This is a genomic window from Kineococcus xinjiangensis (assembly GCF_002934625.1).
Taxonomy (GTDB): Bacteria; Actinomycetota; Actinomycetes; order Actinomycetales; family Kineococcaceae; genus Kineococcus_A; species Kineococcus_A xinjiangensis.
On sequence record NZ_PTJD01000001.1, the window covers coordinates 342,290 to 399,960 of the forward strand.

Annotated in this window: 52 protein-coding genes (1 of these 52 cut by a window edge); 12 read left to right on the top strand and 40 right to left on the bottom strand. The window is 74.7% G+C overall.

The features are described from left to right. The first annotated feature begins 46 nt into the window (after positions 1–46). On the top strand, positions 47–1,909 hold the full coding sequence (locus tag CLV92_RS01615; protein WP_104431005.1) for an alpha/beta hydrolase: 1,863 nt from the start codon (positions 47–49) through the stop codon (positions 1,907–1,909). Positions 1,910–1,988: 79 nt separating this feature from the next. Next, entirely contained in the window at positions 1,989–3,284 is a 1,296-nt protein-coding gene (locus tag CLV92_RS01620) for a DUF445 domain-containing protein (protein ID WP_245886320.1), read from the top strand. A gap of 63 nt (positions 3,285–3,347) precedes the next feature. Here CLV92_RS01620 and CLV92_RS01625 read toward each other — a convergent pair whose 3' ends face one another. Next, positions 3,348–4,331 (bottom strand): aldo/keto reductase, encoded by a 984-nt coding sequence (locus tag CLV92_RS01625; protein WP_104431006.1) that lies wholly within the window; start codon positions 4,329–4,331, stop codon positions 3,348–3,350. 175 nt (positions 4,332–4,506) lie between these two features. Between CLV92_RS01625 and CLV92_RS01630 the strand changes: the two genes are divergently transcribed. Next, positions 4,507–5,286, top strand: a complete 780-nt coding sequence (locus CLV92_RS01630; protein WP_104431007.1) for an MIP/aquaporin family protein — start codon at positions 4,507–4,509, stop codon at positions 5,284–5,286. A gap of 37 nt (positions 5,287–5,323) precedes the next feature. On the opposite strand, the gene mnmA is transcribed toward CLV92_RS01630, so the two are convergent. From mnmA to CLV92_RS01645, 3 genes are all read right to left on the bottom strand, one after another. After that, positions 5,324–6,406: a tRNA 2-thiouridine(34) synthase MnmA gene (gene mnmA / locus CLV92_RS01635; protein ID WP_104431008.1), complete on the bottom strand. Its 1,083-nt coding sequence runs from the start codon at positions 6,404–6,406 to the stop codon at positions 5,324–5,326. Continuing rightward, positions 6,406–7,599, bottom strand: a complete 1,194-nt coding sequence (locus CLV92_RS01640) for a cysteine desulfurase family protein (protein ID WP_104431009.1) — start codon at positions 7,597–7,599, stop codon at positions 6,406–6,408. The genes mnmA and CLV92_RS01640 overlap by 1 nt, the downstream gene beginning before the upstream one ends. A 118-nt stretch (positions 7,600–7,717) precedes the next feature. Beyond that, complete coding sequence (locus tag CLV92_RS01645) at positions 7,718–8,626, bottom strand: DUF559 domain-containing protein (RefSeq protein WP_104431010.1); 909 nt, start codon at positions 8,624–8,626, stop codon at positions 7,718–7,720. A 238-nt stretch (positions 8,627–8,864) separates the two neighbouring features. On the opposite strand from CLV92_RS01645, the gene glgX reads away from it, so the two are divergent. Next, positions 8,865–11,024, top strand: a complete 2,160-nt coding sequence (glgX, locus tag CLV92_RS01650; RefSeq protein WP_170112706.1) for a glycogen debranching protein GlgX — start codon at positions 8,865–8,867, stop codon at positions 11,022–11,024. A 133-nt stretch (positions 11,025–11,157) separates the two neighbouring features. On the opposite strand, the gene glgP is transcribed toward glgX, so the two are convergent. Beyond that, on the bottom strand, positions 11,158–13,725 hold the full coding sequence (gene glgP / locus CLV92_RS01655; RefSeq protein ID WP_104431012.1) for an alpha-glucan family phosphorylase: 2,568 nt from the start codon (positions 13,723–13,725) through the stop codon (positions 11,158–11,160). Positions 13,726–13,937: 212 nt separating this feature from the next. On the opposite strand from glgP, the gene CLV92_RS01660 reads away from it, so the two are divergent. The 4 genes from CLV92_RS01660 (at position 13,938) to glgB (ending at position 21,654) form a co-directional block, all read left to right on the top strand. Continuing rightward, positions 13,938–16,013: a maltotransferase domain-containing protein gene (locus CLV92_RS01660; RefSeq protein ID WP_104431277.1), complete on the top strand. Its 2,076-nt coding sequence runs from the start codon at positions 13,938–13,940 to the stop codon at positions 16,011–16,013. Then, entirely contained in the window at positions 16,014–17,792 is a 1,779-nt protein-coding gene (gene treS, locus CLV92_RS01665; RefSeq protein WP_104431013.1) for a maltose alpha-D-glucosyltransferase, read from the top strand. 64 nt (positions 17,793–17,856) lie between these two features. Next, positions 17,857–19,362 (top strand): maltokinase N-terminal cap-like domain-containing protein, encoded by a 1,506-nt coding sequence (locus CLV92_RS01670; protein ID WP_211290760.1) that lies wholly within the window; start codon positions 17,857–17,859, stop codon positions 19,360–19,362. Between the two features lie 96 nt (positions 19,363–19,458). Next, on the top strand, positions 19,459–21,654 hold the full coding sequence (glgB, locus tag CLV92_RS01675) for a 1,4-alpha-glucan branching protein GlgB (protein ID WP_104431014.1): 2,196 nt from the start codon (positions 19,459–19,461) through the stop codon (positions 21,652–21,654). A 170-nt stretch (positions 21,655–21,824) separates the two neighbouring features. Here the strand turns inward: glgB and CLV92_RS01680 are convergent, their stop codons facing one another. From CLV92_RS01680 to CLV92_RS01700, 5 genes are all read right to left on the bottom strand, one after another. Then, the gene (locus tag CLV92_RS01680) at positions 21,825–23,351 is read right to left on the bottom strand and encodes a M28 family metallopeptidase (RefSeq protein ID WP_211290761.1); all 1,527 of its coding nucleotides are present in this window, start codon (positions 23,349–23,351) and stop codon (positions 21,825–21,827) included. 172 nt (positions 23,352–23,523) lie between these two features. Beyond that, the gene (locus tag CLV92_RS01685; RefSeq protein ID WP_104431016.1) at positions 23,524–23,940 is read right to left on the bottom strand and encodes an SDR family NAD(P)-dependent oxidoreductase; all 417 of its coding nucleotides are present in this window, start codon (positions 23,938–23,940) and stop codon (positions 23,524–23,526) included. Positions 23,941–24,060: 120 nt separating this feature from the next. Continuing rightward, a complete protein-coding gene (locus tag CLV92_RS01690; protein WP_104431017.1) occupies positions 24,061–25,026 on the bottom strand; it encodes a co-chaperone YbbN in 966 nt (321 codons plus the stop codon). Between the two features lie 87 nt (positions 25,027–25,113). Continuing rightward, positions 25,114–26,130 carry a DUF8094 domain-containing protein gene (locus CLV92_RS01695; protein WP_104431018.1) on the bottom strand — a complete coding sequence of 339 codons (1,017 nt, stop codon included), beginning with the start codon at positions 26,128–26,130 and terminating at the stop codon, positions 25,114–25,116. Next, positions 26,127–26,858, bottom strand: a complete 732-nt coding sequence (locus tag CLV92_RS01700; protein WP_104431019.1) for a hypothetical protein — start codon at positions 26,856–26,858, stop codon at positions 26,127–26,129. The genes CLV92_RS01695 and CLV92_RS01700 overlap by 4 nt, the downstream gene beginning before the upstream one ends. Positions 26,859–27,118: 260 nt before the next feature. Here CLV92_RS01700 and CLV92_RS01705 point away from each other — a divergent pair, with 260 nt between their 5' ends. Further along, complete coding sequence (locus CLV92_RS01705) at positions 27,119–27,556, top strand: DoxX family protein (RefSeq protein ID WP_158257093.1); 438 nt, start codon at positions 27,119–27,121, stop codon at positions 27,554–27,556. A gap of 34 nt (positions 27,557–27,590) precedes the next feature. On the opposite strand, the gene CLV92_RS01710 is transcribed toward CLV92_RS01705, so the two are convergent. From CLV92_RS01710 to ureA, 3 genes are read right to left on the bottom strand one after another with little or no spacing between them, the layout of a single operon-like run. Then, the gene (locus tag CLV92_RS01710; RefSeq protein ID WP_104431021.1) at positions 27,591–27,932 is read right to left on the bottom strand and encodes a thiamine-binding protein; all 342 of its coding nucleotides are present in this window, start codon (positions 27,930–27,932) and stop codon (positions 27,591–27,593) included. A 38-nt stretch (positions 27,933–27,970) separates the two neighbouring features. Continuing rightward, positions 27,971–29,683, bottom strand: a complete 1,713-nt coding sequence (locus CLV92_RS01715) for an urease subunit alpha (protein ID WP_104431022.1) — start codon at positions 29,681–29,683, stop codon at positions 27,971–27,973. Continuing rightward, on the bottom strand, positions 29,680–30,390 hold the full coding sequence (gene ureA / locus CLV92_RS01720; protein WP_104431023.1) for an urease subunit gamma: 711 nt from the start codon (positions 30,388–30,390) through the stop codon (positions 29,680–29,682). The genes CLV92_RS01715 and ureA overlap by 4 nt, the downstream gene beginning before the upstream one ends. A gap of 139 nt (positions 30,391–30,529) precedes the next feature. Between ureA and CLV92_RS01725 the strand changes: the two genes are divergently transcribed. Beyond that, complete coding sequence (locus tag CLV92_RS01725) at positions 30,530–31,654, top strand: coiled-coil domain-containing protein (protein ID WP_104431024.1); 1,125 nt, start codon at positions 30,530–30,532, stop codon at positions 31,652–31,654. Between the two features lie 43 nt (positions 31,655–31,697). Here CLV92_RS01725 and CLV92_RS01730 read toward each other — a convergent pair whose 3' ends face one another. From CLV92_RS01730 to CLV92_RS01740, 3 genes are read right to left on the bottom strand one after another with little or no spacing between them, the layout of a single operon-like run. Further along, the gene (locus CLV92_RS01730) at positions 31,698–32,441 is read right to left on the bottom strand and encodes an alpha/beta hydrolase (protein WP_104431025.1); all 744 of its coding nucleotides are present in this window, start codon (positions 32,439–32,441) and stop codon (positions 31,698–31,700) included. Then, positions 32,438–33,529, bottom strand: a complete 1,092-nt coding sequence (locus CLV92_RS01735; protein ID WP_104431026.1) for a threonine aldolase family protein — start codon at positions 33,527–33,529, stop codon at positions 32,438–32,440. Before CLV92_RS01735 ends, CLV92_RS01730 begins: the two co-directional genes overlap by 4 nt. Before the next feature lie 58 nt (positions 33,530–33,587). After that, positions 33,588–33,875 (bottom strand): hypothetical protein, encoded by a 288-nt coding sequence (locus tag CLV92_RS01740; protein WP_104431279.1) that lies wholly within the window; start codon positions 33,873–33,875, stop codon positions 33,588–33,590. Between the two features lie 294 nt (positions 33,876–34,169). Between CLV92_RS01740 and nucS the strand changes: the two genes are divergently transcribed. Then, positions 34,170–34,853 carry an endonuclease NucS gene (nucS, locus tag CLV92_RS01745; protein ID WP_104431027.1) on the top strand — a complete coding sequence of 228 codons (684 nt, stop codon included), beginning with the start codon at positions 34,170–34,172 and terminating at the stop codon, positions 34,851–34,853. On the opposite strand, the gene CLV92_RS01750 is transcribed toward nucS, so the two are convergent. After that, positions 34,805–35,188 carry an STAS domain-containing protein gene (locus tag CLV92_RS01750; RefSeq protein WP_342762177.1) on the bottom strand — a complete coding sequence of 128 codons (384 nt, stop codon included), beginning with the start codon at positions 35,186–35,188 and terminating at the stop codon, positions 34,805–34,807. The two genes, nucS and CLV92_RS01750, sit on opposite strands and share 49 nt — an antisense overlap. A gap of 372 nt (positions 35,189–35,560) precedes the next feature. On the opposite strand from CLV92_RS01750, the gene CLV92_RS01755 reads away from it, so the two are divergent. Beyond that, complete coding sequence (locus CLV92_RS01755) at positions 35,561–35,887, top strand: putative signal transducing protein (protein ID WP_104431281.1); 327 nt, start codon at positions 35,561–35,563, stop codon at positions 35,885–35,887. Positions 35,888–35,963: 76 nt separating this feature from the next. On the opposite strand, the gene CLV92_RS01760 is transcribed toward CLV92_RS01755, so the two are convergent. From CLV92_RS01760 to CLV92_RS01870, 23 genes are all read right to left on the bottom strand, one after another. Then, entirely contained in the window at positions 35,964–36,404 is a 441-nt protein-coding gene (locus tag CLV92_RS01760; RefSeq protein WP_211290762.1) for a DUF2550 domain-containing protein, read from the bottom strand. 10 nt (positions 36,405–36,414) lie between these two features. Next, a complete protein-coding gene (locus CLV92_RS01765) occupies positions 36,415–36,699 on the bottom strand; it encodes a F0F1 ATP synthase subunit epsilon (protein WP_104431028.1) in 285 nt (94 codons plus the stop codon). Between the two features lie 109 nt (positions 36,700–36,808). Beyond that, positions 36,809–38,275 (bottom strand): F0F1 ATP synthase subunit beta, encoded by a 1,467-nt coding sequence (gene atpD, locus CLV92_RS01770; protein WP_104431029.1) that lies wholly within the window; start codon positions 38,273–38,275, stop codon positions 36,809–36,811. A 55-nt stretch (positions 38,276–38,330) separates the two neighbouring features. Continuing rightward, a complete protein-coding gene (locus CLV92_RS01775; RefSeq protein WP_104431030.1) occupies positions 38,331–39,239 on the bottom strand; it encodes a F0F1 ATP synthase subunit gamma in 909 nt (302 codons plus the stop codon). Between the two features lie 32 nt (positions 39,240–39,271). Further along, on the bottom strand, positions 39,272–40,924 hold the full coding sequence (atpA, locus tag CLV92_RS01780; RefSeq protein WP_104431031.1) for a F0F1 ATP synthase subunit alpha: 1,653 nt from the start codon (positions 40,922–40,924) through the stop codon (positions 39,272–39,274). Between the two features lie 117 nt (positions 40,925–41,041). Further along, positions 41,042–41,872, bottom strand: a complete 831-nt coding sequence (locus CLV92_RS01785) for a F0F1 ATP synthase subunit delta (protein ID WP_104431032.1) — start codon at positions 41,870–41,872, stop codon at positions 41,042–41,044. Beyond that, entirely contained in the window at positions 41,869–42,438 is a 570-nt protein-coding gene (locus CLV92_RS01790; RefSeq protein WP_104431033.1) for a F0F1 ATP synthase subunit B, read from the bottom strand. The genes CLV92_RS01785 and CLV92_RS01790 overlap by 4 nt, the downstream gene beginning before the upstream one ends. A gap of 46 nt (positions 42,439–42,484) precedes the next feature. Next, complete coding sequence (gene atpE / locus CLV92_RS01795) at positions 42,485–42,691, bottom strand: ATP synthase F0 subunit C (protein WP_104431034.1); 207 nt, start codon at positions 42,689–42,691, stop codon at positions 42,485–42,487. A gap of 58 nt (positions 42,692–42,749) precedes the next feature. After that, a complete protein-coding gene (atpB, locus tag CLV92_RS01800; RefSeq protein WP_104431035.1) occupies positions 42,750–43,538 on the bottom strand; it encodes a F0F1 ATP synthase subunit A in 789 nt (262 codons plus the stop codon). An 87-nt stretch (positions 43,539–43,625) separates the two neighbouring features. Then, positions 43,626–43,862: an AtpZ/AtpI family protein gene (locus tag CLV92_RS01805; protein ID WP_104431283.1), complete on the bottom strand. Its 237-nt coding sequence runs from the start codon at positions 43,860–43,862 to the stop codon at positions 43,626–43,628. 20 nt (positions 43,863–43,882) lie between these two features. Beyond that, complete coding sequence (locus tag CLV92_RS01810; RefSeq protein WP_146099374.1) at positions 43,883–44,353, bottom strand: Cg1360 family ATP-synthase-associated protein; 471 nt, start codon at positions 44,351–44,353, stop codon at positions 43,883–43,885. A 187-nt stretch (positions 44,354–44,540) separates the two neighbouring features. Then, complete coding sequence (locus CLV92_RS01815; protein ID WP_104431037.1) at positions 44,541–45,785, bottom strand: glycosyltransferase family 4 protein; 1,245 nt, start codon at positions 45,783–45,785, stop codon at positions 44,541–44,543. Next, positions 45,782–46,519, bottom strand: coding sequence for an L-threonylcarbamoyladenylate synthase (locus CLV92_RS01820; protein WP_104431038.1), 738 nt, complete (start codon positions 46,517–46,519; stop codon positions 45,782–45,784). Before CLV92_RS01820 ends, CLV92_RS01815 begins: the two co-directional genes overlap by 4 nt. Positions 46,520–46,589: 70 nt before the next feature. Continuing rightward, positions 46,590–47,450 carry a peptide chain release factor N(5)-glutamine methyltransferase gene (prmC, locus tag CLV92_RS01825; RefSeq protein WP_104431039.1) on the bottom strand — a complete coding sequence of 287 codons (861 nt, stop codon included), beginning with the start codon at positions 47,448–47,450 and terminating at the stop codon, positions 46,590–46,592. A gap of 51 nt (positions 47,451–47,501) precedes the next feature. Further along, positions 47,502–49,058, bottom strand: coding sequence for a serine hydrolase domain-containing protein (locus CLV92_RS01830; protein ID WP_158257094.1), 1,557 nt, complete (start codon positions 49,056–49,058; stop codon positions 47,502–47,504). Positions 49,059–49,063: 5 nt separating this feature from the next. After that, positions 49,064–49,549: an ArsR/SmtB family transcription factor gene (locus CLV92_RS01835; RefSeq protein WP_211290763.1), complete on the bottom strand. Its 486-nt coding sequence runs from the start codon at positions 49,547–49,549 to the stop codon at positions 49,064–49,066. Between the two features lie 144 nt (positions 49,550–49,693). Beyond that, the gene (gene prfA / locus CLV92_RS01840; protein ID WP_104431042.1) at positions 49,694–50,752 is read right to left on the bottom strand and encodes a peptide chain release factor 1; all 1,059 of its coding nucleotides are present in this window, start codon (positions 50,750–50,752) and stop codon (positions 49,694–49,696) included. Positions 50,753–50,862: 110 nt separating this feature from the next. Then, positions 50,863–51,075 (bottom strand): 50S ribosomal protein L31, encoded by a 213-nt coding sequence (rpmE, locus tag CLV92_RS01845; protein ID WP_104431043.1) that lies wholly within the window; start codon positions 51,073–51,075, stop codon positions 50,863–50,865. A 196-nt stretch (positions 51,076–51,271) separates the two neighbouring features. Then, positions 51,272–53,446, bottom strand: coding sequence for a transcription termination factor Rho (gene rho, locus CLV92_RS01850; protein WP_104431044.1), 2,175 nt, complete (start codon positions 53,444–53,446; stop codon positions 51,272–51,274). 262 nt (positions 53,447–53,708) lie between these two features. Beyond that, complete coding sequence (thrB, locus tag CLV92_RS01855; protein WP_211290764.1) at positions 53,709–54,659, bottom strand: homoserine kinase; 951 nt, start codon at positions 54,657–54,659, stop codon at positions 53,709–53,711. Between the two features lie 40 nt (positions 54,660–54,699). Further along, entirely contained in the window at positions 54,700–55,800 is a 1,101-nt protein-coding gene (gene thrC, locus CLV92_RS01860) for a threonine synthase (protein ID WP_104431045.1), read from the bottom strand. Beyond that, positions 55,797–57,101: a homoserine dehydrogenase gene (locus tag CLV92_RS01865; protein ID WP_104431046.1), complete on the bottom strand. Its 1,305-nt coding sequence runs from the start codon at positions 57,099–57,101 to the stop codon at positions 55,797–55,799. The genes thrC and CLV92_RS01865 overlap by 4 nt, the downstream gene beginning before the upstream one ends. 178 nt (positions 57,102–57,279) lie before the next feature. Then, positions 57,280–57,671, bottom strand: the 3' portion of a protein-coding gene (locus tag CLV92_RS01870; RefSeq protein WP_146099388.1) for an antibiotic biosynthesis monooxygenase. It continues 142 nt past the right edge of the window; the window shows 392 of its 534 coding nt (coding positions 143–534); its start codon lies off the right edge, out of view; the stop codon is at positions 57,280–57,282.

Here is a 57,671-nt window from a genome sequence, read left to right on the forward strand (position 1 = left end):
AGACTGCACGGGCCCGACGCTACCCGCGCCCCAGGAGGACCAGACGATGCCAGCCCCCACCACGCGGCTCCACCGGACGGCGGCGGGGGGCGCCGTCGCCGTCCTGGCGACCGCGCTGGTCGCCTCGACCGCCGTGCCGGCCACCGCCGCCCCCACCCTCGCCCGCGCCACCCGGGCCGCGCAGTCCACCTCGACGCAGGCCCCGCCCACGCAGGCCCCGCCCACGCAGCCGCCGCCGACGCAGCCGCCGCCGACGCAGGTCCTGCCCGGCAACGCACCGCTCAGCCCCCTCGCCACCGCCCGCCCGGCCGGCCTGGAGGAGGCGCAGCGGCAGTTCACCGCCCGCACCCCCGTCCACCTGCGCGAGCAGCGGCTCACCTGGGGGCCCTGCCCCGACACCGCCGCTCCCGCCGACCTCCTGCCCGCGCTGGAGTGCGCCGCGGTGCGCGCGCCCCGCGACTGGAACTCCCCCGGCGACGGGCAGGAGGTCACCGTCGCGATCAGCCGCCTGCGCAGCGACGGCCCGCGCCCGGCCCGCACCGTCCTCACCAACCCCGGCGGTCCCGGCGGGCCCGGGCTGTTCATGCCGCTGATCCTCGCCGGCCGCCCCGCCCTCGCCGGCACGTCGGAGGTCGTCGGCGTCGACGTGCGCGGCACCGGCGCCAGCACCAACGTCACCTGCGGCCTCGACGACGCCGACCTGCACCTCCCCGACGCCCGCGACCGCTCGCCGCAGGCGCTGGCGCACACGGCGCGGGTGATGCGGCAGGTCGCCCGCGCCTGCAGCTCCACGTCGCCGCTCGCCCCGTTCGTCAACACCGAGCAGACGGTGGCCGACCTCGACCTCGTGCGCGCCGTCCTCGGCCGCGACCAGGTCGACTGGGTCGGCTACTCCGGCGGCACCTGGCTCGGGGCGCAGTACGCCACCTACTTCCCCGCCCGCGTCGGCCGCTTCGTCCTCGACTCCTCCGTCGACGTCGCCGCACCGTTCCAGCAGGTCTTCGCCGAGGACCAGCCCCTCGGCTTCCACCGCCGCTTCACCCGCGACTTCCAGCCGTGGGCGGCGCAGCACCACGCCCGCTTCCGCCTCGGCCGCACCCCGCAGGAGGTGAACGCGTCCTACGAGCGGCTGCGCGCCGACCTCGTCGCCCGGCCGCTGGAGCTGCCCCTCGTGGGCCGCGTCGACGGCACCACCCTCGACGGGATGGTGGCGCAGTCGATGTACAGCAAGACCGCCTTCGAGGACCTCGCCACCACCATGCGCCTGCTGCGGCTGATCTCCGACCTCCTGCCGATGCAGGAGAAGGGCGAGCTGCTGCGCCTGCAGGCCCAGGCCGGCCCCGCGGTGCGCGACCTGCTCCCCCGACGGGGCACCATGACCTCGCCGCTGCCGCGGCAGGGCACCCTCGACCAGGCCGCCGACGCCCAGGCCGCCACGTTCCTCACCATCACCTGCAACGACACCGCGTGGTCACGGGGGCAGCGCTTCTGGAACGCCCTCGGGCAGCGGCAGGGCGAGCGCTACCCCCTCGTCGGCTGGAGCACCACGCAGCAGCCGTGCGGGTACTGGCGGCGCCCGCCGCTGAGCCTGCCGAAGCCGGACGGGCGGGACCTGCCGCCGCTGCTGATCGTGCAGTCCGAGCACGACCCCGCCACCCCGGTCGAGGGGGCGCGGCGCGCCCACGAGGCCCTCGGCACCTCCCGCCTGGTGCTGGTGGAGGGCGAGGGCGACCACGCCCTCTACGCCAGCATCGGAAACCCCTGCCTCGACGAGCTCGTCGACCGCTTCCTCGCCACCGGCCAGGCGCCGGCGGGCGACGTGACCTGCGCCGGCACCGGCCTGCCCCAGCCCGGCCGGATGCAGGCCAAGAGCACCCGGCAGGACCTGCGCGAACTGCTCGTCGGCTGACGCGGCGACGCGGGCCGCGACCGCCCGGTGCCCCCGGTGCCGGGTCGTCGCGGCCCTGCCTCCCGTGCAGGATGACCCCGTGACAGCGCCCGCCCCGTCCCCGCCCGCCACGCCGCCGCCGGTCGTGCCGTTCCTGCTGTCCGCCGCGGACGAGGAGCGGCGGGCGGCGCTGCGCCGCATGCGCGTCGTGGCCGGCAGCCTGCTCGTCCTGGCCGCCGTGGTCTACGCCCTCACCATCGGCACCGACGGCGCGCTCGGCTACGTCAACGCCGCCGCGGAGGCCGCCATGGTCGGGGCGGTCGCGGACTGGTTCGCCGTCACCGCGCTCTTCCGGCGCCCCTTCGGGCTGCCCATCCCCCACACCGGGCTGATCCCCCGCAAGAAGGACGCCCTCGGGCAGAGCCTGGAGGAGTTCGTCTCCTCCAACTTCCTCGCCGAGGAGGTCGTGCGCGACAAGGTGGCGCGGGCCGAGGTGACCCGCCGGCTGGCGGAGTGGCTCGTGCGCCCGGGCAGCGCCGAACGCGCCGTGGAGGAGGCCGCCGTCGTCGTCGGCAGCGGGCTGAAGCTGCTCAAGGACGACGAGGTCGCGATCCTGCTCGACCAGGTGGTGCTGCAGCGCCTCGCCGACGAGCCGTGGAGCCCCGCCGCGGGCCGGCTGCTCGCGCAGGTCGTGGCCGACGGCACCCACCACCCCGTCGTGGACGTCTGCCTGCGCGAGGCGCAGCGCTGGCTGGACCGCAACGAGCACACCGTGATGGCCCTCGTCATGGAGCGCGCCCCCTCGTGGACGCCGGGGTGGCTGGACGAGCGCATCGGCCGCCGCGTCCACGGCGAGGCGCTGCGCTGGGTCACCGACGCCCTCGCCGACCAGCACCACTCCGGCCGCAAGGCCATCGACGACCTGCTCGCCCGCTTCGCGAGGGACCTCCAGCACGACGCCACGACCCGCGCCCGCGCACTGGAGTTCCAGCGGCGGCTGCTCACCCACCCCGACGTGCGCGACACCCTCGCGGGACTGTGGGGAACGGTGCGGCGCCTGCTCACCGAGGCCGTCGCCGACCCCGGCAGCGAGCTGCGGCTGCGGGCGGTGAAGGCGCTGCGCGACCTCGCTCAGCGCCTCCTCGACGACGACGCGCTGCGGGGGCGCATCGACGGCCACGTCGTGGACGCCGCGGGGCACCTGGTGCGCAGGTTCGCCCCGGAGCTCGCGACGGTCATCTCCGACACGGTCGCCCGCTGGGACGGGGCGGACGCCGCCCGCCGCATCGAGCTGCACGTGGGCCGGGACCTGCAGTTCATCCGCATCAACGGCACGGTCGTCGGTGGTCTCGTCGGGGTGCTCATCCACGCGCTGACGCAGCTCGCCGGGCACTGACGACCCGGCCCACCCCTCCCGCCGGGCGAGGCCCGGACGGGACGGGTGGGCCGGGGCGGCGGCTCACCAGCGGGAGTGCACGTGCTCCGCGACCAGCTCGTCGTAGACGGCGCGCACCGCCGCCGCCTGCTCCGCGGTGACCGGCGGCAGACCGGCCGCGGCGGCGTTGCGCCGGGCCTGGTCGGGGTTGCGGGCGCCGGGGATGACGGTGCTCACGCCCTCCTGGTCGACGATCCAGCGCAGCGCGAACGCCGCCAGCGGCACGTCCCCGGCGACCTGCGCCAGGCGCCGCGCGGCCTGCACGCCCACCTCGAACGGCACACCGGAGAACGTCTCGCCCACGTCGAACGCCTCGCCGTGGCGGTTGTAGGTGCGGTGGTCGTCCGCGGCGAACGTCGTGCTCTCGTCGTACTTGCCCGACAGCAGCCCCGACGCCAGCGGCACCCGGGCGATGATGCCGACGCCGGCCTGCCGGGCCGCGGGCAGCACCTCGTCCAGCGGCTTCAGTCGCAGGCAGTTCAGGATGATCTGCACGCTGGCCACACCCGGCCGCGCGATGGCCCGCAGCGCCTCCGCCGCCGTCTCCACCGAGACCCCGTACGCGGCGATGCGCTCCTCGGCGACCAGCTCGTCGAGGGCGTCGAACACCTCGTCGCGGTCGTAGACGGGGGTGGGCGGGCAGTGCAGCTGGACCAGGTCGAGGGTCTCGACGCCCAGGTTGGCTCGGCTGCGGTCGTTCCAGGCGCGGAAGTTCTCCCGCGTGTACTGCTCGCTCACGTGGGGGTCGGCGCGGCGGCCCATCTTCGTCGCGACCACGACGCCGGCGCCGGGCTCGGCCTCGCAGAAGCGGCGGATGAGCTGCTCGCTGCGGCCGTCGCCGTAGACGTCGGCGGTGTCGAGGAACGTCACGCCGGACTCCACCGCCGCCCCCAGCGTGGCGAGGGCGTCGTCCTCGCTCACCGCGCCCCAGTCCGCGCCGAGCTGCCAGCAGCCCAGCCCGACCACGCCCACCTGACGACCGGTCCTGCCCAGGGTCCTCGTCTCCATGCGCCGACCCTAGACGGAGACGTGCTCGCGCTCTCACCGAGACGGTGGAGACGACCCGGCGGCGACGCGCCGCCCTCCTGTTTGGGTGGGCCGCACCCGGGTAGTCGCTCTCCTGCGTAGACGTCGACTGCGCCCGGTCGCCGTCTCGGCGGTCGGTGACGCCGAGAGGTGGACCATGGCAGGAGAAGCAGTGGGCAGTCGCCACGCCGACAGGCTGGCCGTGCACGGGGCGACCAGCTCACGCGGGCTCTACGGGAGCACCCCGGGCCGACACGTCGCCCGGGCCGGCGCAGCGGAACTGGTCGGCACGTTCGTCCTCGTCCTGGCGGGGACGGCCACGGCCATGGGATGGCTGGTGGGACAGGCCCCCGGGTACGACCTCCTCGCGGTCGTGCTGGCCTTCGGGCTGGCACTCACGGCGCTCGCGGCGGGTCTCGGGCACGTCTCCGGGTGCCACCTGAACCCGGCCGTGACCCTCGGCCTGGCCAGTGCGGGGCGCTTCCCGTGGAAGGCGGTGCCCGTCTACCTGGGCGCGCAGCTCGTGGGCGCGGTGCTGGCCTCCCTGGCGGTGTGGGCGATGTACGGACCCGCCGCGCGCGAGGACGCGGGGCTGGCCGTCACGCTCCCCGCCGAGGGGGTCTCCGACGTGCGCGCCCTCCTCGTCGAGGCGCTCATCACCTTCGTGCTCGTCCTGGTGGTCATGTCCGTCGCCACGGACGACCGCGCCCCCGCGGCGATCGCCCCCGTGGCGGCCGGTGCGGCGCTGGCGGTGTGCATCTTCGTCGCGGCCCCGATCACCGGTGGGGCCGTGAACCCGGCGCGGGCGTTCGGCCCGGCGGTCGTCGCGGGCAACCTGACGAGCCTGTGGGTCTACTTCGCCGGCCCGATCCTCGGCGGGGTGCTCGCGGCCCTGCTCTACGGCAAGGTCTTCGCCCGCACGGAGGCGCCCTCCTGAGGGGAGCCCCCGCTCCCCCGACGACGACGGCCCGGGCTCAGTCCCGGGCCGTCGTCGTGATCGTGGCGGAGCCCAGCACCCGGTCGCCGACGTAGAGCGCCACCGTCTGCCCCGGCGCCACGCCCGTCAGCGGCTCGTGCAGCAGCACCTCCACCTGCCCGGCCACCACGCGGGCGCGCGCCGGGACGGCCTCCCCGTGCGCCCGGACCTGCGCGGCGACCTCCACGGGGCCCTCGGGCGCGTCCCCGCCCCACACCGGCGAGGCGGCCAGCAGCCGGCGCACCCGCAGCTCCTCCGCGGCGCCCACGACGACGCGCCGCTCGGCGGGGCTGATCGAGAGCACGTAGCGGGGACGCCCGTCGGGAGCCGGGCGGTCCACGCCGAGACCCCTGCGCTGCCCGACGGTGAACCCGTACGTGCCGGCGTGGGTGCCCACCACCTCACCGGCGGCGTCGACGACCTCCCCGGGCTGCTCCCCCAGGTGCCGGCGCAGGAAGCCGCGGGTGTCGCCGTCGGGGATGAAGCAGATGTCGTGGCTGTCCGGCTTGGCGGCGACCGCCAGCCCGCGCCGCTGCGCCTCGGCCCGCACCTCGTCCTTGCTCTCGGCGTCCCCGAGCGGGAAGAGGGAGTGCTCCAGCTCCGCGGGCGCGACGACGGCCAGGACGTAGGACTGGTCCTTGGCGCGGTCGCGGGCGCGGTGCAGCCGCGCCCCGCCGTCGGGTGCGCGCACCACGCGCGCGTAGTGGCCGGTGCAGACGGCGTCGAAGCCGAGGGCGAGGGCCTTGTCGAGCAGCGCCGCGAACTTGATGCGCTCGTTGCAGCGCACGCACGGGTTCGGGGTGCGCCCGGCCGCGTACTCGGCGACGAAGTCCTCCACGACGTCCGCCACGAACGTCTCGGACAGGTCCCAGACGTAGAACGGGATGCCGAGCACGTCGGCGGCGCGACGGGCGTCGCGGGCGTCCTCGATCGTGCAGCAGCCGCGCGCGCCCGTGCGCAGGGTGCCCGGCTGCCGCGACAGGGCCATGTGCACGCCCACGACCTCGTGGCCCGCGTCCACGGCGCGCGCGGCGGCCACGGCGGAGTCGACGCCGCCGCTCATCGCTGCCAGCACCCGCATCAGGAGGCCCTGCGGGTCCGGGCTGCGCGGGTGGCGCGCTGCGCCCGCTCCACGGCCGGGGCGAAGGCGGCGACGGCGGCCTCCACGTCGGCGGCGGTGGTGGTGCGGCCCAGGGAGAAGCGCAGCGCCCCGCGGGCCTCCAGCGGGTCCAGGCCCATCGCGAGCAGGACGTGGCTGGGCCGGGGCACCCCCGCCTGGCAGGCGGAGCCGGTGGAGCACTCCACGCCGCGCGCGTCGAGGAGGTAGAGCAGGGAGTCGCCCTCGCAGTCGGGCACGGTGACGTGCGCGTGGCCGGGCAGCCGCCCGGCGGGGTCGGGGTCGCCGCGCACGACGACCCCGGGGACGGCGTCGAGGAGCCCGGCGACCAGCTCGTCGCGCAGCGCGCCCAGCCGGCGGGCCTCGGAGCCCAGCTCGGCGACGGCCGCGGCGGCGGCGACGGCCATCCCCCGCACCGACGGCACGTCGAGGGTCCCGGAGCGCACCCCGCGCTCCTGCCCGCCGCCGTGCTGGACGGCGACGAGGTCGAGGCCGCGGCGCAGCACCAGCGCACCGGCGCCCACGGGCCCGCCGAACTTGTGGGCGGACAGCGCCAGGGAGTCCGCCCCCGAGGCGGCGAAGTCCACGGGCACGTGGCCCACCGCCTGCACGGCGTCGGTGTGCACGGGAACCCCCGCCGCGTGGGCCAGCTCCGCCGCGCGCTGCACCGGCTGCAGCGTGCCCACCTCGTTGTTGGCCCACATCAGGGTCAGCAGGGCGACCTCGTCGGCGTGCTCGGCCAGCACGGCGGCGAGGGCGTCGAGGTCCACGCGGCCGACGGTGTCCACGGGCAGCCAGGTCACCTCGGCGCCCTCGTGCTCGGCCAGCCACTCGACGACGTCGAGCACGGCGTGGTGCTCCACGGCACCGGCGAGGATGCGGCGGCGGCGCGGGTCGGCCGCGCGCCGGGCCCAGTACAGGCCCTTGACGCCGAGGTTGTCGGCCTCCGTGCCGCCGGAGGTCAGCACGACCTCGCTGACCCCGGCACCGACGGCCTCGGCGAGAGCCTCGCGGGACTCCTCCACGACGCGGCGGGCGCGCCGCCCGGAGCTGTGCAGCGAGGAGGCGTTGCCCACGTGCCCGAGCTCCTCCACGACGGCGGCGGCGGCTTCCGGGCGCAGCGGCGTCGTGGACGCGTGGTCGAGGAACGCCGGCACGGTGAGGAAGTCTAGGTCGGCCGCGGGCCGCGCCCGTCCCGGCGGTGCTCGCCGGCATGATCCCGTCGCGGTCGACGGTTCTGCCGTTCTCGTGGCGGAACCGTCGACAGACGGGGGATCAACCCTGGCTGTGCGGCCGGAGGACCGATCGGATCTGGTCGGTGACCACCGCGGGGCGCCCGTGCACGTCCTCCCAGGCGAAGCGCAGGACCGTGAAGCCGGCCGCGACGAGGGCGTTCTGCCGCCGTCGGTCCCCCACGAACGCCCGCTGGCCGCTGTGGGCCGCGTAGCCGTCCAGCTCGACGACGACCCGCTCCCGGTCGAAGAGGACGTCCACCACGGCCACCGAGCCGTCCGGCAGCTCCACCCGCGCACCCCCGCGCCAGCCGCGCAGCCCCGCCGCGCGCAGCACCCGGTGCAGCTGCCGCTCCGCGCCGTTCACCGCGCCTCCGGCCGTCGGGGCCAGCGCCCTGCGCAGCGTCGCGGTGCCCGAGCAGCCGTGGTGGCGCCGCACGGCCGCGGCCAGCGCCCGGCGGTCCAGAACCCGCCGGGTGCACGCCCAGGCCAGCAGGTCCTCGGCGGCACGGGGGTCCAGGGACCAGCGCAGGCAGTCCAGCACCGTGCGTGGCGGCGTCGTCAGCACCAGCCCGTGGGCGGTGGTGACCTCAGCCGCTGGGTGCACTGCGACGTGCGCGACGAGACCGGCGCGCCGCCGCGGATGGCGAGGGAGGAGGACGTGAGCGGCATCGGGCGCGGACACGGGCATGCCGTGCACGGCAGCAGCGGTCGGACCGGCCAGCACCGCGGTCGGCCACGTGAGCACGGCCGCCCACCCCTGTTGCAGCGCGGGAGGCCCTGCGGCCCCGAGGCGGTAGCCGCGGCCCCCGACCTGCACCCACAGCGACCGCGCACGGCGGTGGGCCGTCCGCTCGGGCATCCCCGCGGCCACTGCCTGGGCGACGGTGAACACCCCCGCCTGGTCGACGGCGACCGGTGGCTGCCAGTCGTCGTCCCATCGTCTGGTCACGGCACGAGGCTCGGCCACCACAGCGGTGCCGGAGCGCCTGCGGCTGCGGCTGTGGACACCGGTGCTGGGCCGCGCCACGTGTGGACGACTCGGCGTGCTGCGGTGATCCCCGGTCGGTCGACGTTCCGGCCGGTCCCACGGCGAGAACGTCGATCGGTCGAGGATCGACGCCGGGCGGATCACGGCCGCGCGGGGGATCACCTCGCAGCCCCGGCGCGGCCTGCGGCAGACTGCGGCGGTGCCCGCCCCGACTCCCCGACACCGCCCAGCCGCCCTCGGCGCCACCGTGCGCGGGGACGGCGCCGACGTCGCAGTGCTCGCCGCCCACGCCGACGCGGTGGAGGTCTGCCTGTTCGACGAGGCCGGCGCCGAGCACCGCGTGCCGCTGCCCGACGTCGAGCACGGCATCTGGTCCGGGCACGTGCCGGGCATGCGCCGGGGCACCCGCTACGGATTCCGGGTGCACGGCCGGTGGGAGCCGGAGCGGGGCCTGCGGCACAACCCCGCGAAGCTGCTGCTGGACCCCTACGCCCGCGGCATCAGCGGTGAGGTGAGGCTGCGGCCGGAGATCTTCGCCCACACCGTCGCCGCGACCCTGACCGGCGACCCCACGGTGCGCGACCCGCGCGACAGCGCCCCGTTCGTGCCGCGCGGGGTGGTCCTCGGCCCCCTGGACGCGGAGGAGGCCGTCACCCCCGACGAGCGGCCCCACGTCCCGTGGGCGGACACCGTCCTCTACGAGGCGCACGTGAAGGGCCTGACGAAGCTGCTGCCCGGCGTGCCCGAGGAGCTGCGCGGCACCTACGCGGGCCTGGCGCACCCGGCGGTGGTGGAGCACCTGCTCCGCCTCGGGGTGACGTCGGTGGAGCTGCTGCCGGTGCACGCGAAGTCCACCGAGGTCGGCCTGCGCCAGCGGGGTGCGGTGAACTACTGGGGCTACAGCACGCTCGGCTTCTTCGCCCCCGAGCCGGAGTACGCGACCGCGGCGGCGCGCGCGGCGGGCCCGGAGGCGGCGCGCGCGGAGTTCCGGCGGATGGTGCGCGACCTGCACGCCGCGGGCCTCGAGGTGATCCTCGATGTGGTCTACAACCACACCTGCGAGGCGGGGCCGGACGGGCCGACGCTGTCGTGGCGCGGCCTCGACGACCGCACGTACTACCTGCGCGACGCGGCGGGGCGCCCCTTCGACGTGACCGGCTGCGGCAACTCCCTGGACTTCCGCTCCCCGCGGGTGGTGCAGCAGGCGCTGGACTCGCTGCGGTACTGGGTGTCCGAGCTGGGCGTGGACGGCTTCCGCTTCGACCTGATGACCACCCTGGCGCGCGGGCGGGACGGCTACACCCCGGACCACCCCTTCCTGGTGGCGCTGGCCACGGACCCGGTGCTGGCGGAGACGAAGCTCATCGCCGAGCCGTGGGACATCGGCCCCTACGGCTGGCGCACGGGCCAGTTCCCGCCGCCGCTGACGGAGTGGAACGACCGCTTCCGCGACGGGGTGCGCCGCTTCTGGCTCACCGACGCCCGCCAGGCCGCGGCGGGGCACGGCGTGCCGGACGCGCCGGGGCGCGGGGTGCGGGAGTTCGCCACCCGGTTCGCCGGTTCCGCGGACACCTTCGACCCGCAGCGGGGGCGGCTGACGAGCGTCAACTTCGTCACCGCCCACGACGGGTTCACGCTGGCGGACCTGACGGGCTACGACCGCAAGCACAACGAGGCCAACGGCGAGGGCAACCGCGACGGCAGCGACTCGGACACGAGCTTCAACCACGGCGTGGAGGGCCCGACCGCCGACCGGGACGTGCTGGCGGCGCGGCGGCGCTCGATGCGCAACCTGATGGCGACGCTGGTGCTGTCCACGGGCGTTCCCATGATCACCGCGGGGGACGAGTTCGGCCGCAGCCAGGGCGGCAACAACAACGCCTACTGCCAGGACAACGAGGTGTCGTGGGTCGGCTGGGACCTGGAGCCGTGGCAGGAGTCGCTGCTGGCCGACACCCGGGCGCTGCTGGCCCTGCGCCGGGAGTACCCGGTGCTGCGGCACGGGGGCACCGTGCCGGGCCGGCCGCCGCGGGAGAGCCGCCACGACCTGCTGTGGTTCGGCGCGGACGGGCAGCCGATGAGCGTGGAGCGCTGGCACGACCCCGCCTGCCGGGTGCTGCAGGTGCTCGTCGACGGGCGGGAGCGGCAGGAGGCGTCGGTGCTGCTCGTGCTGCACGGCTGGTCGGAGCCCGCCGAGGTGGTGCTGCCGGTCGTGGAGGGCGTCGAGGAGTTCCTGCCGCGCTGGGACAGCAGCGCCCCGGCGCGCGGCTCGGTGCCCCGCAGCGGCGGCGACCCGCTGGAGGCGGGCGCCCGCACGGTGGTGGGGCCGTGGTCGCTGCGGGTGCTGGCCACCGCCTGAGCCGCCGCCGCGGCCCGAGCCGCCGCTGCGCCGGGCCGCCCCCCGAAGGGGGTGTCCCCCGTCCCCGCTGCTCCCGACGCGCGGAAGGCCCGCCCCCTGGAAGGGGACGGGCCTCCTGCGCGCGGCGCGAGGGTCAGGCGTTGACGACGAGCCCCAGCTCTGCCGGGGTGGCGAGGCCCTCGTGGCGGGGCAGGACCCGCACGGTGTAGCCGAACGGCCCGGTCTGGCGCAGGGTCAGGTGCCCCTCGTAGCGGTGGCGCCCGCCCTCGTAGGTCTCGGCGTGCTCGAGCGGCAGGACGCCGGCGACGGTGAGCTCGTCGGACTCCGAGACCCGCCCGTGCACGACCTGCACCTGGACGTCGGCGGGGTCGAGACCGCCGAGGGAGATGAACGCCCGGACCTCGATGGCGTCCCCGACCTGCGGGGAGTCGCTGACGCCGGTGGACTCGACGTGGTCGACGCGCACCCCGCTCCAGGAGGAGCGCAGATCCCGCTTCCAGGCGGCGAGGTCGCGCGCGCGCTGGGCGCCGGAGGCGGTCGCCGCGCGCCCGGCCGCGGCGGCGGGGACGTAGAGCTGCTGCACGTAGTCCTGCACCTGCCGGCTCGCGAGGACCTTCGGTCCCAGCGAGGCGAGGGTGTGGCGGACCATCTCGATCCAGCGGGCGGGCAGGCCGCGCTCGTCGCGGTCGTAGAAGCGCGCCGCCACGGAGTTCTCGATGAGGTCGTACAGCGCCGCGGCCTCGATGTCGTCGCGGTGGTCGGGGTCCTCCACGCCGTCGGCGGTGGGGATCGCCCAGCCGTTGGCGCCGTCGAACCACTCGTCCCACCAGCCGTCGAGGATGGAGAGGTTCAGCCCGCCGTTGAGGGCGGCCTTCATGCCGGACGTCCCGCACGCCTCGAAGGGGCGCAGCGGGTTGTTCAGCCACACGTCGCAGCCCGGGTAGAGCGTCAGCGCCATGGTGATGTCGTAGTTCGGGAGGAACACGATGCGGTGGCGCACGCCCGCGTCGTCGGCGAAGCGCACCATCTGCTGGATGAGGCGCTTGCCGGTCTCGTCGGCGGGGTGGGACTTGCCGGCGATGACGAGCTGCACGGGCCGCTCGGGGTGGGTCAGCAGCGCCGTCAGCCGCTCGGGGTCGCGCAGCATGAGGGTGAGCCGCTTGTAGGTGGGGACGCGGCGCGCGAAGCCGATCGTGAGGACGTCGGGGTCGAGCACGTCCTTGATCCAGCCGAGCTGCGCCTCGCTCGCCCCGCGCTGCAGCCAGGAGCGCTTGAGCCGCGTGCGGGCGTCGGCCACCAGCCGGGCCCGCAGGACGCGGCGGGTGCGCCAGATCTCCTCGTCGGGGATCTGCTCGACCTTGTCGAAGCCGTCCCCGGTGCTGACGAAGTCGGAGCCGATGTGCTGCTTCGCCATGCTGATGATCTCCGGCGCGACCCACGTGGGCGCGTGCACGCCGTTGGTGATGGAGGTGATGGGCACCTCCGGCGCGTCGAAGCCCGGCCAGAGGCCGGTGAACATGCCGCGGCTGACGGCGCCGTGCAGCTGCGAGACGCCGTTGGCGCGCTGGGCCAGGCGCAGGCCCATGACGGCCATGTTGAACACGCCCGGGTCGCCGCCGGGGAAGTTCTCCGCGCCGAGGGCGAGGACGCGCTCCAGCGGCACGCCGGGCATGCCGCCGGCGCCGCCGAAGTACATCTCGACCTGGTCGCGGCCGAACCGGTCGATGCCGGCGGGGACGGGGGTGTGGGTGGTGAACACCGTGGCGGCGCGCACGGCCTCCAGCGCCTCGTCGAAGCTCAGGCCCTCCTCGGCGACGTACTCCCGGATGCGCTCCAGGCCGAGGAAGCCGGCGTGGCCCTCGTTCATGTGGAACACCTCGGGCGCGGGCGCACCGGTGATGCGGGACCAGGCCCGCAGGGCGCGCACACCGCCGACGCCGCAGAGCAGCTCCTGCTGGAGGCGGTGCTCGCCGCCGCCGCCGTAGAGGCGGTCGGTGATGCCGCGGGCGGCCTCGTCGTTCTCCTCCACGTCGGAGTCGAGCAGCAGCAGGGGGACGCGCCCGACCTGCGCGCGCCAGATGTGCGCGTGCAGGGTGCGGCCGCCGGGCAGGCCGATGCTGACGCTGGCGGGGGTCCCGTCGGCCTCGCGCAGCAGGGACAGCGGCAGCCCGTCGGGGTCGAGGACGGGGTACGTCTCCTGCTGCCAGCCGTCGCGGGACAGCGACTGCTTGAAGTAGCCGGTGGCGTAGAAGAGGCCGACGCCGACGACGGGCACGCCGAGGTCGCTGGCGGACTTCAGGTGGTCGCCGGCGAGGATGCCCAGGCCGCCGGAGTACTGCGGCAGGGCGCCGGTGATGCCGTACTCCATCGAGAAGTAGGCGATGGCCCTGGGCGCGTCGGAGCCGAGACCGGCGTACCAGCCGGGGCGCTCGACGTAGTCGCGCAGGTCCGCGGCGGCCTTCTGGACGCGCTGCACGAAGGCGTCGTCGGCGGCCAGCTCGTCGAGTCGCTCCGTGCTCAGGGCACCCAGGAGGGCACCGGGCTCGCGGTGGACCGCGGCCCAGGCGGCGGGGTCCATCGACTCGAAGAGGTCCCGCGTGGGCTTGTGCCACGACCAGCGCAGGTTGCTCGCGAGCTCCCCCAGCGGCGCGAGGGGAGCCGGGAGGACGGTGCGGACGGTGAAGCGGCGGATGGCTCTCACGGACGCCGAGCGTAGCGATCAGTGCCCGCGAGCGCCGGGTGAAGCGGCCCGGGGGCCGGTGACGCGCGGGTGCCGCGGCGTCGGTGCGGGGCCCGCCCGGGGACGACGCGCCGTGTCCGCCGGGCCTCGGTAGGTTGCCTGGCGTGAGCGCTGCACAGGACCAGAGCACGAGCGTCCGCGCGAGCGAGCGGAACGCTGAGGCCCCGACCGACATGCACGCCCCCGAGGAGCTCGACACCCCCGCCGGTGCCGACGTGCCCGCGCACGCGGGTCCCACCACCTCCGCACGGGGGCCGGTCCAGCTGGGCCGGATCCCCGTCCTCGACGTCGGCCCGGTCGTCGACTGCGGCCGCTGGCCCGCGAAGGCCGTCGTGGGTGAGCCCGTGCCGATCACGGCCACCGTCTTCCGCGAGGGCCACGACGCGGTGGCGGCCACCGCGGTCCTGGTGGGCCCGGACGGCGCGGACCGCGCGTGGGCCCCGATGGAGCTGCTGGCCCCCGGCACGGACCGGTACTCGGCGGTCCTGGCGCCCGACGCCCCCGGCGACTGGGGCCTGCGCGTGGAGGGCTGGTCCGACCCGTACGGCACGTGGGAGCACGACGCGACCATCAAGGTGCGCGCCGGGGTGGACTCCGCGCTCATGCTGGAGGAGGGCGCCCGCGTCCTGGAGCGCGCCGCGGCGATGCCGCAGCGCCCCGCCGCGGACGTCCGCGTGCTGGCCGACGCGGTCCGGGCGCTGCGCGACGACTCCCGGCCCCACGAGGTCCGGCTGGCGGCGGGCATCGCCCCCGAGGTGCACCGGGTGCTGTCCCGCATGCCGCTGCGCGACGCGGTGACGGCCTCACCGACGTACGGGCTGCGGGTGGAGCGCGAGCGCGCGCTGTTCTCCTCCTGGTACGAGTTCTTCCCCCGCTCGGAGGGGGCGCAGTGGGACGAGGAGGCCGGGCGCTGGCGCTCCGGGACCTTCCGCACCGCCGCGAGGCGCCTGCCCGAGATCGCGGCGATGGGCTTCGACGTCGCCTACCTCACCCCCGTCCACCCGATCGGCCGCGTCAACCGCAAGGGCCCGAACAACACCCTGACCGCCGGTCCCCTGGACCCCGGCTCGCCCTACGCGATCGGGGCGGAGGAGGGCGGGCACGACGCCATCCACCCGGACCTGGGCACGATGGAGGACTTCGACGCCTTCGTGGCGGAGGCGAGGGCCCACGGGCTGGAGGTCGCCCTCGACATCGCGCTGCAGTGTGCGCCGGACCACCCGTGGGTGAAGGAGCACCCGGAGTGGTTCACCACCCGGGCCGACGGGTCGATCGCCTACGCGGAGAACCCGCCGAAGAAGTACCAGGACATCTACCCGCTGAACTTCGACAACGACCCCCAGGGCATCTACGACGAGGTCCTGCGGATGATCGAGCTGTGGATCTCCCACGGGGTGACGCTGTTCCGGGTGGACAACCCGCACACCAAGCCGGTGCAGTTCTGGGAGTGGCTGATCGGCGAGGTGAACAGCCGCCACCCGGAGGTGGTCTTCCTCTCCGAGGCGTTCACCAAGCCGGCGATGATGCACACCCTGGCGAAGGTGGGCTTCCAGCAGTCCTACACGTACTTCACGTGGCGCAACAGCGCCTGGGAGCTGCGGGAGTACCTGACGCAGCTCACCACGGAGTCGGCGCACTACATGCGGCCGAACTTCTGGCCGACGACCCACGACATCCTCACCCCGGCGATGCAGTACGGCGGGCCGGCGGTCTTCAAGCTGCGCGCCGTCCTGGCGGCGACGATGACCCCCTCCTGGGGCATCTACACCGGCTACGAGCTGGTGGAGCACGTCGCGCGCCCGGGCGCGGAGGAGCAGAACGACAACGAGAAGTACCAGTACCGCCCGCGCGACTTCGCGGCCGCGGAGCGGGAGGGGCGCAGCCTGGCCCCGCTGCTGCGCCGGCTCAACCAGATCCGCCGCGAGCACCGCTCGCTGCAGGTCCTGCGCGGCACGACCGTCCACAACAGCGACGACGAGAACTTCATCGCGTACTCCCGGCGCTTCGTGCCGGCCGCCAACCAGGACGGCGAGGAGGACCTGATCATCGTCGTCGTGAACCTCGACCCGCACGCCGCGCGGGAGACGACCGTGCACCTGGACATGCCCTCCCTCGGCATGGACTGGCAGGACACCTTCGAGGTGCGGGACCTCCTCACCGGGGCGACGTGGACGTGGGGGGCGCACAACTACGTCCGGCTGGACCCGTACACGGAGCCGGCGCACGTCCTGCACGTCCGGAGGCGGTGAGTGGGGGACCTCCACGTCGCGGGGCCCGGCCTGAAGAACGATCCGCACTGGTACAAGTCGGCGGTCTTCTACGAGGCGCTGGTCCGGGCGTTCGCGGACTCCAACGGCTCGGGCAGCGGCGACTTCGCCGGGCTGCTCGGCCGGCTGGACTACCTGCAGTGGCTGGGGATCGACTGCATCTGGCTGCCGCCGTTCTACGCCTCGCCGCTGCGCGACGGCGGCTACGACATCTCGGACTACTGCGCCGTGCTGCCGGAGTTCGGGACGCTGCCGGAGTTCCAGCAGCTGGTGACCGAGGCGCACCGGCGGGGCATCCGGATCGTCGTCGACCTGGTGATGAACCACACCAGCGACCAGCACCCGTGGTTCCAGGCCAGCCGCAGCGACCCGGACGGTCCCTACGGCGACTTCTACGTGTGGAGCGACACGGACCAGAAGTACACCGACGCGCGGATCATCTTCGTCGACACGGAGACGTCGAACTGGACGTTCGACCCGGTGCGCCGGCAGTTCTTCTGGCACCGCTTCTTCAGCCACCAGCCGGACCTCAACTTCGAGAACCCGGACGTGCAGGAGGCGATGTTCGACACCGTCCGCTTCTGGATGGACATGGGCATCGACGGCTTCCGCCTGGACGCCGTGCCGTACCTGTTCGAGGAGGAGGGCACCAACAGCGAGAACCTCCCGCAGACGCACGCCTTCCTGCGCCGGCTGCGGCGGATGGTCGACGAGGAGTACCCGGGGCGGGTCCTGCTGGCGGAGGCCAACCAGTGGCCGTTCGACGTGGTGGAGTACTTCGGCACCGAGGAGCAGCCGGAGTGCCACATGTGCTTCCACTTCCCCGTGATGCCGCGGCTCTACTACGCCCTGCGCGAGGAGCGGGCCACGCCCATCGTCGACATCCTCTCCGCGACCCCGGAGATCCCCGTCTCCTCGGGCCAGTGGGGCACGTTCCTGCGCAACCACGACGAGCTGACGCTGGAGATGGTGACGACGGAGGAGCGCGCGGCCATGTACGGCTGGTATGCGCCGGACCCCCGGATGCGCGCCAACGTCGGGATCCGCCGACGGCTGGCGCCGCTGCTGGACGGCTCCCGCTCGGAGATCGAGCTCATCCACGCCCTCCTGCTGTCGCTGCCGGGCAGTCCGTGCCTCTACTACGGCGACGAGATCGGCATGGGCGACAACATCTGGCTGGACGACCGCGACGCGGTGCGGACGCCGATGCAGTGGACGCCGGACCGCAACGCCGGCTTCTCCTCCGCCGATCCGGGGAAGCTGTACCTGCCGACCGTCCAGTCGCTGGTGTACAACTACCAGGCCGTCAACGTCGAGGCGCAGCTGGCGACGTCGTCCTCCCTGCTGCACTGGGTGCGCGGCATCCTCGCGGTGCGCAGGCAGCACCCGGTCTTCGGCCTGGGCCGCTACCGGGCGCTGACGAGCCGGCACGCGTCGGCCCTGGCCGCGGAAGGCGAGGGCGCCCGCCACGACAACGGCTCCTGCGACAACGAGGCCGTCCTGGCGTTCCTGCGTGAGCTGGACCCGGCGCCGGACCGTTCGGGCGAGACGGTGCTGTGCGTGAGCAACCTCTCCGCCACGCCCCAGTCGGCGCGTCTGCGGATCCCCGGCTACGAGGGGGCCCGGGTGCGCGACCTCTTCGGCGGGGCGGCGTTCCCGCCGCTGGACGCCGAGGGGGGCACCGTCCTCACCCTCGGCTCCCGCGACTTCTACTGGCTGCGCCTGGACCCGCCCGACCGTCCGGAGCCGCTGCAGGGCTGAGGCCCGGCACCCCGCAAGGGGTGCCGGGGCGCGAACCGCGCCGCACCTCGATAGCTTCTGGCGGGTGACCGAGCAGACGAGCACCTCCGCCATCGAGTCCACCCCCTCCGTCGTCCACGCCGAAGGGGGCAGCGGCCGGGTCGGCAGCGGTGAGGTCGCCGGGCCGGGCGCGGACGCCCTGTCCGGCCTGCTCACCGGCTGGCTGCCGCGTCAGCGCTGGTTCGCGCACAAGGGCAGCGCCGTGTCCGTGACGGGCATCGAGGTCCTGCCGCTGCCGGGGCCCGGCTCGGCCCGCGTCCTCCTCGCCTTCGTCACCACCTCCAGCGGCGGGGCGGGCGAGTCCGGTCCCCAGGTCGCGACCTACCAGGTGCCGCTGACCGTGCACCCCTCCCCCGCGACCGGGCTGGAGTCAGCCCTGGTCGGGGAGGTCGCCTCCGGCGACGTCACCGGCTGGGTCTACGACGGGGCGCACGACGCCGCCTTCGTGCACGCGCTCCTGGGCCTGATCGCCGACGGCGGCACCGCCGGCGCGCCGGAGGGCACCGCGGTGCACGGGGTCCGCCCGGCCAAGGGGCTGCCGATCCCCTCCGACGCGCGCAGCCGGGTGCTTCGCGGGGAGCAGTCCAACACCTCGATCATCGTGGAGGCCGACGGCGCCACCCCCCTGATCGCGAAGGTCTTCCGCGTGCTGCAGGCCGGCGACAACCCCGACGTCGTCGTGCAGGGCGCCCTCGCCGACGCCGGCTGCACCCGGGTGCCCGCCCCCGCCGGCTGGCTCGCGGGCGGCTGGTCCGACGCCGCCGCGCCCGGCGGGCGCGCCACCGGCCACCTGGCGTTCGTCACGGAGTTCCTGGCGGGCAGCGAGGACGCGTGGCGGGTGGCGTGCGCCGCGGTGGACGCCGACCGCGACTTCACCGCCGACGCCCGCGAGCTGGGCCGGGCCACGGCGGAGGTGCACGCCCTGCTCGCCGCGGTCCTGCCCACCGCCCACGCGACCGCGGAGCGCCTCGGCGCGCTCGCCGACGACCTCGCCGCGCGGGTGGCGTGGGCGACCAGCGAGGTTTCCGAGCTGCGCAGGTTCGGGCCGGGCGCGCGGGAGGTGGCCGACTCGGTGCGCGCCGTCCGCGACGCCCCGGACCTGCAGCGCGTGCACGGCGACTACCACCTGGGCCAGGTGCTGCACACCCCCGGACGCGGCTGGGTGCTGCTGGACTTCGAGGGCGAGCCGCTGCGGCCCCTCGCCGAGCGCAGCGGCCCGGAGATGGCGCTGCGGGACGTGGCGGGGATGCTGCGCTCCTTCGACTACGCGGGGCGCCACTCCGCCGTGGGCCACGACGACCCGGACCTGCACGCGCGGGCGCTGGCCTGGACGGACGCCAGCCGCGAGGCGTTCCTCGACGGCTACAGCGACGTGACCGGCACGGACCCCCGCGACATCGGGACCCCGTCGGCGCTGCTGCTGCGGGCGCTGGAGCTGGACAAGGCCCTGTACGAGGTCGTGTACGAGGCGCGCAACCGTCCCGACTGGCTGCCCATCCCGCTGTCCGCCGTCGAGCGGCTGCTCGCCTGAGCGGGGTCGCCCGCCCGGGCCGGGCCGCCCACCGCGGGGCCCGGGCGCGGTGACCCGCTGTGGCGAGCCCGGGCGGACAGCGACAGACTGGCGCTCATGCCGACGACACACCACGCTCTGCCGGTCGACGCTGACGAGCTGGCCCGGGTCGCTGCCGGGGCGCACCACGCCCCGCACTCCGTCCTCGGAGCGCACCCCGGTCCCGGTGGCGTGACGATCCGCACGCTGAAGCCCCTGGCCCGCACGGTGACCGCCGTCCTCGCGGACGGCACCCGCACCGAGCTCGAGCACGAGCGCGAGGGGGTGTGGTGCGGTCTCCTGCCGCTGGAGGAGGCCTCCGACTACCGCCTCGAGGTCAGCTACGAGGGCACCGACCCCGTCCGCGTCGACGAGCCGTACCGCTTCCTGCCCACGATCGGCGAGATCGACCTGCACCTCATCGGCGAAGGCCGCCACGAGCAGCTGTGGCAGGTCCTCGGCGCCCACGTGCGCCGCTTCGACGGGACGATGGGCGAGGTGGTCGGCACGGCGTTCGCGGTGTGGGCGCCGAACGCGCAGGCCGTCCGCGTCGTCGGTGACTTCAACCACTGGGACGGGCGCACCCACGCCATGCGCTCCCTCGGCGGGACGGGCGTGTGGGAGCTGTTCGTGCCGGGCGTGCACGCGGGTGCCCGGTACAAGTTCGAGATCCTCGCCCGCGACGGTCACTGGCGGCAGAAGGCCGACCCGATGGCCCAGGCCACGGAGGTTCCCCCGGCGACGGCCTCGGTGGTCACCGAGAGTTCCTACGAGTGGAACGACGGCGACTGGATCGCGCAGCGCGCAGCGCACGACGCGACCACGGGCCCGGTGTCGATCTACGAGGTGCACCTGGGCTCCTGGCGCCAGGGCCTCGGTTACCGGGAGCTCGCCGAGGAGCTCGTGGAGTACGTCAGCGAGCTCGGCTTCACGCACGTCGAACTCCTGCCCGTCATGGAGCACCCCTTCGGTGGTTCCTGGGGCTACCAGGTGACCTCCTACTACGCACCGACCGCCCGGTTCGGCTCGCCCGACGAGTTCCGCTACCTCGTCGACCGGCTGCACGCCGCGGGCATCGGCGTCATCCTCGACTGGGTCCCCGCGCACTTCCCCAAGGACGAGTTCGCCCTCGCCAAGTTCGACGGGCAGCCCCTCTACGAGCACCCGGACCCCCGCCGCGGCGAGCAGATGGACTGGGGCACGCTGGTCTTCGACTACGGCCGCACCGAGGTCCGCAACTTCCTCGTCGCCAACGCCCTGTACTGGCTGGAGGAGTTCCACGTCGACGGCCTGCGGGTCGACGCCGTGGCGTCGATGCTCTACCTGGACTACTCCCGGGCCGAGGGCCAGTGGGCGCCCAACCAGTACGGGGGGCGCGAGCACCTGGAGGCCATCGGCTTCCTCCAGGAGACGAACGCCACCGCCTACAAGCGCGTCCCCGGCATCATGATGATCGCCGAGGAGTCCACCGCCTGGCCGGGCGTGACGCGCCCCACCTACGCCGGCGGCCTCGGGTTCGGCCTGAAGTGGAACATGGGGTGGATGCACGACACCCTCAACTACGTCTCGCAGGACCCGGTGCACCGCCAGTACCACCACCACGAGCTGACGTTCAGCATGGTGTACGCGTTCAGCGAGCAGTTCGTGCTGCCGATCTCCCACGACGAGGTCGTGCACGGCAAGGGCTCCCTGCTGCGCAAGATGCCGGGCGACCGCTGGCAGCAGCTGGCGAACCTGCGTGCATACCTGGCCTACATGTGGGCCCACCCCGGCAAGCAGCTGCTCTTCATGGGTCAGGAGATGGCCCAGGAGTCGGAGTGGTCCGAGGGCCGGTCGCTGGACTGGTGGCTGCTGGACACCCCGTGGCACCGCGGCATGCACTCCCTCGTGCGGGACCTCAACGCCCTGTACAAGAAGTCCCCGTCGCTGTGGGAGCAGGACTTCGACGGCCGCGGGTTCCAGTGGATCGACGCCAACGACACGCACCACAACGTGGTCTCGTTCATCCGCTGGGCCAAGGACGGCACGCCGCTGGTGTGCATCATCAACTTCAGCGGGATGCCGCACGAGCAGTACCGGGTGGGCCTGCCCGAGGGTGGTCGCTGGGTGGAGCTGCTGAACACCGACTCCGAGGGTTACGGCGGGTCCGGTGTGGGCAACATGGGCGCGGTCACGGCCGAGGACGTGGAGTGGCACGGCCGGTCGCAGTCGGCGTCGCTGCGGGTGCCGCCGCTGGGCGCGCTGTGGCTGGTGCCGGAGCGGGCGCAGGGCTGAGGCAGCCACCGCCGCGCGGCGGTGGTGCGACGAAGGGGCCGGGTCCTGGTGGACCCGGCCCCTTCGTCGTCGTGCGGCCTCGGCGGCCGTCGCTCAGCGGTGCTCCCCGCGCTCGACGGGTCGCGCCGGTCGGCGGGTTTCCCCACCGGCCGGCGCGAGCGCCGTGGTGCTCAGTTGCTCGGGTGCCCGTGCGCGCTGTCGTAGCTCTGGGCCGCGGGGGCCCGGTTCGCCCGGCGGCTGAGGTCCTCGTAGAGACCGGTCCTGCTCACGGCCATCACCATCGTGGCGTGCGCGGCGGCGTCACCGAGCTCGCCGAGCGCCTTGGTGCTGATGTTCGTGATGTCGTCGCAGGCCTCGTGGTAGCACGGGTCGTACGCCACGCCCGCCTCGCCGCCGAAGACCTCCGCCTGCTCCACCGTCTTGATGCCCTCGGCGCCGCTGAAGAGGCCACCGGCGGGGATGCCCGCGGCGATGAACGGGCCGTAGTCCGACCGGCCGTCGAAGTCCGTGGGGACGGTGGCCATGTCCCGCGCGTCGAAGTAGTTGGTGAAGATGTCCTCGATCTCCCCCGATCCGGGCGGGCCCTCGGGAGCGGCCTCGCTGCTGTCGCCGTTGCCGTCGTAGACGAAGCGGACGTAGTTCGGCGAGCCGAGCATGTCGAAGTTGAGGTTGGCGTAGATGTCGCCGAGCTGGTCGTCGGTGAGGTGCTCGACGTAGTGCTCGGCGCCGAGCAGGCCCTTCTCCTCCGCGCCCCAGAACGCGAACCGCACGCGCTGCTTGTTCTTGATGTTCAGCTCGGCCATCTCCTCGGCGATCTCGAGGATCGCCGCGGTTCCGCTGCCGTTGTCGTTGATGCCCGGGCCCTCGGCGACGGAGTCCAGGTGCGCCCCGACGACGATCGTCTTCTCGGGGTCGCCGGTCCGGGAGTCGGCGAGGACGTTGTAGGTCTCGCGGACCTCGGAGATCGTCTCGGTGAAGACGCGCACCGTGGTGGGGCCCTGCTCGACGGCGCCGTTGAGGGCCTGCGCGTCGGCGTAGCTCATGCCGACGACGGGAAGGTCTGCCGGGGCGCCGAGGGTGCCGCTGACGACGTCCTGGCGGCCCTCCTGGCCCTCGTTGAAGATGATGACGGCGGAGGCGCCGGCGGCGGCGGCGTTGGCGGCCTTCAGCCCGAACGGGCAGGTCCCGCGCTGGATCAGGGCGACGTTGCCCGCGGTGAACCCGGCGAAGTCCGATGCCTCGCAGCCGCTGGTCGTGCTGTTCGCCGCACCGGGCGGCGGGAACGTGAGGTCGACCCCCTGCACGGCGGCGGTGACGTCACCGCTGCCGGAGTAGTCGAACGTGGCCGTCTCGAAGGTCTTCGCCTCCGGCGTCACCATCGCCAGCTCGGCCTCGGCCGTGGCCTGGAAGAACGGGAAGTCGAACGCCTGCACGGTCACGTCGTAACCGGCGATCTCGAGGCGGCGCTTGACGTACTGCACGGACTGGTCGTACCCGGGCGTGCCCGAGGCCCGGGTGCCGCCGTTCTGGTTCGCGATGCGCTGGAACGCACGCAGGTGCGCCAGCATCCCGTTGATGGTGACGGCCTTGCGCAGGCGCTTGGTGTTCACCTCGTCGACCGCCATCGCCGGGGCGGTGGGGATGAGCACGGCCGATGCGGTGACGGCGGCAGCCGACAGGGCCAGAGTTCTCCGCACGGGGATCCTCCTCAGCATCCCACCGGGAGGGACTGTCCGGAGAGGACGTCAGGAGTCCTCACCCCCCGGTGGCTGGCGCAAACCTAACGTCACAACGCCGTCACTGAAACCCCACGAGGCGCAGAAGTTTTCCCGCGGATCACGTTCTCCGCCGGAAGAGCGGCGGCTGGGCTCACCCTGCGGTGCCCGGCCGGGCGGTCCTGCCCCGGGCCCTCGCCCCGGTGCGGCCGGGAGTCAGGACGCCGGGCGCGGCGCTCACCTCCGTCGTCAGCGCCCCCGTCACGACGTGGTCCTCGCCCGCGAGCAGGGCCTCGACGGCCTGCCCGGCGGCCTGGGCGGCGTCGTCCGTGCGCTCCGTCGCCCCCAGGGCGCTGTCGGTCAGGTCCGCCCGGTCGAAGAACTCCGAGTGGGTGGGGCGGGGCATGAAGGCGGTCACGGTGACGCCGGCCTGCTCCGGTTCCGCCCCGATCGACCGGGCGAAGGCGTGGACGAAGGCCTTGGAACCGGAGCAGAAGGCCTGGTGGGCCGAGGGGATCCGCGCCGCGATCGAGGAGGTGACGAGGATCCGGCCCTTGCCGCGCGCCGCCATGTCCGCGGCCGGTGCGGTCGCCCCCCTTCCCCGCCGCGCGGACCATGCGGGCGGCCGAGCTGCCCGTCCGCACCGGTGCCGCCCGCGGGTCCGATCCGCGGGCGGAGCCTCAGCCCTGCGTCAGAACAGCGCCCGCGACAGCGCGGTGCGGGCCTTCGCGACCCGCTCGTCGTCGGCACCGACCACGGTGAACAGGTCCACCAGGTGCGCCCGCGCCGCCTCCCGCTCGTCCCCGCCGGTGCTGCGCACCAGCTGCAGGAGCCGGCTGAAGGCGTCCTCCACGTGCCCGCCGAGCACGTCCAGGTCGGCGGCCAGCGCCTGGGCGCGGACGTCGGCCGGGGCGTCGGCCGCCGCGCGGCGCACCTGCGCGAGGTCCGCGCCGCGGGTGCGCTGCAGCAGGCGCACGCGGGCGAGGCCGGCGATCGCCTCGTCGTCGCGGGGGTCGCTCGCCAGGGCGCGCTGGTAGGCGTCCGCCGCGGTGTCGACGTCCCCGGCGGCCAGGGCCTCCTGCGCCTCCAGGTGCAGGGGCGGCAGGGGCGGCTCGGCCGGTGCGCCCGCCGTCTCCGCGCCAGCCGCCACGTCGATGCGGCCGGTGACGCCGTTGGCCTCGGCCACGCGCAGCACCTCGGCGATGACCTGCTCGACCTGCTCGCGCGGGTAGGGGCCCTGGAACAGCGGGACCGGCTGCCCGCGGACGACCGCCACGACGAGCGGGGAGTCCGTCTGGAAGGCCTGCGCCAGCCGGGGGTGGGCGTCCATGTCGACGTTGGCGAGCAGCAGGCGCCCGCCCTGGGCCACCACCACCTCGCGCAGCACCGACGTCAGCTCGCCGGAGCCCGCGAAGCGCGCGGAGTGCAGGTTGACGACGACGGGCACGGTGACCGACTGCTGGACGACGTCGGCGAAGGTCTCCTCGTTGACGTCGACGACGAGCACGTCGGCGGCAGCGTCGGCGGGGGCGGCGTCCTGCCCGGCCGGCGGGCGCACGGCCTGCTCCCGCCGGGAGCTGCGTGCCGCGAGCGCCGAGAGGTCCACGGCACCGCGCAGGTTCAGCCCCCCGCCGGGGGGCGTCGGTCGCTGCGTCATCTTCGCGAGTCCTTCCGACCGTGCCCGGGGTCCGGGCGCTCGACCAGGAAGCCTCTCACGGGCCCGCGCAGCCGGATCGGCGAGGTCTCAGGTCGCCTCGACCGCGACGGGGCCGTGCTGGGCCGCCACCACCCGCACGGGACCGGAGCCCGCGGGCGGCACGGCGAAGGCCATGACCTCCACCCAGCGGCGGGTGGCGCCGCGCACGGCCTCCCGGCCCGCGAGCGCGGCGAAGACGGGGGCGAGGCGACCGGTTCCGGCCTCCGGCGGCAGCGAGTGCGTGACCGACCAGTCGTAGGCCGCCATCACCAGCGCACCGCCGTCGTCGGTGCGCGCCGCCACGACCGATCCCGGCACCAGGGCCCGCTCCTGCGCGTAGGTGCCCCCCGCGGCGCGCACGGCCTCTGCGTCGGCGCGGGTCACCACCGCCACCTCGCTGCGGTAGGAGTCCTCGGCGAACTCGGCGGCGTGCAGGCTGTCCGGCCCCCGCAGCAGGACGTCGGCGTAGCGCTGCGCCACCTCCGAGGGCGCGGCGGCGAGCCCGGCCGCCCCCTCGGGGTCGACCGCCTCCACCCCGGCGGCGGGCGATCCGGCCGGCTGCAGGCTCACCCCCGACAGCAGCGACGGGCTCGCCCACAGCCGGTACGGCTCCCGCGCCGACTCCGAGCGCAGCAGCGCCAGCGAGGGCAGCCGGTCCGGACCCGGCTGCGTCACCGTGATGAGCCAGCGCGGCCAGCCCTCCTGCCGGGGCACGAAGGCGGACAGGGGTTCGAGGACGTCCGCGCCGTAGGCCGGACCGGCCGGGGCCCCGGCGCGGGCGGCGGCGTAGCGGGCGCTGCGCAGCGCCAGTTCCGGCCCGGCGACGCGCTCCGTCAGCAGCGCCGGGTCCGCCGCGGCGTCGGCGTCGGCCACCGCCTCGACGGCCGCCTGCGAGATGCGGGTCGCCTGCTCGGGCGTCACCACCGGACGGGGGGCGGCGGTCTCCACCTGTGCCTGCGGCACGGGCGTCGGGGCGCAGCCGGCCAGCAGGACACCGGTCGAGAGGAGGCCCCCCGCGCGGGTGACGGCTCCGCGGCGGGCGCGGGAGGTGGGCGCGACGGTCACGAGCGGTGGCCCCGTGCCGTCGAGCCGGCGCGGCGGGCGGCGGGGTCCCTCACGTCGATCACGGTCCTTCCGGAGGCGACGGCAGGGCGACGCCGCTGCCCGGCCCGCAGGGGCCTGTGCGGGCGCGCCGGCCGCCGGAGCAGGAGCAGGGCGAGGCCCAGGAGGAGGGCGGCGCTGCCGGCGGTGGCGAGCGGCCTGGCCGCGGCGTGCTCGGCGGCAGCACCGGTCCGCGCCCACTCCATCCGCACGGTGGCCGGAGCGGGGGCGACGCCGTCGGTGGCGGCGACGACCAGGTAGCGGCCGGGGCGGCGGGGCCAGTCGAGGGTGGCGCGGCCGGCGGCGGCGGACTGCGCGATCCAGATGTCGGCGAGGCGGGGGTCGGCGGCCTCCCGCCCCGGCACCGTGCGGGCTCCCAGGACGTGCCCGGTCCCGGTCTCGGTCAGACCGGTCACCTCGCTGTGGTGCGCGTCCTGCAGCCACTCGCGCACCTCCGACTCGCGGGCGACGCCGAGGAAGACGTCGCGGCCGTCCGCCACGGCGGTGACCCGCACCCGCGGCCCGGTCAGCTCCAGCACGCCCGGTGCGCTGACGACGGCGACGCCCGGGTCGCCGAGGTCGGCGACCGCGGCCAGCGTCGGCGGTGGCCGGAGGACGGTGGCCAGGAGCGCGCCGGCGACGAGCCCGCCGAGACCGGCGAGCACGAGCAGCCAGGCGATGACGCGGTGCACGGCGCTCCTCCGGTCGTCGGCGGTCCACCGGGCGGGCGCCGGTGGGGCGGGATGAGGTACTGCCGGCTGACGAGGATAGGCGCTGGCGCGCCCGGGGACAGGCGTCGCGGCGGGCGGGGTGGGTGAACTCCTGTCCCGCGCGGCCCTCCGCACCCGGTGCGGATCACGCTTCCCTGGGAGTAGTTGCATCTTCAAAGATGTACTACGGTCCTCAACGACCGCCCGGTGGCCGCCACCGGACCCGACCCGAGGAGCCCGCCATGAGCACCGCAACCCGTGCCACCGCCACCGCACCGACCATCACCGGGACCGCCGCCTACGCCCCGCTGCTGCTGCGCCTCGCCGCCGGCGGCCTGATGCTGCTGCACGGCCTGCCCAAGCTCGGCGGCATCGCCGGCGTCCAGGGCATGGTCGCCGGGATGGGCGTCCCCGCGCCGGGCCTGGTCACCTGGCTCGTCGTCGGCGGCGAGATCGGTCTCGGCGTCCTGCTGCTCGCGGGGCTGCTCACCCGCGTCGCGGGGGCGCTCCTCGCCGTGCAGATGGCGCTCTACGTGGTCCTCGTGCACGCCCCGCAGGGCCTGCTCACCCCGTCAGGGCTCAACGGCGAGCACGCCGTCCTCCTCGGCGTCATCGGAGCGGCGCTCGCGCTCACCGGAGCGGGCGGGGCGTCCCTCGACCGGGCACGCGGTCGCGCCTGACCCACCGCGCGCGGGCGTGCCCGGGCAGGTGCCGTCACTGCCCCCGGCCGGGCTCCCCGCTCACCCGCTCGACGGCCGCCTCGAGCCGGTCGAGCTTGCCCTGCAGCTCCCCCGTGGCGCCCGCGCGGATGTCGGCCTTGAGCACCAGCGACACCCGGCTGCCGTGCCGGGCCACCGCCTCGCAGGCGCGGCGCACGACGTCCATGCACTCGTCCCACTCGCCCTCGAGGGTGGTGAACATCGCGTCGGTGCGGTGCGGCAGGCCGGACTCGCGCACGACGAGCACGGCGTCGGCCACCGCGGCCGAGACGGAGTCGGCCGGGGCGCCCGCGGGCACCTGGCCACCGGACGGGGCGACGGAGAACGCGACCAGCATGCCGCCACGCTAGCCCGCCGCGCCCCGCGGCGGCCTCCTCAGAGGTGGTAGAGGCGGCTGAGTGCGACGCGCTCGGCGGGCGGGGACTCCACGAGCTCCCCGTCGAGGGTGACGCGACCGGTCGCCGGGTCCACCTCGGTCCTCGCCGTGCGGGAGTTGCGCACCAGGTCGGCCGGGCCGATCCCCCGCGTCCCGCGCACCGCCACCCGCCGCCGCCGCGTCGGGACGCCCGACAACGAGGAACCGGCCTCGGCGGCCGCTGCGCTCGTGAACGCCACCGACAGCTCCGCGGCCGCCGCGCCGTGCCCGCCGATCTGGGGACCCAGCACCAGCGGCTCGCACGCGTCGGTCGCGGCGTTCGGGTCCCCGGTCACCCCCCAGGCCGGGAAGCCCGCCTTGAGCACCAGCTGGGGCTTCGCCCCGAACCAGGACGGGTGCCACAGCACGATGTCCGCCAGCCTGCCGACCTCGATCGAGCCGACCTCGTGCGACAGGCCGTGGGCGATGGCCGGGTTCACCGTCAGCTTCGCGATGTAGCGCAGCACGCGGGAGTTGTCGTCGCCGCCGCTCGTGCTGTCCGCGTCGCCGTCGAGCGGGCCCCGCTCGTCGCGCATCTTCGCCGCCATCGCGAACGTCCGGCGCACCGTCTCCCCCGCGCGCCCCATGCCCTGCGCGTCGGAGGAGGTGATGCCGATGACGCCCAGGTCGTGCAGCACGTCCTCCGCGCCCATCGTCCCCGCCCGGATCCGCTCCCGGGCGATCACCGCGTCGCTGGGCAGGTCCGGCTTCAGGCCGTGCACCGCCATGATCATGGCCTCGTGCTCGGCGATCGCGTCCCGGCCGAACGGCAGGGTCGGGTTCGTCGAGGAGCCGATGACGTTGCCGACCCCCGCCATCCGCAGCACGTTCGGCACGTGCCCGCCGCCGCAGCCCTCGATGTGGAAGGCGTGGATCGTGCGGCCCTCCAGCACGGCGAGGGTGTCCTCCACCGCCAGCGCCTCGTTCAGGCCGTCGGTGTGCAGCGCCACCTGCACGTCGTGGTCCTCCGCGACCCGCAGCGCGGTGTCCAGCGCCCGGGCGTGGGCGCCCATGTCCTCGTGGACCTTGAACCCGCACGCGCCGCCCTCGACGAGCGCCTCGACCAGCGGGGCCGGGTGCGAGCTGGAGCCGCGCCCCAGGAAGCCGATGTTGACCGGCCAGGCGTCGAAGGCGTCGAAGGCATGGCGCAGCGCCCACGGGGAGTTGACGCCCACCCCCCACACCGGCCCGAACTCCTGCCCGATGATCGTCGTGACGCCCGAGGAGAGCGCCGCCTCCATGATCCGCGGGGAGAGCACGTGGACGTGGGTGTCGATCGCGCCGGCGGTGGCGATGAGGCCCTCCCCCGACACGATCGCCGTGCCGGTGCCCACGACGACGTCCACGCCGCCGAGCGTGTCCGGGTTGCCGGCGCGGCCGATCGCGCAGATCCGCCCCCGCCGGATGCCGATGGACACCTTCCGCACACCCAGCAGCGCGTCGATCACGACGACGTTGGAGACGACCACGTCGCACGTCTCGCGCACCGACGCCGCCTTGAGGAGCAGGCCGTCGCGGGCCGTCTTGGCGAACCCGGCGAGGAACTCCTCCCCCACCGCCTGCGCGTCGGACTCCACCCGCACCACCAGCCCGGTGTCGCCGAGGCGGATGCGGTCGCCCGTCGTCGGCCCGTAGGCACCGGCGTACTCGGCGCCGGGGATCTCCCAGGTCACGACGCACCCCCCTCCGCCGCGCCCGTCCGGACGCCCAGGAAGCCCTCCGCCGCGGCGCGGCGCAGCGCCGCCTCCCGTGCGCCCGGCGCGTCCAGCGGCCCGTCGACGAGCCCCGCGAAGCCGACCGCGACGCGCTCGCCGCCGAACGGGACAAGGTCCACCTCGACGACCTCCCCCGGGGTGAAGCGCACGACGGCACCGGCGGGCACGTCGAGGCGGCGGCCGTAGCCGGCGGCGCGGTCGAAGTCGAGGCGGGCGTTGACCTCGAAGAAGTGGAAGTGGGAGGTGACGCTCACGGGCACCGCGCCGGTGTTGCGCACGCTCACGCGCACCCGCTGCCCCGGCGGCGCCGGCACGGCCTCCCGGGCGGGCAGCACCGCACCGGGGCCCGTGCCCGGCGCCGGGGCGCCGAACGGCTCGGTGACCACGGCCAGGCGGCTGCCGTCGTCGAACAGCGCCTCCACCGACACCTCGCCGACCACGTCGGCCACGCCGGGCAGGACGTCCGCGAGGGTGAGCACGGAGCGCCCCTCGGCCACGGCCTCGGCGAGCCGGCGGCCGTCGCGGGCCGCCTCGCAGACGGTGTCGGCCACGATCGCGATCGCCTCGGGCACGTTGAGCAGCAGGCCGCGGGCCCGGCGCGCCCGGGCCAGCTCGGCCGCGCTGCGCAGGAGGAGGCGGTCCCGCTCGGTGGGAGTCAGGCGCACCCGCTCAGCTTGGCACGGCCCCTCCCGCCCCGGGCGCGCCCCGGCCGTGCCGCTCGGGCGCGCAGCGGGCCCGGCCCGACTACCCTCTGAGCTGCCGCCGACGCCGGTGGTTCCACCCGCTCCCCTCCCGGAGGTCTCCGTGTCCTCGGAGTTCCACGACGCCTTCAACGTCGTCGTCCGCGGCTACGACCGCCACCAGGTCGACCAGCGCATCGACGCCCTCGACGAGGCCCTGCAGGAGGCCCGCGCCCGGGTGGAGGAGGCCGACGCCCGCGCGCTGCGGCTGGCCGCCGAGCTCAGCCAGGCCCGCCAGGAGCTGCGGGAGAACGAGCGGCCCAGCTACGCCGGCCTCGGAGCCCGGGTGGAGAAGCTGCTGCGGCTGGCCGAGGACCAGTCCGGGGAGATGCTGCGCTCGGCCCGCCGCGACGCCGACCGGCTGCGCGAGGAAGCCCGCGCCGAGGCCGCCGAGGAGCGCCGGCAGGCCGCCGAGGAGGCCCGGCGCCGCACGGGCGCCGCCGCCCGCGACGCCGAGGAGCTCATCGGCCGGGCCCGCGCGGAGGCGCAGCACGTCGTGGAGTCCGCCCAGCAGCGGGCGGAGGAGCTGGTGGCCGCGGCCCGCCGCGCGGCCGAGCAGTTGCGCGCCACCGCCGAGCACGAGGCCGCGGAGCTGCGGGCCGGCACCGAGCGGGAGGCCGCCACGCTGCGCGCCGCCACCGAGCGGGAGGTTCTGCAGATGCGCAGCGAGGCCGAGGCCGAGGGGCGCCGCATGGAGCTGGAGATCGCCCAGCGCCGCGAGCGCGCCGCGGAGGAGGACCGGCAGCGGCACGCGGTCGCCGCCGCCAAGACCGCCGCGCGCATCGCGGAGGCGGAGCAGCGGGCGGCGGAGGCCGAGGAGCGCGCCACCCACGCCCTCGACGAGGCCGAGTCGATCCGGCAGCAGACGCTGGCCGAGGCCGCCCTGCGCGTCGAGAACGCCCGCCGCGAGGCCGACGCCGTGCTGCAGGAGGCCCGCCAGCGTGCCGAGGCCATGGTGGAGACGGCCCGCGCCCAGGCCACGGCCACCCGCGAGAGCGCGCAGGCCGAGATCGACGGGCTCATGCGGCAGCGCGACGAGATCACCGGGCAGCTCGACGACCTGCGCGGCCTGCTGGGCCCGGCGACGGCGGGCACCGACGAGGCCTCCCGCGGTGGGCGGGCGCAGGCCCTCGACGTGCCCCCGCAGCCGGGGGGCGCCGCTGCCGACGAGGAGCACGCCCAGGCCTGATCCGGGCCTCGTCCCTCGGCCGGGCCCCGGGGAGCCGCCCGCCTCAGGGGGCGGGCGGCCAGGCCGTGGGCAGGGGCGCGGCCGGGGGGTTGACCCGGGCCACGACCTCGTCGAGCACCCTGCGCACGGCCGGCTCCCCCACCCAGAGGTGCTTGGCGCCCTCCACGCCGATCACCTCGGCCTGCGGGAGCTCGGCGAAGCGGCGCCGCGCCTCGTCCGGGCGGAGGAAGTCGTCGAACTCCGGCACGAGCGCCGTCACGGGCCTGCCGGAGGCCGCCCACGCCCTCAGGTGCTCCGGCTGCGACCAGCGCAGCGGGGGCGAGAGCAGGAGGAGGCCCTCGACGAGCGGGTCGAGGCCGTGGACGAGGGCGAGGTCCGTGCCGAAGGACCAGCCGAGCAGCCACACCCTCGGCAGCCCCTCGAACTCGGCGAACTCCAGGGCGGCGGCGACGTCGTAGCGCTCGGCGCCCCCGGCGTCGAACTCCCCCTCGCTGCGCCCGCGCGGGCTCTCGGTGCCGCGGGTGTTGAAGCGCAGCACGGCGAGGTCGGCCATCGCGGGCAGCCGGTAGGAGGCCTTGCGCAGCACGTGGCTGTCCATGAAGCCGCCCGCGGTGGGCAGGGGGTGCAGCGTCACGAGCGTCGCGACGGGGTCGCGCTCCGCGGGCAGGGCGAGCTCACCCACGAGGGTCAGCCCGTCGGCGGTGTGCAGCTCGATGTCGCGGCGCCGGGCGGGCAGGACGGTCGCGGCGCGCACCTCCTGGGGCTCGGCGCCCTGCTGCCCGCTCATGCGCCCGCCCCCCGCGTCGCGCCCGGCGCGAGGTCGCGGCGGACCTCCTCGGCGACGGCCGCGGCGAAGGTGTCGACGTCCTCGGCCGTGGTGTCGAAAGCGGTCATCCACCGCACCTCGCCGCTGGGCTCGTCCCAGACGTGGAAGGCGAAGCGCTCCTGCAGCCGGCGACGGGCGGGCTCGGGCAGCGCGGCGAAGACGGCGTTGACCTGCACGGGCCGGCTGATCTCCACGCCGGGGACCTCACGGACGGCGTCGGCGAGGCGGGCGGCCATCGCGTTGGCGTGGCGGGCGCTGCGCAGCCACAGGTCGTCCGCCAGCAGCGCCAGGAGCTGCGCCGAGACGAAGCGCATCTTGGAGGCGAGCTGCAGGGACTGCTTGCGCAGCCGTTCCACGCCCTCGGCGGCGTCCGGGGCGCAGACGACGACGGCGTCGGCGAGCAGGGCGCCGTTCTTCGTGGCGCCGAGGGAGACGGCGTCGACCCCGGCGTCCGTCGTCAGGGCGCGCAGGTCGGTGCCGAGAGCGGCGGCGGCGTTGGCGAGGCGGGCTCCGTCGAGGTGGACCCGCAGGCCGAGGTCGTGGGCGCGGCGGGTGAGGGCCGCGGTCTCCTCGGGGGTGTAGCACGTCCCGACCTCGGTGCTCTGCGTGAGCGAGAGCGCCCCGGCGGGTGCGCGCATCGGCGTCTGCGAGCGGCGCACCGCCGCCTCGAGGGCGTCGGGGGTCACCTTCCCGTCGGCGGCGGGCAGCGTGAGCAGCTTCATGCCGCCGACGTGCTCGGGGGCACCGCCCTCGTCGTCGTCGACGTGGGCGCCCCTGGCGCAGACCACGGACTCCCAGCGCCGGGTCAGCGCCTGCAGCGCGACGACGTTCGCACCGGTCCCGCTGAGCACGGGGTGGACCTCGGCGGCCTCGCCGAAGTGGCGGCGCACCACGCCGGCGAGCGCGGCGGTGTAGGGGTCCCCGCCGTAGCTGCCGACGTGCCCGTCGTTGGCGGCGCGCAGCGCGTCGAGGACCTCGGGGTGGGCGCCGGCGGCGTTGTCGCTGGCGAAGCCGCGCACCGCGGGGTCGTGCAGACGGGGGGAGCTCACAGCAGGGACCGTACCGACCGTCGGGGACGGCGCCGCGGCGGGTGGGCGGGTGGAGGGGTCAGCGCCGGCTGCCCCGGGCCCGCCAGCAGCCCCCGTGCCAGTGGCGGCGCTCCTCCATGCCCGCGGCCCGGCTGAAGGTCCCCTCCAGGGGCCAGGCGACGACGTGGGCCTGCCCGGCCGGGATGGACTGCGCGCAGCCGGGACAGCGGTAGGTCTTGGCGGAGGCGGCGCCGGTGACGGCCCGCACCACCCAGTCACCGTCGGGCCCGCTCTCGACCCGCTGCATCCCCACGGGTGCCGGGGAACCCCGGCGGCTCTCGGGTCGTCGGCGGTTGGCGCGCGGCACGCCTCGATCCTCCCGCACGGTGGCGCCCGGGCGCGGCGCCCCCGCCACGAGGGCGATGGCGCCGCGTCCGGCGTCGGGGACACTGCGCTTGCTCGACAGCGTCACCGGGCACTAGCCGCGGCGGTGTCCCCTCCACACCACCGAGGCTGCACCCGGTCCGATGTGTAGACGTCGCGGGGGCCCGTTCCGTTACACGTTCGGCAGGATCGATCCAGAACTTGCACCCAGCGTGTCAATCAGTTCACGGAGGGCGAGGATTCGGGCTGCTGGGCGCGGGCAACTACCCTCCTGCCCGTGCGCCTCGTCATCGCCCGCTGCTCCGTCGACTACGCCGGCCGCCTCAGCGCCCACCTGCCCCTCGCCACGCGCCTGCTCCTGGTGAAGGCGGACGGCAGCGTGCTCGTGCACTCCGACGGCGGCTCCTACAAGCCGCTGAACTGGATGAGCCCGCCGTGCCGGCTCACCGTGGCGCCGGGCGGGGACGGCGGCGTGGTGGAGACGTGGACGGTGCAGCACGCCAAGACCGACGACCGGCTGATCGTCTCCGTGCACGAGGTCCTGCACGACTCCAGCCACGAGCTGGGGGTCGACCCCGGCCTCGTCAAGGACGGCGTGGAGGCGCACCTGCAGGCCCTGCTGGCCGAGCACATCACCACGCTCGGCGAGGGCTACCAGCTGGTCCGCCGGGAGTTCCCGACCGCCATCGGGCCCGTCGACATCCTCGCCAAGGGGCCCGACGGCGGCAGCGTCGCCGTCGAGATCAAGCGCCGCGGTGAGATCGACGGCGTGGAGCAGCTGACCCGCTACCTGGAGCTGCTCAACCGCGACCCGCTCCTGAGCCCGGTCACCGGGGTGTTCGCCGCTCAGGAGATCAAGCCGCAGGCACGGGTCCTCGCGACCGATCGCGGGATCCGCTGCCTGACCCTGGACTACGACGCCCTGCGCGGCATGGACGACGGCACGTCCCGGTTGTTCTGAAGCAGCTCCCGCGTCGGCAGCATCCGGACCTGCGCCGCCGAGGCCGGCGACAGAGGCAGCACCCGGTGCAGCTTCGTCACCCGCAGCAGCCGGAGCACCGGCCCGGGGACGTCCTCCAGCACCAGGCGCCTGCCCCTGCGCTGGGCGCGGCGGTGCGCCCCGACGAGCACGCCGAGGCCCGTGGCGTCCGCGATGTGCGTGCCGTCGAGATCGGCGTGGAGGTCTCCCGTCCCGCCGTCGACCGCGCGGTGCAGCACCGCCCGGATGTCCGGGACCGAATGGACGTCCAGGCGCCCGCGCAGCCGGACGAGACGTCCTGGTTCTTCTTCCACCACGTACCCGCGCTCGACGACGTCGACACGCAGGTCCGCGGTCCGTGCAGCGATCTGCATCGCCATGCAGTCCTCCCCCGAGGAAGCCGGCCTGAGCCGGCGAGTGCTGTTGCGACCTGTCCTGACGTGCGGTCCCCGCACCTGCCGGCGCGGAGCCGTACTCCCTGTGACGCTGCTGACGGCCCGCCGGTTGCACCTCCTCAGCGACTTCTCGCCGACTGCTCCGGGCGCACCGTTGCGCCGTGGGCACAGACTGCCATCATCTGCCACCGCTGTGTCACGAAATGTGCCGAGCGTTGTGGATCGGTGACCTGCTGCCACGCCGGTCCCGGCGATGGGCGGGCCCGCTCAGGGGGTGGGGCGCACACTGTGTCCGTGCCCTGGGGCGGATACCACTACCTCTTCGGACCCGTCGTGGCTCTGGCCGTCGTCGCCGTCCTGGCACTGCTGCTGCGCTGGGGGTTCTCCTCAGGCTCCTCCCTCGTGCAGCGCAGGCCGTCGCGGGGCCGTGAGGGCGAGTACGGGTTGCTGGAGGTGGTCGCAGCACCACCCGGGCCGGCGGAGGCGGAGGTGCTGCGAGGGCGGCTGGAGGACGCGGGCATCCGGGCCACGCTGGTCCCCACGACCGACGGGCCGCGCCTGATGGTCTTCCCCGAGGACGCGCCACGGGCGCGTCAGCTGCTGCGCGGCCCGACGGGCTGAGGACGGCACCGCGGGTCGGCGCCGTCGTCACGGGCGGGCGCGCGGGTGCAACGGGCGCCCGTGGGCGCGACGCGGGTCAGGCGACGTTGGTGTTCTGTCCGGGCGGAGCGGATTCGAGCCACGAGGCGAAGCCCGTGTAGGCGTCCCGGCTCATCGCCATCTCGAGGTCGTCCCCGCGGTGGCGGCACTCCACGACGATGGCCCCCGGCTGGACCGCCAGTGCCTCACCGCCCACGGGCTCGCGCCGCCCCACCACGTCGAGCGCCCCCCGCGCGAAGCTGCACGAGGGGCGGACGGAGAACGAGAACATCCGGTACCAGTCGAGGCGGTCGACCTCGTAGCGAGCCACTCCCAGCGCCCAGTGCCGCCCGCTGCGGCCGATCGTGCGGACGGAGCAGTCGAACGTCCCGATGCGCCCGACCAGGGCACGACGCCTGAGGACCACCACCACGAGCGACAGGACGCTCAGGAGGATGAGGCCCCCGAGGATCTCCAAGGGGAGCAGCAGGTGCTCCACAGGCGCGAGGTCAGTGCCCGGACTGCGTGGCCGGGGACCCGCCGCCGACCTGGACGCTCTCGGCCACGAGCGTGACCGTGTCGTGGTCGACGGAGAGGAAACCACCGTCCACGTGCGCGGTGATGCCGTTGCCGCCGGCGGTGATGACCACCTCACCACTGCCGAGGATGGCGAGCAGCGGCTCGTGCCCCGCCATGATCCCGATCTCGCCATCGGCGGTGCGGGCGCGCACCATCGTCGCCTCGCCAGACCAGACCTGCCGGTCGGCGGCGACCAGCTCGACCTGCAGAGCCACGCGTTCCTCCTCCGTCGTCGTTCGTGCATCGTAGGCGGTCGTCGACCGCCCACGGTCGTGCCGGGGCGGCCCGCACGGTTCGTGCGGGCCGCCCCTGAGAGGCTCGGCCTCAGTGGCCGCCGGTCTCCTTCTGGATGCGGGCCCAGTTGCGCTCCACGTCCTCGAGGCCACCGACGTTGAAGAACGCCTGCTCCGCGATGTGGTCCAGCTCGCCGTCGCAGATCTTGGAGAAGCCCTCGATGGTGTCGCGCAGCGGAACCGTCGAGCCGGGGACGCTGGTGAACTTCTCCGCCATGTAGGTGTTCTGCGAGAGGAACTGCTGGATGCGCCGCGCGCGGCTCACCGTCAGCTTGTCCTCCTCCGACAGCTCGTCGACACCGAGGATGGCGATGATGTCCTGCAGCTCCTTGTTGCGCTGCAGGATCTGCTTCACGCGCACCGCGGTGTTGTAGTGGTCCTGGCTGATGTACAGCGGGTCCAAGATGCGCGAGGTCGACGCCAGCGGGTCCACCGCGGGGTAGAGACCGCGCGAGGCGATCTCGCGGGAGAGCTCCGTGGTGGCGTCGAGGTGCGCGAACGTCGTCGCCGGCGCCGGGTCGGTGTAGTCGTCCGCGGGGACGTAGATCGCCTGCAGCGAGGTGATCGAGTGGCCCCGGGTGGAGGTGATGCGCTCCTGCAGGACGCCCATCTCGTCGGCCAGCGTCGGCTGGTAGCCCACGGCGGAGGGCATGCGGCCGAGCAGGGTCGACACCTCGGAACCGGCCTGGGTGAAGCGGAAGATGTTGTCGATGAACAGGAGCACGTCCTGCTTCTGCACGTCGCGGAAGTACTCCGCCATCGTCAGCGCCGACAGCGCCACGCGCAGGCGGGTGCCCGGCGGCTCGTCCATCTGCCCGAAGACGAGGGCGGTCTTGTCGAAGACGCCCGCCTCCGCCATCTCACCGATGAGGTCGTTGCCCTCACGCGTGCGCTCACCGACGCCGGCGAACACCGACACACCGCCGTGGTCCTGGGCGACGCGCTGGATCATCTCCTGGATGAGGACCGTCTTGCCGACGCCCGCACCACCGAAGAGGCCGATCTTGCCGCCGAGGACGTAGGGGGTGAGCAGGTCGATGACCTTGATGCCGGTCTCGAACATCTCGGTCTTCGACTCGAGCTGGTCGAAGCTGGGCGCCTTGCGGTGGATCGGCCAGCGCTCGGTGACCTCGAGCTTCTCGCCCGGCTCGAGGTTGAGGCACTCGCCGATGGCGTTGAACACGCGGCCCTTGGTGACGTCGCCGACGGGCACCGAGATCGGGGCGCCGGTGTCGCGGACGGGGGCGCCGCGGACCATGCCGTCGGTCGGCTTCATGGAGATGGCGCGGACCATGTTCTCGCCGAGGTGGGAGGCCACCTCGAGCGTGATCGTGGCCGTCTGCCCGCCCAGCGTCACGTCGACGTGCAGGGCGTTGTTCATGTCCGGCATGGACTCGGGGGAGAACTCGACGTCCACGACCGGTCCGATGACGCGGGCGATGCGGCCGGTCGCGCCACCTCCGGTGGTGCTCGTCGCTTCGGTGGCGGTAGCGGTCATGATCGCTCCTCGGTGGTGATCATCTGGATGGTCGTCGTCTGGGGTGCGCGGTGCGTCAGTGCGCGGAGCCGGCAGAGGCGAGCGCGTCGGCGCCGCCGACGATCTCGGTGATCTCCTGGGTGATCTCCGACTGCCGCGCGTTGTTGGCGAGGCGCGTCAAGTTCTTGACGAGCTCCTCCGCGTTGTCGGTGGCGCTCTTCATCGCCCGCTGCCGGGCGGCCAGCTCGGACGCCGCCGCCAGCAGGAGGCAGTTGAAGATGCGGCTGGTGACGTACTGCGGCAGGAGCTGGTCGAGGACGTCCTCGGCGCTGGGCTCGAACGTGTAGAGCGGCGCGAGGTCTCCGTCGCCGGGCGCCTCCACCCCCTCCACGACCTCCAGCGGCGCCAGGCGGATGACCCGCGGCTCCTGGGTCACCATGTTGACGAAGTGCGTGTAGACGACGTGGATCTCGTCGACACCGCCCTCCGCCTCGTCCGTGGCGAAGTCGGCGACGAGGCGGTCACCGATCTCCTTGGCGTTCTCGAACGCCGGCTTGTCGGTGAAGCCCGCCCACTCCGCGGTGATGTCGCGGCGCCGGAAGCGGTAGAACGCCGCGGCCTTGCGACCCACGAGGTAGGGCAGGACCTCCTTGCCCTCCTCGCGCAGCGTCGCGGCGAGCCGCTCCCCCTCCTTGAGCACGTTGGAGGAGTACGCCCCCGCGAGGCCGCGGTCGCTGGTCAGCAGGACCAGCGCCGCGCGCCGCACGTTGGGCTTCTCGGTGACGAGCGGGTGGTCGAGGGTGCTGTTCGCCGCCGCGGCCGACACCGCGCGGGTCAGGGCACGGGCGTAGGGCGAGGACGCCCGGACCGCCGCCTGGGCCTTGACGATCCGCGACGCCGCGATGAGCTCCATCGCGCGAGTGATCTTCTTGGTCGCCTGCACCGAGCGGATCTGCCGCCGGTAGGCGCGCAGCTGGCCTGCCATCTCCTAGCCCTCCTGCCTCGTCCGGACGATCGTCACTTGGCGGCGTGCGCGCCACCGCGCTTGGCGGTGGTGATCCGCTCCTGCTGGACGTCGTCCGCGTCGACGCGGCCCTGCTCCTGCTCCTGCGGGACCGGGGCGCTGTCGCCGCCGAACTGCGGCCGGAAGGCCTTCAGCGCCTGGCTCAGCGCCGCCTTGTTGTCGTCGTCGAGGACCTTCGACTCGCGGATCCCCTGCAGGATCCCGCCGTGCTGGCGGCGCAGGTGGTCCAGGAACTCGCGCTCGAAGCGCAGGACCTGGTTGACGGGGACGTCGTCGAGGCCACCGGTGGTGCCCATCCAGACGGAGACGACCTGCTCCTCGACGGGGTAGGGCGAGTACTGCGGCTGCTTGAGCAGCTCCACCAGGCGGGCACCGCGCTCGAGCTGGCGGCGGGAGGCCGCGTCGAGGTCGGAGGCGAACATCGCGAACGCCTCCATGGAGCGGTACTGCGCCAGGTCGATCTTCAGCGTCCCGGAGACGGCCTTCATCGCCTTGATCTGCGCGGCACCACCGACGCGGGACACCGAGATGCCGACGTCGATCGCGGGGCGCTGGTTGGCGTTGAAGAGGTCGGACTGCAGGAAGATCTGCCCGTCCGTGATGGAGATGACGTTGGTGGGGATGTACGCGGAGACGTCGTTGCCCTTGGTCTCGATGAAGGGAAGCCCCGTCATGGATCCGCCGCCGAGCTCGTCGGACAGCTTCGCGCAACGCTCCAGCAGCCGGGAGTGCAGGTAGAAGACGTCACCCGGGTAGGCCTCGCGGCCCGGCGGGCGGCGCAGCAGCAGCGACACGGCGCGGTAGGCCTCGGCCTGCTTGGACAGGTCGTCGAACACGATCAGGACGTGCTTGCCGCCGTACATCCAGTGCTGGCCGATGGCCGAGCCGGTGTAGGGGGCCAGGTACTTGAAGCCCGCGGGGTCGGACGCCGGGGCGGCGACGATGGTCGTGTACTCCATCGCGCCGGCCTCCTCGAGGGAGCGGCGGACGCCCGCGATGGTGGAGCCCTTCTGGCCGATCGCGACGTAGATGCAGCGGACCTGCTTCTTCGGGTCGCCGGACTCCCAGTTCGCGCGCTGGTTGATGATCGTGTCCAGCGCGATGGCGCTCTTGCCGGTCTGACGGTCACCGATGATCAGCTGACGCTGGCCGCGACCGATCGGGATCATGGCGTCGATGGCCTTGATGCCGGTCTGGAGGGGCTCGCGCACCTCCTGGCGCTGCACGACCGTGGGGGCCTGCAGCTCCAGTGCGCGGCGGGTCTCGGCCTCGATCGCGCCCTTGCCGTCGATCGGGTTGCCCAGGGGGTCCACGACGCGGCCGAGGTAGTTGTCGCCCACCGGCACGGACAGGACCTCACCGGTGCGGTGGACCTCCTGGCCCTCCTCGATGGTCGAGAAGTCGCCGAGGACGACGACACCGATCTCGCGGACGTCGAGGTTCAGGGCGAGGCCGAGCGTGCCGTCCTGGAAGCGCAGGAGCTCGTTGGCCATGCAGGAGGGCAGGCCCTCCACGCGTGCGATGCCGTCGCCGGCTTCGGTGACGCGCCCGACCTCTTCGCGCGCGGCGGTGCCGGGGTCGTACGACGCCACGAAGGCGTCGAGCGCGTCCCGGATCTCCTCCGGGCGGATGGTCAGCTCGGCCATGTGATGCCCTGCTCTCCTTGGTGGTGGTGCGCTGTTCGGGATGGTGGAGCGCTGTTCATGGTGCCGCCTCGGGTGGGGCGGCTGCGGGGCGCGCTGTCGTGCGGAGCGCCTCGTGGTTCAACCAGCGAGGCGGCGCTTTGCTTCCGCGAGCCGGGTGCTGACCGTCCCGTCGATGACCTCGTCACCGATGGAGACGCGCAGGCCGCCCAGGACGTGGGGGTCGACGTCGACGTTGAGCCGCACCGAGCGGCCGTACGTGCGCTCCAGTCCCGCGGCCAGGCGCTGGTGCTGCTGCTCGGTGAGCGGGACGGAGGACACCACGTGCGCGACGAGCAGCTGCCGGCGCGCGGTGATGACCTGCAGGTACCGCTCCAGGACCCGCTCGGCGCGCAGGCCGCGCGGTGCGGTCGCGGCCCGCCTCGCCAGCTGGACCGACTCCGGTGCGGCCCGGTGCGCCAGCAGGCGGGAGACGAGCTCCGCCCGGCTGGCCGCCGGGGCGCTGCGGTCCGCGAGCGCGTCGCGCAGCTGAGGGGTGCCCCCGATGGTGCGGGAGAACCGGAAGAGCTCGTCCTCCAGCGTCTCGATCCGCCCGGAGCGCTCGGCCTGGGCGGCGACCGCGACCACCGCGAGGCGCTCCGTGGCGTCGGCCATGTCGCGCGCGGCGGCCCAGCGGCCCTCGGCGAGGGCGGCCGTGACCTCCACCGCCGGCTGACCGACGCGCCCGCCGAAGACCCGCCGCACGAACTCCGCCTTGGCGGAGGCCGGGCGGGCGGGGTCGGTGAGGGCGCGGCGCAGCGCGACGGAGTCGTCGAGCAGGGACGTGACCGCGAAGAGGTCCTCGCCCGTGCGGCCGGCGTCCGCCAGCGGGTCGGCGAGCCAGCGCTCGAGGACCTCCGCGGCCCGGGCGAGGCTGACCCGCCCGGTGCCGGAGGTGATGCCCTCGCTCATCGCGAGGTCACCGTGGGGGTCTGCTCGAGGTCGGCGAGGAAGCGGTCCACCGTCCCGCGGCGACGGACCTCGTCGTGCAGGGACTCACCGACGATGCGCGAGGCGAGGTCCGTGGCGAGGCGGCCGACCTCCTGGCGCAGCTGCACCATGGTCTGCTGCCGCTCGGCCTCGATCTGCGCGCGGGCGTTGGTCGTGATGCGCTCGGCCTCGGCCTGCGCCTGCTGGCGCATCTCCGCGACGATGGCCGCGCCCTGCTGGCGGGCCTCCTCGCGGATGGCGTTGGCCTCACCGCGGGCGTCGGCGAGCTGCGCGCGGTACTGCTCCAGCGCGGCCTGGGCCTCGGCCTGGGCCCGCTCGGCCTTCTCGACGTTGCCCTCGATGGCCGCACGGCGCTCGGCGAACATCTTCTCGAGCCGCGGAACGACCTTCTTCGCCACGATCGCGTAGAGGATGACGAAGAAGATGATCCCGACGATCAGCTCGCCGGTGTGCGGAAGGACCGGGAGTTCGGGGTTGCCCGGGACCTCCGCCGTCGAGGCAGCGAGTGCGAGTGCTGCGTGCTGCACGGTTCCTCCTCAGGAACTCAAGGGCGGCTTGGCGAGAGGGCGCCGGTCAGCTGAAGACGAAGGCGAGGGCGATGCCGAAGATGGCGAGCGCCTCCGCGAGGGCGAAGCCGAGGATGGCGATCGACTGGAGCATGCCGCGGGCCTCGGGCTGACGGGCGACGCCGTTGATGTAGGCGGCGAAGATGAGGCCGATGCCGATGCCGGGGCCGATGGCGGAGAGGCCGTAGCCCACGATCGCGAGGTTGCCGTCCAACGCTCTGTTCCTTTCGTTGTCGACGCGCGGAGAAGGCGTCGAGGGTGGGGCGGGTGGGTCAGTGCTCGTCGGCGAGGGAGCCGGCGATGTAGGTGGCGGCGAGCATCGTGAAGACGTACGCCTGGAGGAACTCGACCAGCAGCTCGAACACCGTCAGGACGAAGGCCATGAGGAAGGTCGGGATGGAGACCAGCTTCAGGGCGATGCCGCCGTGCAGGAGCATGTACTCCGCGCCGAGGATGAAGAGCACGAGGATGATGTGGCCGGCGAACATGTTGCCGAAGAGCCGCAGCGCCAGGGTCACCGGGCGGGTGACGAAGAAGGTCAGCAGCTCCAGCAGGAACACCAGCGGCACGATCCAGGTCGGGAGACCGGCGGGGACCATGCTCTTGAAGTAGCCGCCGAGGCCCTTCCGCTTGATCCCGACGAAGTGGTAGACGACGAACACGAACAGCGTCAGCGCGAGCGGGAACGCGATGCGGCTCATCGTCGGGTACTGGATCGGCGGGATGATGCCGAACAGGTTGTTCACCAGGATCAGCGTGAAGAGCGAGAAGAGCAGGGGCACGAACTTCAGGAAGTCATGGCTGCCGATGATGTCGCGTGCCAGGCCGTTGCGGACCAGGCCGTAGACGGCCTCGACCGTCATCTGCCGCTTGCCCGGCACCACCGCGAGCCTCTTGGTGGCCCAGAGCAGGACCGCCGCGATGAGCACGACGGACAGGGCGTAGACGATCGCGGGTCGCGTGATGGCGAAGGCGCCACTGCCGATGAGGGGCTGCCAGAAGGTCTCCGCACTGGGAGCTTCGAAGGTCTCACCCGCTGCGGCCAGCACTCGCAGGCTCACGTCATCTCCTCCGTGCGAACGTCGTCATGGGTGCGGGAGCCTGTGCGGCGCAGAGAGCGCGGCCCCCACGAGGTGCGGGACCGGCGATCAGTGCGTACCGTACCGGAGCCACACGTAGTACAAGGTCAGGGCGATGCCCAGGATCAGGCCGATCCCGACCAGGAAGCTCGTTCCGAGCCACCTGTCGAGGCCCCAGCCGGCGCCACCACCGAGGAGCATCCCGGCGAGCAGGTTGGCGGAGACGTTCCAGGCGACCGACTCCTCCAGCCGCGGCCTGCCCGCGTCCTCCGGCGATGTGTCGCCCGGCTTCCAGTCGCTGGTCATCTCGGCCCGAACGGTAGCAGTCACGCACGCCGCCCCCCGGCTCCGGACTCGTCCGGCGCGGCGCCACCGGCGCCGGCCGCGAAGACGGGGATGCGCAGGCGCACGAAGCCCCGCATCTCCGCGGCGAGCCAGACGACGGCCGTGACGAGGACTGCGAGGCCCAGCACCTGGGCGTCGACCCAGGCGACGCGGGTGAGCAGCAGCATGGCGAGCCCCAGCAGGACGATCTTGACGGTGTAGACGGCGAGGGCCACCACCAGGACGAGCTGGGGGTTGGCCCGCGCGGTCCGCCGCATGACGACCAGCCGGGCACCGAAGAACAGGATGACGATGGCCGAGCCGAGGAGCGCGGAGCCCACGCTGCCCGATCCGCGCAGGAGCCCGGCAGCGACGGCGCAGAGCGCGGCGGCAGCGATCGACGGAACCGCGGACCGGCGCAGAAGGATGCCGAAGGCGTCCTCCATGCGCACACCTGCGGCGCTGTCGCTCACTGGGCTGCTCTCCGTCGTCGGCGGGTCGTCGGGGGGTTCCGGCTCGTCGGCGATGCCGCAGACCCCGGCAGCGGGTCCATGCGGCTACTTTGTGAACGCTATCACAAGCTCAGCGCCCGGCTTCGCGCCCGCAGAGGCCCTGCGGTGTCGCGCTCGTCACGTCCGCCCGCCCCCGCCGAGGCCCCCGTCACGGGGTGGGCGAGCGCCTCTCGGCGACCTGCGGCGCACCGCCCTGCGTACTCGCGGACTCCCCCGGAGCGGTGCGCTGCGGTCCCGACGCAGCGACCCCCGCGGCCGTCGCCACCCGCGTTGCCCCGGAGCCGGCGGCGGAACCGCGGGCCTCCGGACTGCGCCACCACAGCGGCAGGAACGTCAGCGCCAGCACGACCAGCGCAGCACCGAGGGCGACGAGCAGGGCCGTCGACAGCGGCAGGAACGCCGACGCCGACACGCCGAAGCTCAGCGCCGCCGCCCAGGAGTACATGACCAGCACCGCCACCCGGTGGGAGTGCCCCAGCTCCAGCAGCCGGTGGTGCAGATGCTGCTTGTCGGGATGCCAGAACGCCCGCCCCGCCCGGGTGCGGCGCACCACCGCCAGCAGCATGTCCCCGAGCGGGACGAGCAGCACGGCGATGGGCAGGACCAGGGGGAAGAACGCCGGGGCGATCCGCTGGCTGGAGACCAGCTCGGGGTCCACGGTGCTCGTCGCGGCGATCGTGGAGGAGGCCAGCAGCAGCCCCAGCAGCATCGAGCCGCTGTCCCCCATGAACACCCGGGCCGGGTTGAAGTTGTGCGGCAGGAACCCCAGGCAGCAGCCGACCGTCGCGGCGGCGACCAGCGTCGCGAGGGAGGAGTAGTCGTCCGGCGGCCCCTGCCGCTGCAGGGCGTAGGAGTAGCCGAAGAACGCCACGGCGCCGATCCCGACGATCCCCGCGGCCAGCCCGTCCAGGCCGTCGACGAAGTTCACCGCGTTGATGGTGACCACGACGCCGAGGACGGTCAGCAGCAGCATCGTCTGGCTCGACAGCAGCGTCACGCCACCGACAGGCAGCGAGAGCAGGCGGATCCCCTGCCAGCCCATGACCCCCGCCGCGAGGACCTGCCCCGCGAGCTTCGTCACCGCGTCGAGCTGCACGATGTCGTCGACCACGCCGACCGCACAGACGATGGTGGCGCCGACGAGGACCCACAGCGGCCCGGACTCCGCCTCGAAGACGCGCGCGAGGAACGGCGTCCGGCTGGCGACGAGGAACGCCGCCCCCAGTCCCAGCAGCATCGCGACCCCGCCCATGCGCGGGATGGGCACCGCGTGCACGTCGCGGTCGCGCACCGGGGTCATCGCCCCGACGCGCTGCGCGCAGCGGCGCACCAGCGGCGTCGTGAGGTACGTCACCGCCGCGGCGACGATGAGGACGAGCAGGTAGGCCCTCACCCCGCGTCCTCACCTCCGCGCGTCCGCTCCTGCTCCCCCGTCGTCGCCCCACCGGCGGGCTCGTCCGGCCCGGACTCCGGCTCGGACTCCGGCTCGGCCCAGCCGTCGGGGACGACCTCGCGCAGCCGCTCCTCGCTCAGCGCGCCGAGGCGGAGGATGCGCAGCGTGCCCGTGGTGGCGTCCACGATGGTCGAGGCCTCCCCGTGCTCGGCGGGACCCGCCTCGAGGTAGACGGAGACGGAGTCGCCGAGCTGCTCCTCCGCCTCGGCGCCGGTGGTGGCGGCGGGCCGGCCGGACAGGTTGGCGCTGCTGACCGCCATCGGCCCGGTCCGGCTGAGCAGCTCCAGCGCCACCGGGTGCAGCGGCATCCGCACCGCCACCGTGCCGTGCGTGTCGCCCAGGTCCCACGTCAGCGACGGCTGCGCGCGGCAGACGATCGTCAGGGGCCCCGGCCAGAAGGCGTCCACGAGCTCCCGCACCGCGAACGTCACCGCCGTCGCGAGCCCGTCGAGGGTGCGGACCTCCGGCACCAGCACGGGCGGTGGCATGGCACGTCCGCGGCCCTTGGCCTCGAGCAGCCTCTGGACCGCGGCCGGTGAGAAGGCGTCCGCGCCGATGCCGTAGACGGTGTCCGTGGGCAGCACGACCAGCTCGCCGCGCTGCACGGCGCTGTGGGCGGCGCTGAGCCCCCGCCGCCGCGCATCGGGATCGGTGCAGTCGAACCGTCGCTTCACAGGCCGCAGTCTGGCACTGCCGGGCCTCCACCTCCGCCAGCGCCGAGCCGTGATGGTGGGCCGAGCTGCGTCAGCGGCGCCGCGCGGACGTGGCCCGGGAGCGGCCCGTCAGATCGGCGTGTCCGCTCACCTCGGCCCAGTGCGGGCCGGCGAGCGCGGCGGCCGCCGCCTCCGCCTGCACCTCGGCGTGCTCCCAGACGAGGTAGCCCCCGGGGCGCAGCAGGCGCGCCGCGGCGGCGATGACGCGCCGCGGCACCTCCAGCCCGTCCTCTCCCCCGCCGTACAGGGCGAGCTCCGGATCGTGGTCGCGCACCTCCGGGTCGACGGGCACGGCACCGGGCGGCACGTAGGGCGGATTGCTCACGACGACGTCGACCGCTCCGTCGAGCTCGGGCAGGGCGCGGTGCGCGTCGCCGAGGCGCAGGTCGACCCCGGGGGCGAGCGCGGCGACGTTGCGCTCGGCCCACGCGTGCGCCATCGGGTCGAGCTCCACGGCGTGCACGCGGGCCCCGGGCACCTCCATCGCGACGGCGATCGCGATCGCCCCGGATCCGGCGCAGAGGTCGACCACCACCGGCGCCTCACCGCAGCGCAGCGCCTCCGCCACGGCGAGGCCCGCCACGACCTCCGTCTCCGGCCGCGGCACGAACACGCCCGGGCCCACGGCGAGCTCGACGCCCCGGAACGGGGCACGACCGGTGAGGTGCTGCAGCGGCACCCGGGCCGCGCGCTGCTCCAGCAGCCGCTCGAAGCGCTCGGCGACGTCGCCGGGTACGGGTTCGCCCAGGACGGCGAGCACCCGCAACCGTGCAGGCTCGACGCCCGCGGCGTGGGCCAGGAGCAGCTCCGCGTCCGCCCGGGCGCTGCCGACGCCCGCCGCGTCGAGGCGCTCGGCTGCGGCGGACAGGAGGGCGGGGACGGTGGCGCTCACCCGGAGGAGCCTGCCAGTCCGCCGCCGGCCCTCCACCGCGGCCCGCACGGTTCAGTGCAGCAGGACGGCGGCGAGGACGGCGACGGACACCAGGACGCCGGCCCCGCCGGAGATCCAGCGCAGCGCCCGGTGCCGCCGCGGCCAGCCGACGGCGCGCCACCGGACCACCAGCAGCAGGCCACCGGCCGCGCTCACGCCCACCGCCGCCGACCAGGCCGCAGGAGGCACCACCTGCCAGGCGCCCACCTGCCGGACCACCGCGAGCACGGCGGCCGAGGACAGCAGGGCGCCGACGATGCGCAACCGGTCCGGAAGCTGCGCTGCCCTGGTGGCGTGCCGGCGCAGGGCGGGCAGGAGGACGCCCAGGGGTGCCACGACCAGCAGGCCGAGCGTCACCAGCACCAACGGCGACCTCCAGGGCACGGACCGGGCGGTCCGCGGCTCGCCCGGGACGTCCAGCCCGAGCAGCCGCAGCGCCACGGTCTGGGTGTCCGCCACCGACGGGGCGACGACGGCCACCGAGCGGCCGGTGGCCGGGTCGACCGCGACGGAGGCTGCGGCGCCGCCGACCGCGCCGTTGGTGAGCAGGACGTCGCGGCCGTCGAGCTGCGCGGTGTACCAGCCCCACCCCGTCCGCATGCCCTGCTGGTCCGTCGGGTGCCGCGGCAGCACCGCGTCCTGGCCCGGGGCACGTCCGGCGGCGACCGCGGCGGCCAGGCGGCCGAGGTCCTCCGCGGTGGACCAGACACCGGCCCCGGCGGGGGCGCTGCCGGCGGACGTCCACGGCTCGGCCGGCAGCCCGTTGGCGCTGCGCTGGTGCGCGCGGCCGGCCGGCAGCGGCTGCGGGGTCGCGCTCGTCGCGTGCATGCCGAGCGGTTCGAGGACCCGCGTGCGCAGCAGTTCCGGGTACGGCAGGCCCGCCCGCTCGGCCAGCGCCCAGCCGAGGAGGGCCGCGCCCAGGTTGGAGTAGGCGTACTCGCCGCGCTCGCCGCGCAGCTCGGTGTCGGCCGCAGCCTGCAGGAGGGAGGCGGGGGTGTGCCCGGCGTAGGGGTTGCCGTGGGTGACGCCGACGAGGAGGCCGCGCAGGAGGGTGGACTCGTCCAGGCGGGGCAGGCCGGAGCGGTGGGTGGCCAGCTCCGCGAGGGTGGTGCGCGCCAGTTCCGGCGGCAGGTCCTTGTCGGCGTGGACCTCACCGAGGGTCGTGGTGGGCGTCACCTCGCCGCGGCGGACGGCGTCGGCGAGGAGGAGGCCCGTCAGCGACTTGGTGACGGAGCCGATCTCCTGCGGGGTCGTGGCGGTCATGGGCCGGCGGCGGCCGGGGCGGGTGTCGGCGTTCCCCACGGCGGCCGTGGCGGTGCCGTCGGGGCCGCTCACGGAGGCGGCGATCCCCTGCGACGGCACGCCCTGCGCGGCGGTGCGCAGCCGGTCGGCGAGGGCGGGGTCGCCGCTGGAGACGTCGGAGAGCGCGGGCGGCCGCGGCAGCACGAGGAGGCAGGCGGCCGCGGCGAGCAGCCCGGTCAGGGTCGCGAGCAGAGCGGTGCGGGGGCGGTGCGGTGGGAGGCGCAGCTGCGGCGCGGTGGGGGCGGGGGCGGTGCGGAGGGCGGGCACGGCGATCACCTCAGTCCGGCGGTGGCGAGCAGGGTGAGCAGCGGGACGACGCGGGCGCCGGGCACGGCGTACGTGCCGCGTGCGGAGGCCTCGAGCCAGCCGGCGGCGACGAGCTGGCGCAGGTGGTGGTAGAGCTGCCCGGTGGTGCCGAGGCCCTCGGCGAGCTCCGCGACGGTGCGGCGGCCGTGGAGCACCTTGCCGAGCAGGGACAGCCGCACCGGGTGGGCCAGCGCGCTGAGCGCGGGGGCCGCGGCGCTGAGGTCGGCGCTGAGGAGCTCGCCGGCGTCGACGGTCTCCTGCCACAGGTAGGACTCCCCCGTCGGCAGGTCGACGGCTCCGGTGAACAGCACCTGCGAGCGGCCCTGCGCGCGTCGGCGCAGCTCGTCCAGCGCCCAGAACTCGTCGCGCGCCAGGGGCGAGGAGGTGTCGGCCAGCCTCGCTTCGAGCGCTGCAAGGCGCTTCTCCACATCCTCCCAGCGTTTGTCGTCCACGACGGTTAAACTACGTGAATCCGTAGTTGATGTAAACATCCCGTAGAACGACGCTGGGCGGGGACGTTCCGCGGGGCGACGCGGGTGCGTCGCCTGCGGAACGTCCCCGCCCAGCGGGGTCCAGGAGGTGCGGAGCGAGAGCGGTCAGGAGGTGGCGGCCGCCAGCTGGGCCGCCTCGTCGGCGTCCACGCACGACTGGATGACCGGGTCGAGGTCCCCGGCCAGCACCTGGTCGAGGTTGTAGGCCTTGAAGCCGGTGCGGTGGTCGGCGATGCGGTTCTCGCCGAAGTTGTAGGTGCGGATCCGCTCGGAGCGGTCCACCGTGCGCACCTGCGAGCGCCGCGCCTGCGACGCCTCCGCGTCGGCCACCTCCTGCGCCGCGGCGTGCAGCCGCGCCCGCAGGATCCGCAGCGCCTGCTCGCGGTTCTGCAGCTGGGACTTCTCGTTCTGGCAGGACACCACGATGCCCGTCGGCAGGTGCGTGATCCGCACCGCGGAGTCGGTCGTGTTGACGCTCTGCCCGCCCGGACCGGAGGAGCGGAAGACGTCGATGCGCAGGTCACCCGGGTCGACGGCGACCTCGACGTCCTCCGCCTCGGGGAGGACGAGCACCCCCGCGGCGGAGGTGTGGATGCGGCCCTGCGACTCCGTGACGGGCACGCGCTGCACGCGGTGCACCCCGCCCTCGTACTTCAGCCGGGCCCAGACCCCGCCGCTGCGGGCCTTGACGGCCACGGAGACGTCCTTGTAGCCGCCGAGGTCGCTCTCGGTGGCGTCGAGCAGCTCCGTCTGCCAGCCCTGCCGCTCCGCGTAGCGCAGGTACATCCGCAGCAGGTCCGCGGCGAAGAGGGCCGACTCCTCCCCGCCCTCCCCGGCCTTGATCTCCAGGATCACGTCCCGGGCGTCGTCCGGGTCCCGCGGCAGCAACTGCCGGCGCAGGACCTCCTCCGCTCGGGCGGCGGCAGCCTCCAGCCCGGGCAGCTCGGCGGCGAAGTCGGGGTCGGCCGCGGCCAGCTCCCGGGCGGCCTCGGCGTCCTCGCGGGCGCGCTGCCATGCGGCGTGGGCCTCGACGACGCCGGACAGCTCCGAGTACCGACGCCCCAGGGCCCGCGCCCGCGCCTGGTCGGCGTGGACCTCCGGGTCGGCGAGCCGCCGCTCCAGCTCGGCGTGCTCCGCCAGCAGGGGGTGCACCGCTTCGAACACTCAAAGCCTCCAGGACCGCGCGACCTGTGCCTGCCGTCCGGCGGGAGCGCCGGGACGGCGAACGGCGCCGGCCCCCCGCTGCCGCGGGAGACCGGCGCCGTCCGGTACGACTACTTGGCGGCCTTCTTGCCGTACCGCTGCTGGAAGCGCGCGACGCGGCCACCGGTGTCGAGGATCTTCTGCTTGCCCGTGTAGAACGGGTGGCAGGCGCTGCAGACGTCGGCCTTGATCTCCTTGTTCGACGTGCTGCGCGTGGTGAACGAGTTGCCGCAGGTGCAGGTCACCTGGGTCTCGAAGTACTGCGGGTGGATCCCGTTCTTCATGTCTGCTCCTCCGCTGCGTGTGCCCCGGGTCGCCCCACCGTTCGGCGGGCACGGGAGCCGGGGCCGGCGTCGCCCAAGTCTGGCACAGCCGGGCGCTCCCGCTGGACAACCGCGGGCGCGGGCGGATCCTTCCCGCCCGCGCCCGCGGTGCCCTCGTCGAGTGGCCGGACTCAGCGGCCCGGCTCGTCGGCGCGGCTCAGACCTCGTCGCCGTCCTTGCTGATGGACGGCGTCGTCTTCTGGATCTGCATGAGGAACTCGAGGTTGTTGCGGGTCTTCTTCAGCCGGTCGAGCATCAGCTCGATCGCCTGCTGGGGGTCCAGGGCGGTGACCACGCGGCGCAGCTTCCAGACGATCTGGAGCTCCTCGCGGCTCATGAGGATCTCCTCGCGACGGGTGCCGGAGGCCGGCACGTCGACCGCGGGGAAGATGCGCTTGTCGGCCAGCTGGCGCGACAGTCGCAGCTCCATGTTCCCGGTGCCCTTGAACTCCTCGAAGATGACCTCGTCGGCCTTGGAGCCGGTGTCGACCAGCGCCGTGGCGAGGATGGTCAGCGAGCCGCCGTTCTCGATGTTGCGGGCGGCGCCGAAGAACCGCTTCGGCGGGTAGAGCGCACTGGAGTCCACACCACCGGACATGATCCGCCCGCTCGCCGGGGCGGCGAGGTTGTAGGCGCGACCCAGGCGGGTGATGGAGTCCAGCAGGACGACCACGTCGTTGCCGAGCTCGACGAGCCGCTTGGCCCGCTCGATCGCCAGCTCCGCGACGGTGGTGTGGTCGTCGGCGGGCCGGTCGAAGGTCGAGGCGATGACCTCCCCCTTGACCGTCCGCTGCATGTCCGTGACCTCTTCGGGACGCTCGTCGACGAGGACGACCATGAGGTGGCACTCGGGGTTGTTCGTGGTGATCGCGTTGGCGATCGCCTGCAGCACCATCGTCTTGCCCGCCTTGGGCGGGGAGACGATGAGGCCGCGCTGCCCCTTCCCGATCGGGGACATCAGGTCGATGATCCGGGTGGTGAGCACGTTGTGCTCGGTCTCCAGCCGGAGCCGGTCCTGGGGGTAGAGCGGGGTCAGCTTGTTGAAGTCGGGCCGGCGGCGGGCCTCGTCCGGATCGGCACCGTTGATGGAGTCCACGCGCACCAGCGCGTTGAACTTCTGGCGCTGGTTCTGCTGCTCGCCCTCGCGGGGCTGGCGCACGGCGCCGGTGACGGCGTCGCCCTTGCGCAGGCCGTGCTTCTTGACCTGGCCGAGGGAGACGTAGACGTCGTTGGGTCCGGGCAGGTAGCCGGAGGTGCGGACGAAGGCGTAGTTGTCGAGGACGTCGAGGATGCCGGCGACCGGCAGGAGGACGTCGTCCTCGCTGATCTCCGGCTCCGTCTCCGGTGCGCCCTCGACCCGGCCACCGCGCCGCTGCTTGCGGTCGCGGTAGCGGCTGCGCCGCCCGCGGCGGCCGCCCTCGTCGTCCTCGCCGCCACGGTCGGGACCGCCACGCTCCTGGCCGCCACGCTCCTGGCCGCCACGCTCCTGGCCGCCACGCTCCTGGGCACCGCGCTCCTGGGCACCGCGCTCCTGGGCACCGCGCTCCTGGGCACCGCGCTCCTGGGCACCGCGCTCCTGGGCACCGCGGTCGCCGCGGGCCTCCTGGCCGCCACGGTCGGGACCCCCACGCTCCTGGCCGCCACGGTCGCCGCGGGCCTCCCGGTCGCCGCGCTCGGGACGGCCCTCGCCGCGCCCGTCGCGCTCCTGGTCCGCGCGCGCCTCGACGACCGGCAGCTGCTGCTGGTCCGAGCCCTCGCGGGCGGTCTCGCGGTTGCGCTCGCCGCGGCGGGAGCGCTCGCGCCGCGAGGGGCGCTCACCCTCCGTGCGGATCGGGCGGTCACCGACGAGGCTCTCCAGGGTCGGGACGACCGGGGCCTCGATGCGGCGCTCGGCGGACTCCCCGGGGTTCACCACCGGCGGCAGCTCGATGACGGGACGCTCCTCGGCGCCGTCGCGACCCGTCTCGGCGGCAGCGGCGGGCGCCTCGGCGCGGGGGGCGACCGGCTCGGCCGCGCGCACGTCGGCGGCAGCGCCCTCGGGGGCCGCCTCGCGGGCGGGCGCCTCGGGCTGGGCCGCAGCGCCCGCGGGAGCGCTGGCCCGGCGGGCGCGGGGAGCCGGGGCGCTGGGCACGCCGGCCTGGTGCTCGCGGATGGCGTTGAGCAGGTCGAGCTTGCGCATGCGTCCGGTGCCGGCGATGCCGAGCTGAGCGGCGAGCTCCTGCAGCTGCGGCAGGCGCAGGGCGGAGAGGTTGCCGGAGCGGGGGGCGGTCTCGGCCGCGGGCGCTGCGCCGTCGGCGGCGTCCGTCGCAGCGGTGTCGGTGGTGTTGGTCACGAAGGTCCTTCCCCCTCGTCAGCGACGGGCCATCAGATCGGCCAGGTCGCGATGTCTGCCCTGCAGACGGACAGGTGAACGGTGAGCCACGGGTGCGGGAGGTGCACAGATGCGCGGCGTCATACCCTGGAGCGGACCTCGATGGGGCCGAGCGACCGGGTGCCGGCATGCGCGCCGGCTGCCCGGGGCCGGGCGTCCACCGATTGGGACGTCCGCTGCGGTACGTGGCCAATGTAACACCCGCATCGCCCGCTCACGCCTCTTACCCCCACTGCACCCCGGCCGTGTCGACGTCGAGCTGCAGGCAGCGCCACCCGGCGGCCGCCTCCGCGACCACGGCGCGCTCGGCGCCGCGGGCGAGCACGAGCAGGCTCGGCCCGGCCCCGGAGACCACGACCGGCAGGCCGCGCTCGCGCAGGGCGGCCATCAGCGCGGCGGTCGCGGGCATCGCCGGGGCGCGCTGCGCCTGGTGCAGCCGCTCCTCCGTCGCCTCGGCCAGCAGGTGCGGCGCCGCGGTGAGCGCGTGCACGAGCAGCCCGGCGCGGCCGGCGGTGAACGCGGCGTCGGTGTGCGGGATCGTCTCCGGCAGCAGGGCGCGGGCCCGGGAGGTGGCCAGCTCCTCCTGCGGCACCAGCAGGACCGGACGCACGTCGGGGTGCACGTCGAGGCGGACGGCGCGCACGGCGCCCGCGGTGCACCAGGCCAGCGTGAACCCGCCGAGCACCGCCGGCGCCGCGTTGTCGGGATGGCCCTCGAGCCGGGCGGCCTCCGCCAGCACGCGATCGCGCGCCGTGCCACCCGCATCCTGCGGGAACCCCGCGGCGGCCAGCAGCGCCTGGGCGGCCGCGACGGCGGAGACGACGGCCGCAGCCGAGCTGCCGAGACCACGACCGTGTGGGATGTCGTTGCGGCACAACAGCTTCAACCCGGGCGCGGGCATCCCCGCGGCGGCCAGTTCCGCCAGCACGGTGCGCGCCACCAGGTGCCGCTCGTCGAGGGGGACGGTGCCGGCCCCCTCCCCCTCCACCAGCACCTCCAGGCCGGCGGGGACCACCTCGACGCGCAGGGTGTCGTGGAGCGCGAGCGCCAGGCCGAAGGCGTCGAAGCCGGGGCCGAGGTTGGCGCTGGTGGCGGGGACCGTCACGTCGACGGCGAGACCGACCGGCAGTGCCGCCACGGCACCGCCGGCCCGGGCGCCGGGGGCGGCCGTCACGACCCGCCCCTCGGCGCGGCGTTCCCGGGGGCGACGGCCCTCACAGCTCGAGGCCGAGGGCGCGGGCGATGGTCACCGCGTCCGGCTGGACCCGCACGGGCTCCACGGCGCGCCGCTGCCCGTCCTCGGCACCGGCCATCTCCAGCGCCCACTGCGGGTCCTTCAGCCCGTGGCCGGTCACCGTCACGACGATGCGCTGCCCGGCCTCCACCTCACCGGCCTCGGTGGCGGCGAGCAGTCCGGCGACGCCCGCGGCGGAGGCCGGCTCGACGAAGACGCCCTCGCGGGAGCTGAGCCAGCGGTGGGCGGCCAGGATCTGCTCGTCGGTGACGGCGTCGATGCGCCCGCCGGAGTCGTCGCGGGCGGCGACGGCGGTGTCCCAGGAGGCGGGGTGGCCGATGCGGATCGCCGTGGCGATGGTCTCGGGCTGGTCGACGGGGTGCCCCTTGACGAAGGGCGCGGCCCCGGCGGCCTGGAACCCCCACATCCGCGGGCGGCGGGTGGCGCCGCCGTCCTCGGCGTACTCGCGGTAGCCCTTCCAGTAGGCGGTGATGTTGCCGGCGTTGCCGACGGGGAGGCAGTGGATGTCCGGGGCGTCGCCGAGGACGTCGACGATCTCGAAGGCGGCCGTCTTCTGCCCCTCGATGCGGAAGGGGTTCACCGAGTTGACCAGCTCGACGGGGTACGCCTCGGCGAGCTTGCGCGCCTGGGTCAGGCAGTCGTCGAAGTTGCCGTCGACCTGCAGGAGGGTGGCGCCGTGCGCGATCGCCTGGCTGAGCTTGCCGAGGGCGATCTTGCCGTCGGGCACGAGGACGGCGCAGCGCATCCCGGCGGCGGTGGCGTAGGCCGCGGCCGAGGCGGAGGTGTTGCCGGTGGAGGCGCAGATGACGGCCTGCGCCCCGTGCTCCTTGGCCTTGGAGATGGCCATCGTCATGCCGCGGTCCTTGAAGGAGGCGGTCGGGTTGCAGCCCTCGACCTTCAGCCACACCTCGCAGGAGGTGCGCTCCGAGAGGTGCCGCGCCGGGACGAGCGGGGTGCCGCCCTCACCCAGGGAGACGACGGGGGTGGCGTCGGTGACGGGGAGCCGCTCGCGGTACTCCTCGATCAGGCCCCGCCACACGTGCGCCCTGCTGCCGCTCAACGGTCGTCCCCTCCCTCGACCCGCAGCACGCCGGCCACGGAGTCCACGATGTCCAGCTCTCCCAGTTCGTCGACCGTGGCCGACAGCGCCGCGTCCGGCGCGGTGTGCGTGACGACGACGAGGACGGCGCGCCCGGCGTCGTCCTGCCGCTGCTGCACGGTCTCGATGGACACGCCGTGCTTGGCGAAGACGCCGGCGACCTGCGCCAGCACGCCCGGGCGGTCCGCCACGTCCAGGCGGACGTGGTAGCGGGTGCGGACGTCGCGCATCGGCAGCAGCGGCAGGTCGGCGTAGGCGGACTCCCCCGGCCCGCGCCCGCCGGTGACCCGGTGGCGGGCCACGGCGACGACGTCGCCGAGGACGGCGCTGGCGGTGGGGCGGCCACCGGCTCCGGGGCCGTAGAACATCAGCTGCCCGGCGGCCTCCGCCTCGACGTAGACGGCGTTGTAGGCCTCCCGCACCCCCGCGAGCGGGTGCGTCAGCGGCAGCATCGCCGGGTGCACGCGCACGGAGACGGCGTCGCCGCCGTCCGCGCCGGTCACGCGCTCGCAGATGGCCAGCAGCTTCACGACGCAGCCCTGCTGCTGGGCGGCGCGCACGTCGGCGGCGCTGACCTCGGTGATGCCCTCGCGGTGCACGTCGGCGGCGCTGACGCGGGTGTGGAAGGCGAGGGAGGCGAGGATGGCGGCCTTGGCGGCGGCGTCGAAGCCCTCGACGTCGGCGGTGGGGTCGGCCTCCGCGTAGCCCAGCGCCTGGGCCTGCTCCACGGCCTCGGCGAAGCCCGCACCGGTGCTGTCCATCTTGTCGAGGACGTAGTTCGTGGTGCCGTTGACGATGCCGAGCACCCGCGTGACCCGGTCGCCGGCCATCGACTCCCGCAGCGGACGCAGCAGCGGGATCGCCCCGGCCACGGACGCCTCGTAGTAGAGGTCCACGCCGTGCTTGGCCGCCGCCTCGAAGAGGGTGGGGCCGTCCTCCGCGAGGAGGGCCTTGTTGGCGGTCACGACGCCGGCGCCGTGCTCCATCGCCCGCAGGATGAGGGCGCGGGCGGGCTCGATGCCGCCGATGACCTCCACCACCACGTCGGCGCGGGCGACGAGCGCATCGGCGTCCGTGGTCAGCAGGGCGGGGTCGACGCCGAGGTCGCCCCGGTCGCGTCCCAGGCGCCGCACGGCGATGCCGGTGAGCTCCAGCGGGGCGCCGACGCGGGCGGTGAGTTCCTCGGCCTGGCTCGTGAGCAGGCGGGCGACCTCCGTGCCCACGACCCCGCATCCCAGCAGCGCGACCTTCAGGGGTTCCACCTGGTACGTCCTCTCGTCCCCGACTCCGACCGGCACCGATGCGTCCAGCCCTTGCACCGCCGGCACCCTCGGGACCTGCGGTTCCGGGGCGCTGCGGCGGGGTCAAGCCTCTCACTGCGCCGGACCGGCCAGCGAGCAGCGGGGCCCGGGTCGCCCGCCGGGCGGCTCGTGCGCGGGCTCACCCGGGAGCCCGGGGGCCGCGGCGGGCGGCGCGCCAGGGCGCCGGGCGCCCCTGCAGCCACCGCTCCAGCGCCCGCGTGACGCGCGGCAGCACCAGGTAGGTCATGACCGGGATGAGGCAGACGGTGGTGAGGAAGGTCCGCAGGACCACGTTCACGTCGGCGAGGACGCGCCCGAGGGTGACGCTGGCGAGCAGGCTCAGCGGGAAGAAGCCCAGCCAGATCACCACCATCTGCTTCCGCCGCGGCGGCACGCGCGGCGCGACCTCCACGGTGGCCGCGGCGGGAGCCTCGAACCAGCCCTCGATGCCGGTGCGGCGCTCGACGCGGGTGTGCTCGACGATGCCCTGCGCGGAGGCCAGCCACCAGCTCCGCTGCGCGGAGCGCTCCC

What these genes read in the sequence shown, in the direction of transcription:
- glgB (WP_104431014.1), top strand. Translation starts at nt 19,459, where the DNA reads ATGCCGACGACACACCACGCTCTGCCGGTCGACGCTGACGAGCTGGCC.
- CLV92_RS01805 (WP_104431283.1), bottom strand. Translation starts at nt 43,862, where the DNA reads ATGACCAGCGACTGGAAGCCGGGCGACACATCGCCGGAGGACGCGGGC.
- CLV92_RS01660 (WP_104431277.1), top strand. Translation starts at nt 13,938, where the DNA reads ATGCACGCCCCCGAGGAGCTCGACACCCCCGCCGGTGCCGACGTGCCC.
- CLV92_RS01625 (WP_104431006.1), bottom strand. Translation starts at nt 4,331, where the DNA reads ATGGAGACGAGGACCCTGGGCAGGACCGGTCGTCAGGTGGGCGTGGTC.
- CLV92_RS01705 (WP_158257093.1), top strand. Translation starts at nt 27,119, where the DNA reads ATGAGCACCGCAACCCGTGCCACCGCCACCGCACCGACCATCACCGGG.
- CLV92_RS01775 (WP_104431030.1), bottom strand. Translation starts at nt 39,239, where the DNA reads ATGGCAGGCCAGCTGCGCGCCTACCGGCGGCAGATCCGCTCGGTGCAG.
- CLV92_RS01630 (WP_104431007.1), top strand. Translation starts at nt 4,507, where the DNA reads ATGGCAGGAGAAGCAGTGGGCAGTCGCCACGCCGACAGGCTGGCCGTG.
- CLV92_RS01710 (WP_104431021.1), bottom strand. Translation starts at nt 27,932, where the DNA reads ATGCTGGTCGCGTTCTCCGTCGCCCCGTCCGGTGGCCAGGTGCCCGCG.
- mnmA (WP_104431008.1), bottom strand. Translation starts at nt 6,406, where the DNA reads ATGCGGGTGCTGGCAGCGATGAGCGGCGGCGTCGACTCCGCCGTGGCC.
- CLV92_RS01785 (WP_104431032.1), bottom strand. Translation starts at nt 41,872, where the DNA reads ATGAGCGAGGGCATCACCTCCGGCACCGGGCGGGTCAGCCTCGCCCGG.
- rpmE (WP_104431043.1), bottom strand. Translation starts at nt 51,075, where the DNA reads ATGAAGAACGGGATCCACCCGCAGTACTTCGAGACCCAGGTGACCTGC.
- CLV92_RS01615 (WP_104431005.1), top strand. Translation starts at nt 47, where the DNA reads ATGCCAGCCCCCACCACGCGGCTCCACCGGACGGCGGCGGGGGGCGCC.
- CLV92_RS01685 (WP_104431016.1), bottom strand. Translation starts at nt 23,940, where the DNA reads ATGGCGGCGCGCGGCAAGGGCCGGATCCTCGTCACCTCCTCGATCGCG.
- CLV92_RS01730 (WP_104431025.1), bottom strand. Translation starts at nt 32,441, where the DNA reads ATGAGCGGGCAGCAGGGCGCCGAGCCCCAGGAGGTGCGCGCCGCGACC.
- atpA (WP_104431031.1), bottom strand. Translation starts at nt 40,924, where the DNA reads ATGGCCGAGCTGACCATCCGCCCGGAGGAGATCCGGGACGCGCTCGAC.
- CLV92_RS01690 (WP_104431017.1), bottom strand. Translation starts at nt 25,026, where the DNA reads ATGACGCAGCGACCGACGCCCCCCGGCGGGGGGCTGAACCTGCGCGGT.
- atpD (WP_104431029.1), bottom strand. Translation starts at nt 38,275, where the DNA reads ATGACCGCTACCGCCACCGAAGCGACGAGCACCACCGGAGGTGGCGCG.